This window comes from Exiguobacterium qingdaonense, from assembly GCF_018617855.1.
GTDB lineage: Bacteria > Bacillota > Bacilli > Exiguobacteriales > Exiguobacteriaceae > Exiguobacterium > Exiguobacterium qingdaonense.
Genome location: NZ_JACSKY010000002.1, coordinates 230,686 through 286,744 on the forward strand (window position 1 = coordinate 230,686; position 56,059 = coordinate 286,744).

67 protein-coding genes (2 of these 67 running past the window's edge) are annotated in these 56,059 nt (G+C 48.4%); 55 read left to right on the plus strand and 12 right to left on the minus strand.

Going from position 1 to position 56,059, the window contains the following annotated elements; translation table 11 throughout:
• On the plus strand, positions 1 to 78 hold the final stretch of the coding sequence (locus KNP00_RS04505) for an ROK family glucokinase (protein WP_215142636.1). It extends 885 nt beyond the left edge of the window; the window shows 78 of its 963 coding nt (coding positions 886-963); its start codon lies off the left edge, out of view; its stop codon occupies positions 76 to 78.
• A gap of 222 nt (positions 79 to 300) precedes the next feature.
• A complete protein-coding gene (locus tag KNP00_RS04510) occupies positions 301 to 2,217 on the plus strand; it encodes an LTA synthase family protein (protein ID WP_215142637.1) in 1,917 nt (638 codons plus the stop codon).
• A gap of 115 nt (positions 2,218 to 2,332) precedes the next feature.
• Here the strand turns inward: KNP00_RS04510 and KNP00_RS04515 are convergent, their stop codons facing one another.
• Positions 2,333 to 2,512: a DUF2759 domain-containing protein gene (locus tag KNP00_RS04515; RefSeq protein ID WP_215142639.1), complete on the minus strand. Its 180-nt coding sequence runs from the start codon at positions 2,510 to 2,512 to the stop codon at positions 2,333 to 2,335.
• A gap of 156 nt (positions 2,513 to 2,668) precedes the next feature.
• Here KNP00_RS04515 and KNP00_RS04520 point away from each other — a divergent pair, with 156 nt between their 5' ends.
• Complete coding sequence (locus tag KNP00_RS04520) at positions 2,669 to 3,286, plus strand: MBL fold metallo-hydrolase (RefSeq protein WP_215142641.1); 618 nt, start codon at positions 2,669 to 2,671, stop codon at positions 3,284 to 3,286.
• Positions 3,287 to 3,319: 33 nt separating this feature from the next.
• Here the strand turns inward: KNP00_RS04520 and KNP00_RS04525 are convergent, their stop codons facing one another.
• Positions 3,320 to 3,583 carry a DUF2626 domain-containing protein gene (locus KNP00_RS04525; protein ID WP_215142643.1) on the minus strand — a complete coding sequence of 88 codons (264 nt, stop codon included), beginning with the start codon at positions 3,581 to 3,583 and terminating at the stop codon, positions 3,320 to 3,322.
• A gap of 250 nt (positions 3,584 to 3,833) precedes the next feature.
• On the opposite strand from KNP00_RS04525, the gene KNP00_RS04530 reads away from it, so the two are divergent.
• The 13 genes from KNP00_RS04530 (at position 3,834) to gcvPB (ending at position 12,580) form a co-directional block, all read left to right on the plus strand.
• On the plus strand, positions 3,834 to 4,220 hold the full coding sequence (locus KNP00_RS04530) for a Spx/MgsR family RNA polymerase-binding regulatory protein (RefSeq protein WP_215142645.1): 387 nt from the start codon (positions 3,834 to 3,836) through the stop codon (positions 4,218 to 4,220).
• 58 nt (positions 4,221 to 4,278) lie between these two features.
• Positions 4,279 to 5,085 carry an ATPase, T2SS/T4P/T4SS family gene (locus KNP00_RS04535; protein ID WP_215142648.1) on the plus strand — a complete coding sequence of 269 codons (807 nt, stop codon included), beginning with the start codon at positions 4,279 to 4,281 and terminating at the stop codon, positions 5,083 to 5,085.
• Positions 5,067 to 6,044, plus strand: a complete 978-nt coding sequence (locus tag KNP00_RS04540; RefSeq protein ID WP_215142650.1) for a type II secretion system F family protein — start codon at positions 5,067 to 5,069, stop codon at positions 6,042 to 6,044. Before KNP00_RS04535 ends, KNP00_RS04540 begins: the two co-directional genes overlap by 19 nt.
• A gap of 14 nt (positions 6,045 to 6,058) precedes the next feature.
• Positions 6,059 to 6,358, plus strand: a complete 300-nt coding sequence (locus KNP00_RS04545) for a prepilin-type N-terminal cleavage/methylation domain-containing protein (protein WP_215142652.1) — start codon at positions 6,059 to 6,061, stop codon at positions 6,356 to 6,358.
• Between the two features lie 20 nt (positions 6,359 to 6,378).
• Positions 6,379 to 6,786, plus strand: a complete 408-nt coding sequence (locus KNP00_RS04550; protein WP_240542708.1) for a prepilin-type cleavage/methylation domain-containing protein — start codon at positions 6,379 to 6,381, stop codon at positions 6,784 to 6,786.
• Positions 6,773 to 7,009, plus strand: a complete 237-nt coding sequence (locus KNP00_RS04555) for a hypothetical protein (RefSeq protein ID WP_215142656.1) — start codon at positions 6,773 to 6,775, stop codon at positions 7,007 to 7,009. Before KNP00_RS04550 ends, KNP00_RS04555 begins: the two co-directional genes overlap by 14 nt.
• Positions 6,915 to 7,439 (plus strand): prepilin-type N-terminal cleavage/methylation domain-containing protein, encoded by a 525-nt coding sequence (locus KNP00_RS04560; protein WP_338082255.1) that lies wholly within the window; start codon positions 6,915 to 6,917, stop codon positions 7,437 to 7,439. Before KNP00_RS04555 ends, KNP00_RS04560 begins: the two co-directional genes overlap by 95 nt.
• On the plus strand, positions 7,364 to 7,702 hold the full coding sequence (locus KNP00_RS04565) for a hypothetical protein (protein ID WP_215142660.1): 339 nt from the start codon (positions 7,364 to 7,366) through the stop codon (positions 7,700 to 7,702). The genes KNP00_RS04560 and KNP00_RS04565 overlap by 76 nt, the downstream gene beginning before the upstream one ends.
• The gene (locus tag KNP00_RS04570; protein ID WP_215142662.1) at positions 7,695 to 8,183 is read left to right on the plus strand and encodes a shikimate kinase; all 489 of its coding nucleotides are present in this window, start codon (positions 7,695 to 7,697) and stop codon (positions 8,181 to 8,183) included. The genes KNP00_RS04565 and KNP00_RS04570 overlap by 8 nt, the downstream gene beginning before the upstream one ends.
• Positions 8,180 to 8,509 carry a hypothetical protein gene (locus KNP00_RS04575; RefSeq protein ID WP_215142664.1) on the plus strand — a complete coding sequence of 110 codons (330 nt, stop codon included), beginning with the start codon at positions 8,180 to 8,182 and terminating at the stop codon, positions 8,507 to 8,509. Before KNP00_RS04570 ends, KNP00_RS04575 begins: the two co-directional genes overlap by 4 nt.
• Positions 8,510 to 8,665: 156 nt before the next feature.
• Entirely contained in the window at positions 8,666 to 9,742 is a 1,077-nt protein-coding gene (gcvT, locus tag KNP00_RS04580) for a glycine cleavage system aminomethyltransferase GcvT (RefSeq protein WP_215142666.1), read from the plus strand.
• Positions 9,743 to 9,767: 25 nt separating this feature from the next.
• Positions 9,768 to 11,105, plus strand: a complete 1,338-nt coding sequence (gcvPA, locus tag KNP00_RS04585) for an aminomethyl-transferring glycine dehydrogenase subunit GcvPA (RefSeq protein WP_215142790.1) — start codon at positions 9,768 to 9,770, stop codon at positions 11,103 to 11,105.
• Positions 11,105 to 12,580 (plus strand): aminomethyl-transferring glycine dehydrogenase subunit GcvPB, encoded by a 1,476-nt coding sequence (gene gcvPB / locus KNP00_RS04590; protein ID WP_420828308.1) that lies wholly within the window; start codon positions 11,105 to 11,107, stop codon positions 12,578 to 12,580. Before gcvPA ends, gcvPB begins: the two co-directional genes overlap by 1 nt.
• Before the next feature lie 36 nt (positions 12,581 to 12,616).
• Here the strand turns inward: gcvPB and KNP00_RS04595 are convergent, their stop codons facing one another.
• The gene (locus KNP00_RS04595; protein WP_215142670.1) at positions 12,617 to 12,997 is read right to left on the minus strand and encodes a rhodanese-like domain-containing protein; all 381 of its coding nucleotides are present in this window, start codon (positions 12,995 to 12,997) and stop codon (positions 12,617 to 12,619) included.
• Between the two features lie 163 nt (positions 12,998 to 13,160).
• On the opposite strand from KNP00_RS04595, the gene mntR reads away from it, so the two are divergent.
• Both mntR and hpt read left to right on the plus strand, forming a co-directional pair.
• Positions 13,161 to 13,589, plus strand: coding sequence for a transcriptional regulator MntR (mntR, locus tag KNP00_RS04600; RefSeq protein WP_215142792.1), 429 nt, complete (start codon positions 13,161 to 13,163; stop codon positions 13,587 to 13,589).
• A gap of 171 nt (positions 13,590 to 13,760) precedes the next feature.
• On the plus strand, positions 13,761 to 14,288 hold the full coding sequence (gene hpt / locus KNP00_RS04605) for a hypoxanthine phosphoribosyltransferase (RefSeq protein WP_215142672.1): 528 nt from the start codon (positions 13,761 to 13,763) through the stop codon (positions 14,286 to 14,288).
• Positions 14,289 to 14,311: 23 nt separating this feature from the next.
• Here hpt and KNP00_RS04610 read toward each other — a convergent pair whose 3' ends face one another.
• Positions 14,312 to 14,722: an SA1362 family protein gene (locus KNP00_RS04610; RefSeq protein WP_215142674.1), complete on the minus strand. Its 411-nt coding sequence runs from the start codon at positions 14,720 to 14,722 to the stop codon at positions 14,312 to 14,314.
• Between the two features lie 14 nt (positions 14,723 to 14,736).
• A complete protein-coding gene (locus tag KNP00_RS04615) occupies positions 14,737 to 15,678 on the minus strand; it encodes a DUF1385 domain-containing protein (protein ID WP_215142676.1) in 942 nt (313 codons plus the stop codon).
• A 141-nt stretch (positions 15,679 to 15,819) separates the two neighbouring features.
• Between KNP00_RS04615 and aroQ the strand changes: the two genes are divergently transcribed.
• From aroQ to spo0A, 15 genes are all read left to right on the plus strand, one after another.
• On the plus strand, positions 15,820 to 16,257 hold the full coding sequence (aroQ, locus tag KNP00_RS04620) for a type II 3-dehydroquinate dehydratase (RefSeq protein ID WP_215142678.1): 438 nt from the start codon (positions 15,820 to 15,822) through the stop codon (positions 16,255 to 16,257).
• Complete coding sequence (locus tag KNP00_RS04625; RefSeq protein WP_338082261.1) at positions 16,253 to 17,320, plus strand: M24 family metallopeptidase; 1,068 nt, start codon at positions 16,253 to 16,255, stop codon at positions 17,318 to 17,320. The genes aroQ and KNP00_RS04625 overlap by 5 nt, the downstream gene beginning before the upstream one ends.
• Positions 17,321 to 17,349: 29 nt before the next feature.
• Positions 17,350 to 17,916, plus strand: coding sequence for an elongation factor P (gene efp / locus KNP00_RS04630; RefSeq protein ID WP_215142682.1), 567 nt, complete (start codon positions 17,350 to 17,352; stop codon positions 17,914 to 17,916).
• 113 nt (positions 17,917 to 18,029) lie between these two features.
• Complete coding sequence (gene accB, locus KNP00_RS04635; protein WP_215142684.1) at positions 18,030 to 18,476, plus strand: acetyl-CoA carboxylase biotin carboxyl carrier protein; 447 nt, start codon at positions 18,030 to 18,032, stop codon at positions 18,474 to 18,476.
• 7 nt (positions 18,477 to 18,483) lie between these two features.
• A complete protein-coding gene (gene accC, locus KNP00_RS04640) occupies positions 18,484 to 19,827 on the plus strand; it encodes an acetyl-CoA carboxylase biotin carboxylase subunit (RefSeq protein ID WP_215142794.1) in 1,344 nt (447 codons plus the stop codon).
• A 112-nt stretch (positions 19,828 to 19,939) separates the two neighbouring features.
• Positions 19,940 to 20,326 carry a transcription antitermination factor NusB gene (gene nusB / locus KNP00_RS04645; protein WP_215142686.1) on the plus strand — a complete coding sequence of 129 codons (387 nt, stop codon included), beginning with the start codon at positions 19,940 to 19,942 and terminating at the stop codon, positions 20,324 to 20,326.
• Between the two features lie 63 nt (positions 20,327 to 20,389).
• Positions 20,390 to 21,226, plus strand: coding sequence for a bifunctional methylenetetrahydrofolate dehydrogenase/methenyltetrahydrofolate cyclohydrolase FolD (folD, locus tag KNP00_RS04650; RefSeq protein ID WP_215142688.1), 837 nt, complete (start codon positions 20,390 to 20,392; stop codon positions 21,224 to 21,226).
• Complete coding sequence (xseA, locus tag KNP00_RS04655; protein WP_215142690.1) at positions 21,219 to 22,565, plus strand: exodeoxyribonuclease VII large subunit; 1,347 nt, start codon at positions 21,219 to 21,221, stop codon at positions 22,563 to 22,565. Before folD ends, xseA begins: the two co-directional genes overlap by 8 nt.
• A complete protein-coding gene (xseB, locus tag KNP00_RS04660; RefSeq protein ID WP_215142693.1) occupies positions 22,540 to 22,764 on the plus strand; it encodes an exodeoxyribonuclease VII small subunit in 225 nt (74 codons plus the stop codon). Before xseA ends, xseB begins: the two co-directional genes overlap by 26 nt.
• A complete protein-coding gene (locus KNP00_RS04665; protein WP_215142694.1) occupies positions 22,761 to 23,639 on the plus strand; it encodes a polyprenyl synthetase family protein in 879 nt (292 codons plus the stop codon). The genes xseB and KNP00_RS04665 overlap by 4 nt, the downstream gene beginning before the upstream one ends.
• Before the next feature lie 122 nt (positions 23,640 to 23,761).
• A complete protein-coding gene (gene dxs, locus KNP00_RS04670) occupies positions 23,762 to 25,654 on the plus strand; it encodes a 1-deoxy-D-xylulose-5-phosphate synthase (protein ID WP_215142695.1) in 1,893 nt (630 codons plus the stop codon).
• Between the two features lie 6 nt (positions 25,655 to 25,660).
• Positions 25,661 to 26,476 carry a TlyA family RNA methyltransferase gene (locus KNP00_RS04675; protein WP_215142696.1) on the plus strand — a complete coding sequence of 272 codons (816 nt, stop codon included), beginning with the start codon at positions 25,661 to 25,663 and terminating at the stop codon, positions 26,474 to 26,476.
• Positions 26,477 to 26,629: 153 nt separating this feature from the next.
• Positions 26,630 to 27,079, plus strand: coding sequence for a transcriptional regulator AhrC/ArgR (gene ahrC / locus KNP00_RS04680; RefSeq protein WP_215142697.1), 450 nt, complete (start codon positions 26,630 to 26,632; stop codon positions 27,077 to 27,079).
• A 13-nt stretch (positions 27,080 to 27,092) separates the two neighbouring features.
• Positions 27,093 to 28,790, plus strand: coding sequence for a DNA repair protein RecN (gene recN, locus KNP00_RS04685; RefSeq protein ID WP_215142698.1), 1,698 nt, complete (start codon positions 27,093 to 27,095; stop codon positions 28,788 to 28,790).
• Positions 28,791 to 29,522 carry a sporulation transcription factor Spo0A gene (gene spo0A / locus KNP00_RS04690; RefSeq protein ID WP_215142700.1) on the plus strand — a complete coding sequence of 244 codons (732 nt, stop codon included), beginning with the start codon at positions 28,791 to 28,793 and terminating at the stop codon, positions 29,520 to 29,522.
• Positions 29,523 to 30,170: 648 nt separating this feature from the next.
• On the opposite strand, the gene KNP00_RS04695 is transcribed toward spo0A, so the two are convergent.
• A complete protein-coding gene (locus KNP00_RS04695) occupies positions 30,171 to 30,419 on the minus strand; it encodes a DUF2627 family protein (protein WP_215142702.1) in 249 nt (82 codons plus the stop codon).
• Between the two features lie 134 nt (positions 30,420 to 30,553).
• Between KNP00_RS04695 and KNP00_RS04700 the strand changes: the two genes are divergently transcribed.
• The 8 genes from KNP00_RS04700 to KNP00_RS04735 all read left to right on the plus strand — a co-directional run bounded on the left by KNP00_RS04700 (position 30,554) and on the right by KNP00_RS04735 (position 40,170).
• Entirely contained in the window at positions 30,554 to 32,191 is a 1,638-nt protein-coding gene (locus tag KNP00_RS04700; protein ID WP_215142704.1) for a sigma 54-interacting transcriptional regulator, read from the plus strand.
• Positions 32,192 to 32,312: 121 nt separating this feature from the next.
• On the plus strand, positions 32,313 to 33,209 hold the full coding sequence (gene yqiS / locus KNP00_RS04705; protein ID WP_215142706.1) for a phosphate butyryltransferase: 897 nt from the start codon (positions 32,313 to 32,315) through the stop codon (positions 33,207 to 33,209).
• A 24-nt stretch (positions 33,210 to 33,233) separates the two neighbouring features.
• Positions 33,234 to 34,355, plus strand: coding sequence for a Glu/Leu/Phe/Val family dehydrogenase (locus KNP00_RS04710; RefSeq protein ID WP_215142708.1), 1,122 nt, complete (start codon positions 33,234 to 33,236; stop codon positions 34,353 to 34,355).
• A gap of 1 nt (position 34,356) precedes the next feature.
• On the plus strand, positions 34,357 to 35,448 hold the full coding sequence (gene buk, locus KNP00_RS04715; protein WP_215142710.1) for a butyrate kinase: 1,092 nt from the start codon (positions 34,357 to 34,359) through the stop codon (positions 35,446 to 35,448).
• A complete protein-coding gene (lpdA, locus tag KNP00_RS04720) occupies positions 35,432 to 36,841 on the plus strand; it encodes a dihydrolipoyl dehydrogenase (RefSeq protein ID WP_215142712.1) in 1,410 nt (469 codons plus the stop codon). Before buk ends, lpdA begins: the two co-directional genes overlap by 17 nt.
• Positions 36,842 to 36,853: 12 nt before the next feature.
• A complete protein-coding gene (locus tag KNP00_RS04725; protein ID WP_420828309.1) occupies positions 36,854 to 37,861 on the plus strand; it encodes a thiamine pyrophosphate-dependent dehydrogenase E1 component subunit alpha in 1,008 nt (335 codons plus the stop codon).
• Positions 37,861 to 38,838, plus strand: a complete 978-nt coding sequence (locus KNP00_RS04730; protein WP_215142714.1) for an alpha-ketoacid dehydrogenase subunit beta — start codon at positions 37,861 to 37,863, stop codon at positions 38,836 to 38,838. Before KNP00_RS04725 ends, KNP00_RS04730 begins: the two co-directional genes overlap by 1 nt.
• Before the next feature lie 12 nt (positions 38,839 to 38,850).
• Positions 38,851 to 40,170 (plus strand): dihydrolipoamide acetyltransferase family protein, encoded by a 1,320-nt coding sequence (locus KNP00_RS04735; protein WP_215142716.1) that lies wholly within the window; start codon positions 38,851 to 38,853, stop codon positions 40,168 to 40,170.
• Between the two features lie 39 nt (positions 40,171 to 40,209).
• Here the strand turns inward: KNP00_RS04735 and KNP00_RS04740 are convergent, their stop codons facing one another.
• The 3 genes from KNP00_RS04740 to KNP00_RS04750 form a co-directional block, all read right to left on the minus strand.
• A complete protein-coding gene (locus tag KNP00_RS04740; RefSeq protein ID WP_215142718.1) occupies positions 40,210 to 40,425 on the minus strand; it encodes a hypothetical protein in 216 nt (71 codons plus the stop codon).
• A 16-nt stretch (positions 40,426 to 40,441) separates the two neighbouring features.
• On the minus strand, positions 40,442 to 40,822 hold the full coding sequence (locus tag KNP00_RS04745) for a hypothetical protein (RefSeq protein WP_215142720.1): 381 nt from the start codon (positions 40,820 to 40,822) through the stop codon (positions 40,442 to 40,444).
• Between the two features lie 118 nt (positions 40,823 to 40,940).
• Positions 40,941 to 41,714 (minus strand): sporulation protein, encoded by a 774-nt coding sequence (locus tag KNP00_RS04750; protein WP_215142722.1) that lies wholly within the window; start codon positions 41,712 to 41,714, stop codon positions 40,941 to 40,943.
• A gap of 99 nt (positions 41,715 to 41,813) precedes the next feature.
• Between KNP00_RS04750 and KNP00_RS04755 the strand changes: the two genes are divergently transcribed.
• From KNP00_RS04755 to KNP00_RS04795, 9 genes are all read left to right on the plus strand, one after another.
• A complete protein-coding gene (locus KNP00_RS04755) occupies positions 41,814 to 42,998 on the plus strand; it encodes a class I SAM-dependent methyltransferase (RefSeq protein ID WP_215142724.1) in 1,185 nt (394 codons plus the stop codon).
• 34 nt (positions 42,999 to 43,032) lie between these two features.
• On the plus strand, positions 43,033 to 43,461 hold the full coding sequence (locus KNP00_RS04760; protein WP_215142726.1) for a BrxA/BrxB family bacilliredoxin: 429 nt from the start codon (positions 43,033 to 43,035) through the stop codon (positions 43,459 to 43,461).
• A 56-nt stretch (positions 43,462 to 43,517) separates the two neighbouring features.
• Positions 43,518 to 43,859, plus strand: a complete 342-nt coding sequence (locus tag KNP00_RS04765; protein WP_215142727.1) for a DUF952 domain-containing protein — start codon at positions 43,518 to 43,520, stop codon at positions 43,857 to 43,859.
• A gap of 181 nt (positions 43,860 to 44,040) precedes the next feature.
• The gene (locus KNP00_RS04770) at positions 44,041 to 44,832 is read left to right on the plus strand and encodes a transporter substrate-binding domain-containing protein (protein WP_215142729.1); all 792 of its coding nucleotides are present in this window, start codon (positions 44,041 to 44,043) and stop codon (positions 44,830 to 44,832) included.
• A gap of 57 nt (positions 44,833 to 44,889) precedes the next feature.
• Positions 44,890 to 45,549 carry an amino acid ABC transporter permease gene (locus KNP00_RS04775; RefSeq protein ID WP_215142731.1) on the plus strand — a complete coding sequence of 220 codons (660 nt, stop codon included), beginning with the start codon at positions 44,890 to 44,892 and terminating at the stop codon, positions 45,547 to 45,549.
• Positions 45,546 to 46,268 (plus strand): amino acid ABC transporter ATP-binding protein, encoded by a 723-nt coding sequence (locus tag KNP00_RS04780; protein ID WP_215142733.1) that lies wholly within the window; start codon positions 45,546 to 45,548, stop codon positions 46,266 to 46,268. Before KNP00_RS04775 ends, KNP00_RS04780 begins: the two co-directional genes overlap by 4 nt.
• Before the next feature lie 30 nt (positions 46,269 to 46,298).
• Complete coding sequence (locus tag KNP00_RS04785) at positions 46,299 to 46,973, plus strand: metal-dependent hydrolase (RefSeq protein WP_215142735.1); 675 nt, start codon at positions 46,299 to 46,301, stop codon at positions 46,971 to 46,973.
• A gap of 2 nt (positions 46,974 to 46,975) precedes the next feature.
• Positions 46,976 to 47,551 carry an HD domain-containing protein gene (locus KNP00_RS04790; RefSeq protein ID WP_215142737.1) on the plus strand — a complete coding sequence of 192 codons (576 nt, stop codon included), beginning with the start codon at positions 46,976 to 46,978 and terminating at the stop codon, positions 47,549 to 47,551.
• Positions 47,552 to 47,768: 217 nt separating this feature from the next.
• Complete coding sequence (locus KNP00_RS04795; protein WP_215142738.1) at positions 47,769 to 48,848, plus strand: DUF418 domain-containing protein; 1,080 nt, start codon at positions 47,769 to 47,771, stop codon at positions 48,846 to 48,848.
• Between the two features lie 166 nt (positions 48,849 to 49,014).
• On the opposite strand, the gene fadH is transcribed toward KNP00_RS04795, so the two are convergent.
• Positions 49,015 to 49,779 (minus strand): 2,4-dienoyl-CoA reductase, encoded by a 765-nt coding sequence (gene fadH / locus KNP00_RS04800; protein WP_215142739.1) that lies wholly within the window; start codon positions 49,777 to 49,779, stop codon positions 49,015 to 49,017.
• Between the two features lie 178 nt (positions 49,780 to 49,957).
• Here fadH and KNP00_RS04805 point away from each other — a divergent pair, with 178 nt between their 5' ends.
• On the plus strand, positions 49,958 to 50,587 hold the full coding sequence (locus tag KNP00_RS04805) for a hypothetical protein (protein WP_215142740.1): 630 nt from the start codon (positions 49,958 to 49,960) through the stop codon (positions 50,585 to 50,587).
• A gap of 42 nt (positions 50,588 to 50,629) precedes the next feature.
• On the opposite strand, the gene KNP00_RS04810 is transcribed toward KNP00_RS04805, so the two are convergent.
• The gene (locus tag KNP00_RS04810) at positions 50,630 to 51,709 is read right to left on the minus strand and encodes an N-acetylglucosaminidase (RefSeq protein WP_338082262.1); all 1,080 of its coding nucleotides are present in this window, start codon (positions 51,707 to 51,709) and stop codon (positions 50,630 to 50,632) included.
• Between the two features lie 68 nt (positions 51,710 to 51,777).
• Here KNP00_RS04810 and KNP00_RS04815 point away from each other — a divergent pair, with 68 nt between their 5' ends.
• Positions 51,778 to 52,776: an aromatic acid exporter family protein gene (locus tag KNP00_RS04815; protein ID WP_215142741.1), complete on the plus strand. Its 999-nt coding sequence runs from the start codon at positions 51,778 to 51,780 to the stop codon at positions 52,774 to 52,776.
• A gap of 173 nt (positions 52,777 to 52,949) precedes the next feature.
• Positions 52,950 to 54,077, plus strand: coding sequence for a M20/M25/M40 family metallo-hydrolase (locus KNP00_RS04820; protein WP_215142800.1), 1,128 nt, complete (start codon positions 52,950 to 52,952; stop codon positions 54,075 to 54,077).
• Positions 54,078 to 54,122: 45 nt separating this feature from the next.
• Here the strand turns inward: KNP00_RS04820 and KNP00_RS04825 are convergent, their stop codons facing one another.
• Positions 54,123 to 54,296, minus strand: coding sequence for a hypothetical protein (locus tag KNP00_RS04825; RefSeq protein ID WP_215142742.1), 174 nt, complete (start codon positions 54,294 to 54,296; stop codon positions 54,123 to 54,125).
• Positions 54,297 to 54,368: 72 nt separating this feature from the next.
• Between KNP00_RS04825 and rnz the strand changes: the two genes are divergently transcribed.
• Positions 54,369 to 55,274 carry a ribonuclease Z gene (gene rnz / locus KNP00_RS04830; RefSeq protein ID WP_215142744.1) on the plus strand — a complete coding sequence of 302 codons (906 nt, stop codon included), beginning with the start codon at positions 54,369 to 54,371 and terminating at the stop codon, positions 55,272 to 55,274.
• Between the two features lies 1 nt (position 55,275).
• Positions 55,276 to 56,059 carry the 5' portion of a hypothetical protein gene (locus KNP00_RS04835; protein ID WP_215142746.1) on the plus strand. Its footprint extends 104 nt past the window's final position, so the window shows 784 of its 888 coding nt (coding positions 1-784); its start codon is at positions 55,276 to 55,278; its stop codon lies off the right edge, out of view.

The window sequence follows — 56,059 nt, forward strand, 5'->3', positions numbered from 1 at the left end:
GCCGAACTTGAAAATGACGCGGGTGTCATTGGATGCGCTTGGTTAGCACGCAAACATTTCCTCCCGACACGCGTATAACTGATCACGTCTGCACATTGCAGGCGTGTTTTCTTTTGGGAAAGGGTATGGGATATTGTAAAATTTGTAACGACACAGTTGATTTTTTATTAAAAAAGGGGTAAGATTTGGACTTGATACTAGACATGTACTGTTTAATCCGAATTGTACAATGTGTGAACAAATAAAAATATATTGGCTAAAAAAACACGCCGAAAACTGAAAAGAGGAGGAGACCGTCAGATGAATTCATCTCAACGCTTCTCGAAGTTATCAACGAGACTGAATGATACGGTCCGCGCTTCGTTTCAAGAATATCGTCTATTTTGGATTTTTACGTTATTGCTTTGGACGAAGACGTATATCGTCTATCAATTTTTCTTTGACATTCCGATTGAAAATACCGCACAGGCCTTTATCCTACTGATTAGCCCGATCAGTTCGACATTGTTCCTATTCGCTTTCCATTTCTTCTTTAAAGGGAACAAGCAAAAGTGGGTGCTTTACACGCTCTACGCGATCGCATCTTTCATCCTATTCGCAGATGCCGTGTATTATCGGGAATTCACGGACTATTTGACGATGCCGGTCATTATGCAACCTTCGAATATGGAGACGTTATCGACGTCATTCACTTCACTTCTTGAGTGGAAAGATTTAATTATTTTGGGTGATGTGTTCGTCTTGCCGTTTATCTTATGGCGGATGAACATGAGAGAGAACGCCGCGTCGCACCGACGTGCCCTCGTGACATTCGTTGCAGCTGTTTCGGTGTTCTTGTTCAACCTTTCATTGGCCGAAACAGAACGTCCTGAACTGTTGACGCGCTCGTTCGACCGTGAATTGTTAGTGAAAAACATTGGAACATTTAACTTCCACGTGTACGATGCAATGCTTCAAACAAAAACGTCTGCTCAAAAGGCGATGGCTGATGAATCTGAGCTTGCTACGATTGAGCAGTTTTCTCGACAGAACTATGCCGCACCGAATCCTGATTTGTTCGGTAAGTACAAAGGGAAAAACGTGATTGCGATTTCATTCGAATCCGCCCAAAACTTTACGCACAACATGAAGGCACCGAATGGAGAGTATATTACCCCAAACTTGAACAAACTGATTGAAGAGTCTCACTACTGGCCGAACTATTACCATACAGTCGGTCAAGGGAAGACATCGGATGCGGAGTTTGCGCTCGATAACGCACTATACGGACTGCCTCGTGGTGCCGTATACTTCACAAATGCGGACAATGAGTATCAAGCGCTCCCTGAAATCATCAAGGAAGACAACTATTACTCTGCCGTGTTCCATGCAAACAACAAGTCATTCTGGAATCGCGATCAAATGTATAAAAATGTTGGGGTCGACAAATTCTTTGACGAGAAGAGTTATGACCTCGGAAATCCAGAGGATATGACGGAGTGGGGACTACTCGATGACAGCTTCTTCGAGCAATCGATTCCGATGCTTCAAGAGTTACCAGAACCTTATTTTGCAAAATTCATCACGTTGACGAACCACTTCCCGTACACGATGCCGAGTGAAGACTATGAGCTCGTACCAAAATTCGAGACAAGTTCGACGACGTTGAATAATTTCCCTCAGGCGCTAGCCTATCAAGATTATGCCCTCGGACTGTTCATTGAACAGTTGAAAGAGAACGACATGTGGGACGATACCATTTTCATTGTTTACGGCGATCACTATGGTATTTCAACGAACCACAACAACGCGATGGCAGAGTTGCTCGGGAAAGAAGAATTGACACCTTTCGATGTGGCGAAATTGCAACAAGTTCCATTTGCGATTCATTTGCCAGGTCAAGAAAAAGGGGAAGTTCATGAAACGATTGGTAGCCATATCGACATGAAACCGACAATCTTGCATTTGCTCGGGATCGATACATCGGATACAATCGGCTTCGGAAATGATTTATTCTCTGAAAACCGAAATAGTCGTGCGATCTTCCGTGATGGCACGGTCGTGACGGATGAATATGTTTGGACACAATCGACATGTTATAATGCGACTTCCGGTGAGGTTGTAGAAGATACATCGTTATGTGGTCCGATCACAGAGGAAGCGGAAAATATCTTGCAAATGAACGATGACTTGATTTACTCCGATTTGCTCCGTTTCAAAGAACAAACTGAAGAATAAAGAGTACGGACCAAATCATCAATTGATTCGGTCCGTTTTTGTGTGGCACAAGACATGGATATGAAGACATAGAAAAAGCGACCGAAGTCGCTTGATGATTGCGTGATGCAAATCCTTAACCTGGAATTCCGCCATAAATCAATGTGGCAATCCCGAAAAATCCGAAAACGAGTACAGTTAGACCTGCAAAGACGAGCGGAAAGAATTGGCGTTTTTGGAATGAACGAATCATTCCCCACACTGCCACAATCGCGACGATGACGGAAATCCATCCGAACGGTTCATACAAATGCATGACGAGTTCCCCCTTTAATTATACGTCATGAAATTCATAAAAATTTCACTGAAATATCATTATTATTTTATCCGATTATTGAGGCGCTGTCGAGCATAGGTTGACATCGATACAATTTTGCCACAATATTGTTTTGAACGAGGAGGGATGGAGTATATGCAATTAAAGAAGATTACGTCAGGCTTGGCTCAAGAAAATGGATATGTGCTTGAAAAGGACGGGACTGTCGTCGTGATTGACCCGGGTACGGATGATGCGAGGTTTTTCGAAGTCATCGACCGTTTCGGTGCACCCTCTGCCATCCTGTTGACCCATGCGCATTTTGATCACATCGGAGGAATCGATGCACTCCGCGAGCGCTACCAAATACCGGTATACGTACATCGTCTTGAAGCCGATTGGTTGACGGATGGTGAAAAAAACGGGGCTGCTGCATTCCAATTACCGTTGTCCGCCATGAAACCGGCAGAAAAAACATATGAGGGCGATACGTTGGAAATTGGGCAGATCACGTTCAAACTGCATCACACGCCCGGACATTCTCCAGGTAGTGTCGTCTTGTACATGCCGGATGATGAGATTGCGTTTTGTGGTGATTTGATTTTTAAACGATCTGTCGGAAGAACTGATTTATACGGTGGAGACCAACCGACGCTGATGGGGTCAATCGACCGAATGAAACAGATCCTCCCGGATTCAACGGTTCTTTACTCAGGTCATGGTCCGGAGACGACGTTAAAAGATGAGAAGCTAGAAAATCCGTTCTTTCGGTAATAAAAAAGATTGTCTCGCGTGAGACAATCTTTTTTACATTTGAAAATTGCTCCAATACGTAAAGACGACGAAGAATACTGTCAAATACGCACCGAAAACATATACATACGTTTTTTCTGTAAGCTTTAAGTAACCAAGAGCAACGAAGAAAATCGTTTGTGCCAAGAAGACAAGCCCCATAACGATGAAGTCGCCGGTATGCTCACTACTACTTTGGTCGCCACCCAGTGCGCCTACGAAAGCAAGTGCCGCCACTAGCCCGGTCCAAAAGCCTAGGACACGAAACATTCTTGCCATGTTAATCCCCCCATACGTGCATTATTCCATTCTCATTCACTATTTTACCAACACAATCGAAAAAATGCTATGAAAACGTGAGAATTGAGCAAAATAATCGTGAAAAATATGTGAAATTACCGTAAATCATAAAGTTGTACAATTTTTATAAAAAAGTTGCACAAAAGTTGTACATTATGGGTATAGAGATGTATAATCAACTTATACAAATGGAACGAGATAAGAGTTGACCATAAGGGAGGAACATAACATGTCATCAGAATTAATGTTTTACACGTATCCAAGCTGTACTTCTTGCCGTAAGACGAAAGCTTTTTTGCAGGAACAAGAACTACAGGTGAGTGAGCGTCACATTTTTCGGGATGCGCCTACTGTCGACGAACTATTGAAATTGCTCGCAATTAGTGAGGAAGGCGTAGATTCCTTGCTTGCGACGAGAAGCCAGGCTTTTAAACAGCTCGATGTCGATGTCGAAGATTTGAAATTAAGCGAACTGCTCAAATTGATGAGTGAAAATCCAAAACTTTTGAAACGTCCGATCATAACAGATGGAAAAGAAGTGATTGTCGGATATGACAAGGTCTCAATCGAGACGTATGCACGCCGCCACAAAACAGTTTCGGTTCAAGTTTCATAAAACAAGTCCACTTTTAACGTAGTGGGCTTTTTTTTATGCTTGTGTCGAGGTGATCAAGGTGAAGGAACTCATTGAAGAACTGATCGGCATGGCACGTCAACTCGTTGCGAGTGATCTTCATTTCATACCCGACGCGCATCGGGTGAAAGTTCAAGTTCGATCTGCAACGAGATTGATTGAGCTTCAGTCGTTGGAGTTAAATCAATATGAACGGCTCACGTTTCATATGCGATACTGGTGTTCTTTACCTGAAACGAATCAACGCGTCCCCCAGTCCGGTGTTTATGAGTTAAACCAAGACGTCATTCGAGTCACCTTTCTCCCTTCCTTTTCACAGACGTTGATGTCTTGGCGCATCCCTCATGAGACGTTTGAACTGCATCATCTGTTACGGCCACACGATGTAGAGCGCATTCGTGATGTGACTTCGAGCCGTCAAGGTCTTTTCTTTATCGGTGGTTCGACCGGGGCGGGTAAGACGACAGTGCTGTACGCTTTGTTGAACCAGTTGAAGCATGAACGTATCGTGACGATTGAAAATCCTCCTGAACAAATGATTGATGGGGTGATTCAATTGGAAGTGAATGCAAAGGCCGGACTAAGTCATCGGCATTTATTGAAAGAAACATTGCGTGCGGACCCCGATATCATCGTGATTGGGGAAGTTCGGACGGATGAAGAGCTGACAGTCGCATACGATGCCGCACTGAGCGGTCATTTGACAATCACCACATTTCATACGGGGTCCGTACAAGATGGAGAAAAACGATTAGAAAAATTGCTTGGAAGGTCATCCGTGGCAAGGCATTGGTGTGTGCTGACTCGAGGCGAGGAGGTGACTTGCGAGTGGTCAACAGTCCTGTGAATACGTCGATTCGACTGATCCATCGCTTTCTTCGCCTACAGTCTAGAGGCGTCTCGTTAAAAGCGACGATGGGAACGCTTGAGTTTCACGAGAAAGGGAAGCTGAAAGACAGTGTCCGACGCATGACGGCATTACTCGAGGCAGGCACAAGTCTCCCTAGCGTATTTTCTGTCATCGTCACGAATCGTCACATGCAAGAGGTTTTACATACAGCTGATCGAAGCGGGCGATTTATGGACGGGTTGACTCAAGTCGTTTTAGTGCTAGAGATGCGTCAGCGCTTAAAAGAGGAACTGACGCGTCTCGTTCGTTATCCATTAATCATATTTTTCTTTCTCCTTTTGTTAGGGATGATTTATGCTCTATACATTTTTCCGAAACTGATGGGGATGGTCGATGTTTACTCGGGTGAAGGAGTGACATCAATCCTGTTATCCCCTTGGTTCTTTCCGTCACTGTTTTGCTTAGTCGTCATGTTTGTCATGCTTCTATATTGGTTTCATCGTCGAGGAGGCGAGCTTCCCTTTTATATATGGAAGAGAGGGAAGAGGCTATACATGACTTACTTCTTTGTAAGTGAGCTCTCGTTACTTCAAAAGACAGAAACGAACATTAGGCAAATCATCAGCCGTTTAGCAGAGGAAGAGGGGGAGATGGCCGAGATGGCAAAACGGATACACCAACGTATGTCCGATGGGGAAGGAATCGAGACAGCGACGAGATGCGAGCCGTTCATCGATCATGAGGTCGTCAGTCTATTAGGTGTCGGGGCGATGAGTGGTGAACTAGGGGAGTTGATGTCTCTTCACCGAGAACTTGTGTTTGAAGAGATGGAACAGTACAGTCGAGATTTGATTGAAAAGGTAGAACCGATGTTATACGGATTCCTTAGTGTGATGATTGCGCTTTTATTTTACACGTTGTATTTACCGGTCCAACTCATTATGAATCAATTGTGAAAGGGGATAATGAAATGAAAGAAGAAGGATTCACTCTCGTTGAGATGGCTGCGGTTCTATTGATTATATCGGTCCTTCTATTGTTGCTTGTCCCGTCTTTGACGGACGGAAAATCTCGGGCGGACCAGGTGAGTTGTGAAGGCAGTGTACGCATCGTCGAATCAGAAATCAATTTACACTATGCGGAACATAAAGCCTATCCGACTACGTTAGAGGCAATCAATCGTGCCTCTCTTTCAGACCCTCTCGTATATAGCTGCCAATCTTCATCCTATACATACTCACCGATTGATGGATCATTAAAAAAACGATGAGGGGGTACACAATCATTGAAATGACATGGGTCCTTGTCATTTTATCGTTTTTGATTTTGATTTGTGCGCCACTCGTAAAGCCGTTCGAACGATTAGAACTATACGATTTCACGGATTCACTAGTCTCGAACATTCAGGAAGCGGGACAATATCCTTACATTTCAGAAGATGGGGGCTGTGTCCCTAAATTGATTTGGGTCTCCAAACAGCAGACGTATTTGATCGTATGTGGGAGAGACGTGATTCGAGAGGTTGACGTCCCGAAAGGTATCAAGGTATATCTTCCGACATATAACACGTTGACGTTCTCACAAACGACCGCATCCTACGCAGGGCAATGGAAGTTTGAAAGCGGGAAAGTTTCAGTTACGCTCAAGTTTCGAATCGGCACGTACGAACCGGAGGTGATCGTTCGTGAAAACGGATGAAACGGGCTATTCTTTATGGGAACTGAGTGTCAGTATGGCAGTCGTGATGGGGTGGATTTTCATTTTGACATCGTTTGTCGTTCAAGGGAACGAACGGATGGACCGTATGAGGGAAACGCTGTTCATCTATGAACGATTACAAGGAGAGGTGCTGCTTGAAGCGGATCAACCGACTGGTCAGGAACAAGTGTGTGACCGGGGATTCTGTTTGCCGACGTTGTGACCCGGGATTCACGATGGTCGAAATGACGGTAGTATTACTCATCCTGCCACTGTTTCTGTTGTTATTAGCTGAACTGCTTACGCTCGGTCAACTTCTTTATGAACAACCGAAGCAAAATCATCATACGACACCCCAATTGATTGTGCGACGTTTGATGAACAGTGAGAATTGTCGGGTAGAAGATGGACGTTTACGAGGAGACTTTATCAAATCTGAAGGAGAGAGATGGTCGTGGACGATTAAACAGTTGAATGGAAATTTGGTCATGGTTGGGGACGAGGGAGGGAACTTATTATTTTTAAGAGGAATCGACCAGTATCGTGTCGAAACGGTCGGAAAGGGGTTCAAGATCTCATGGGCCGACCCAACGTTCAAAAGAGAGCGACACGTCACTTGTATGAGCGTGGCTTCTTCCTCGTCGTCACCTTGATGATTGTCGTTTGGTTACTTGGTGCCGCGTTATTTTGGTATACTGATATGGAACGAACGATAAGGCGGATCTCGGAAGAAGTTTTAGCCATTCGTTTTGAAGCCCATTTGTTACTTGCGAAAGAGCGCTGTAGCGATCGGCCGTTGACGCTAAATAAGCCAACTGGTACGGTGACGTGTCGACCGATTGCACCGAATCGCACTGAAGTAGAGACGGTGTTAACGACTGGTGAACGACATAAAGAGGTGATTGCTTATGAATGACAACTCGTTTTACATCGTGGGATTTATGGGTACAGGTAAGTCTACCTTGTTTTCTTTCCTAAAAGAATCTGGTGAAGTAGTCGATCTTGATGCCGTGATCGAATCTATGACGAGGATGGATATCGCTACATATTTCGACCGTTATGGAGAAACGGCATTTCGAGACGCTGAAACAGAGGCGTTACAACAAGTTTCCGCTGACTACATCCTGACAGGGGGCGGGATCGTCGAACGTTGTGAGAATATACGTTGGATGCGTGAACATGGAACGGTAATTCATTTGAATCTACCGTTTGACGAGTGTTGGGAACGCATCAGGGACTCTGCCCGACCGCTCGTGAAAAAAGGGCGGGCGGAAGTTCGGACGTTGTTTGAACGACGCGACAGGTTGTACCGGGAAGCGGACGTGTCCATCGACGCTTCTAGAACGCCTCAAGACATTGCTTCGCACATCATCCGTTTAAAGGAGGGGAGAGCATGATTTGGATTAATCTCGCAATCATCGTATTGGCATTGATCGGTCTCGGGGTATACGGCTTTCTTTTGTTTAAGAATCAGCTGAAGCCGGAATTTGGTCGATTGAATCGTTTGGTAGAACGGTTTAACATTCGGGCAGACGTGATCGGTCAACAGGTAAATGAGATCAAAGGACACGTGGACGCGGTCAATCGCTCGGTTACTCAAATTAAAGAGTTTGGGGTCAACGTGAAGAATGAATCAGTCGAGTTGAAACAGGCCGCCGTAGACTTGACGCACGAAATCAAACGGACGGCTGGAATCGAACGTTCTGACGTTTCCACTAAGTAAAAAATATGAAATAATGAGGATGAAAACGTTTTCGTTTTTCATCCTCTTTCTTTTTCATTTTTTTACTAGGCAGAAGGTTCAAAAATTGTTAAAGTTGAATGGAAAACGAAAGATTTCAAAAATAGAAGTGAACTACGTTCGGGATTGGGGGATATTATGGAAAAGGTTAGTTTGAAACGTACGCCTTTATTTGAATTGATTGATCCGAAGGCGAAGATGGTTGATTTTGCGGGGTTCGAAATGCCGATCATGTTCTCGTCAATTAAAGAAGAACATCTGGCTGTACGTCATAACGTGGGGATGTTTGATGTATCTCACATGGGAGAAATACGAGTCGAAGGACCAGATGCGCTTGGACAAGTTCAGCGTCTCGTGACGAATGACGTCTCTAAAGTTAAAGTCGGTCAAGCACAGTACAACCTTCTCTGTTTAGAAAACGGTGGCGTGGTCGATGACTTACTCGTCTACCGCTTAGATGAGGACGCCTATTGGCTCGTCGTCAATGCCTCGAACATTGAAAAGGATGAAGCGCATATTCGCCGTAACGTCGAAGGTGATGTCACCGTGACGAATGAATCTGATGAGTATGGACAAATTGCGATTCAAGGACCGAAGGCGGAAGCTGTTCTTCAGACGGTCACGAACGTGGCGCTTGAGGACATCGGGTTCTTCAAGTTCATGAACGGCGACGTGGCGGGTGTGCCATCTATCATCTCACGGAGTGGATATACAGGTGAGGATGGGTTCGAGATTTATGCCCGGGCAGAAGGGATATCTGCGATTTGGAAGGCGCTTGAAGGAGCGGGTGTCACTCCGTGTGGCCTAGGGGCTCGCGATACGCTTCGTTTTGAGGCATGCTTGCCGCTTTATGGTCATGAGTTAGATGAATCGGTCACACCGTTTGAGGCGAACCTCAATTTCGCAGTCAAGCTAGATACGGACTTCATTGGAAAGGATGCACTCGTCTCTCAAAAAGAGGACATCCCGAATCGATTGATTGGATTGAGATTGCTCGGTCGTGGGATCGCCCGTCAAGGAGCCGAAGTGGAGATCGATGGAAATGTGGTCGGTGTCGTCACGACCGGTACGATGCCTCCGACGGTGAATGAATCGATTGCTTGGGCGCGTGTCGATGCGCGCTACAAAGATGAAGAACGATTCGTCGTCGACATCCGTGGGAAAAAAATTGAAGCAGAACGCGTACCGACACCTTTCTATAAACGAGCGAAATGAAACAGGGGGATTCAGAATGAACAGAATGGAATTTCGTTATTTACCGATGACTGAACAAGACGAACGAGACATGCTGCATACAATCGGCGTCGATTCGATTGAGGCGCTACTCGCCGATATTCCAGAGACACTTCGCGAAAAGGCATCACTTGCGGCAATCGGGGCACCGCTGCCTGAAGTAGATCTCATTCGTCACATGACGAAATTGGCTGACCAAAATAAGCATACAAAATCATACCCTAGCTTCCTAGGAGCCGGAATGTACGACCACCTCTCACCTAGCGTGATGAACCACATGTTGTTGCGTTCTGAGTTTTATACAGCGTATACACCGTATCAACCTGAGATTTCGCAAGGTGAGCTTCAAGCGATGTTTGAGTTTCAGACGATGATTTGTGAACTGACAGGGATGGACGTCGCGAACTCATCGATGTATGACGGGATCACGGCCCTTGCTGAAGCGACATATCTGGCAAGTGCCCAAACGAAAAAGAAGCGTGTCGTCGTCTCTGGTGCGGTGCATCCTGAAGCGAAAGACGTCATCCGTACGTACGCAGATGGTCCTGGTCTATCGGTTGAGTATACTGAAGTGGTGAACGGAGTCACGGATATGTCTAAGGTCGATTTAACGGACGCATCTTGTCTCGTCGTCCAATATCCGAACTTCTACGGACGAATCGAGGATTTAGAGAAATTGGCGGTACAGGCCCATGAAGCAGGTGCGCTCTTCGTCGTATCAAGCAATCCGCTCGCGCTCGGTATTTTAGAGTCACCAGGTAATCTCGGTGCGGATATCACCGTCGGAGACGCACAGCCATTCGGCATTCCACAAAGTTTTGGTGGACCATCATGTGGTTATTTCGCTGTCAAAAAGTCATTGATGCGTAAGCTGCCTGGGCGTCTCGTCGGTCAAACGGTCGATGAGGACGGAAAACGCGGGTTCGTCTTGACTCTCCAAGCACGTGAACAACACATTCGTCGTGACAAGGCGACGTCGAATATTTGCTCGAATCAAGCGCTCAATGCATTGGCCGCATCAATTACAATGTCCGCCCTCGGAAAAAACGGGATGCGTGACATGGCCGTGCGAAACATTCAAACTGCCCATTACATGAAAGAGGCATTGAAGACGGCAGGTTTTTCAATCGTGGATGAAGGCCCGATGTTCAATGAGTTTGTTGTGGATTTTTCACGAGATGCAGAAGAGGTATCACGTCACTTACTCAAGCATGGGATGATCGGTGGACTACCGCTTGGCACATATGAGACAGAGCGTCAGAACCAGATGCTCGTGTGTGCGACAGAGTTACGTACGAAAGAAGAGATTGATCGGTTTGTCGAAGTGGTTGGGGGGATGAAATGATGCAACACGAGCAAACGCTTATTTTTGAAGTATCACGTGAAGGACGGACAGGGTATAACTTGCCGACACCGACTGTCCCTGAAGTTGACTTGGAAAAATTGTTACCGGCTACGATGATTCGAAAAGAGGCAGCGGAGCTTCCTGAAGTATCTGAACTCGATGTCGTCCGTCACTATACAGCGCTTTCGACTCGAAACCATGGTGTGGACTCAGGTTTCTATCCACTCGGTTCGTGTACGATGAAATATAATCCGAAAGTGAACGAAGACATGGCCCGCCTTCCTGGATTTGCACACATTCACCCGTTGCAACCACTGGAGACGGTTCAAGGTGCTCTCGAACTCATGGTGGACTTACAAGAACAACTTGCAGAAATCACAGGTATGGACGAAGTCACGTTGCAACCTGCTGCCGGGGCACATGGCGAATGGACGGGTCTCATGTTGATTAAAGCGTTCCATGAACGAAACGGGGATGCGGCTCGCACAAAAGTTCTCGTCCCGGATTCAGCGCACGGAACTAACCCTGCCTCTGCGGTCGTCGCTGGATTTGAGACGGTTACCGTCAAGTCAGACGAGCGAGGTCTTGTTGATTTAGACGATTTGAAAGCGAAAGTCGGAGCAGACACGGCTGCCCTCATGCTCACGAACCCGAACACGCTTGGACTGTTCGAGGCAGATATCCTTGAGATCTCGAAAGTGGTCCATGAAGCGGGCGGGAAACTATATTATGACGGTGCAAACTCGAATGCCATCCTCGGAATAGCACGTCCGGGAGACATGGGCTTTGACGTAGTTCACTTGAATCTTCACAAAACATTCACCGGACCTCACGGTGGTGGTGGACCAGGTTCAGGTCCGGTAGGGGTAAAACGTGATTTGATGCCATTCTTGCCGACACCGATCGTGGCGAGGACCGATAACGGTTATGGGCTCGATTATGATCGGCCACACTCAATCGGTCGAATCAAGCCGTTCTATGGAAACTTTGGCATCAATGTTCGTGCATACAGCTACATTAAGACGATGGGTGCGGAAGGATTGACGCGAGTGTCGCGCGAGGCTGTACTCAACGCCAACTATATGTTCGCTAGATTGAAAGATGCGTTCGACGTACCGTACGATACGTATTGCAAACATGAGTTCGTATTGTCAGGGAAACGACAAAAAGCACTCGGTGTCCGCACGCTCGATATCGCGAAACGTCTCCTTGATTTCGGATATCATCCCCCGACAATCTATTTCCCATTAAATGTCGAGGAATGCATCATGGTCGAACCGACTGAAACCGAATCAAAAGAGACGCTCGATGCGTTCTGCGACGCGATGCTCCAAATTGCGAGAGAGGCGGAGGAGAATCCGGAAATCGTTCAGACGGCCCCGCATACGACGGTCGTCAAACGGATGGACGAGACACTCGCTGCCCGGAAACCGATCTTAAAATATGAAAATCGTGAAGCATCATCAGTGAACTAAAAAACGGGCGGGTCGATTGATCGACCCGCCTACATGTTATCCTTTTTTAATCTTGCCTTTCCAGTTCTTGAAGCCGCCCTCGAGCATATAGATATTGTCATATCCGTTCTTCATCAAAAGCTTCGCCGCTTGGTTCGAACGTGATCTCCCTTGACAATAAATTAGGATTGGCTGATCCTTGCGCAACTCTTTCATGCGCATTTTCATCTGTCCGACCGGAATGTTTCGTGCGCCGACGATATGTCCGGCTTTGTACTCATTCTGTTCACGTACGTCAATCAACTGACCTTTGCGAAGTGAGGCACGGAATTCTTCCTGCTTCATTTTTTTTAACCCACGAGCTGGCAGGAAACGCCATACGATGTAGGCAATCAAGGCACCCCAGATGAGGATGACGAGAATTGTTTCGAGTCCCATAGATGTTCTTCCTTTCTCTTTCGAAGTTACCATATCTCATTATAATGAATTTAAGGTCATGAGACAATGATTGACTCAATCAATCGGGACTTTCCCTTTCGATTTCGTTCCAGTTAGGATAAAATAAAGAATGGAAACCGGAACATTAGGGGAGGTCGTGCCCATGCCGACACCGAGTATGGAAGATTATTTAGAGCGTATTTATTTATTGATGTCAGAGAAAGGATATGCGCGTGTATCTGATATTGCAGAACATTTAGGGGTGCATCCGTCCTCAGTAACCAAAATGGTCCAAAAACTAGACCGTGAGGAATATCTCATTTATGAAAAGTACCGTGGTCTCATGCTTACGAAAAAAGGACAAAAAGTAGGAAAACGGTTGGTCGAGCGTCATGCGATGCTCGAATCTTTTTTACGTCTCATCGGAGTAGACGAGGCAGATGTGTATGAAGACGTCGAAGGGATTGAACACCATCTCAGCTCAAACACGCTAGACTGCATGACGCAGTTTGTAGAATTTTTTGAGGATAAGCCAGAGCTTATGGACCAGTTTAAAGACTTCCGAGAGCAGGAACGAGCTTCTGAAGAATAATGCAAAAAAAGTCAATCTTCATCGGTTGACTTTTTTATTTGTTATTTTAGGCTCTAAACACGAACGAAATAGTCGTAAATCAACTTGAACGTATATATTTGAACCGAGTTTATGCTATGATAAGTATCGGATTCATACTATAGGGGGTGACGGCGTACATTCGCCGAGGTCATGGAGATTCAAATCAAAGGAAAATTGTTCGATGAGCAGCAGATTCGAAATCGCGTAAAAGAATTGGCGGAAGAGATTGAGCGGGATGCGAACGGGACGCCGATTGTCATCGTTGCCGTTTTAAAAGGCTCGATGGTCTTTGCAGCAGATTTGATGCGCTATATGAAAGGAAGTGTACAACTGGACACCGTTGCGACGTCTTCGTACGGCAAGAAAACGGTCTCGAGCGGCAGTGTACAACTTCGTAAAGATCTTGATTTAGATGTAGAGGGGAAATATGTGGTCATCATCGAGGACATTATCGACACGGGGCAAACGTTGAAGTTTTTATGTAAACATATGGAACTGCATCAACCGAAACAGTTGAAAATCTGTACGCTCTTAGACAAGCCGGCACGCCGTCTCGTTCAATTGGATGCAGACTATGTAGGTTTTGAGATTCCGGATGAGTTTGTGATTGGCTATGGCATTGACTATGCAGAGCAATATCGGAACTTGCCGTACATCGGTTATGTAGAGACCACATGAAAAGGAGCGCCGCGGCGCTCCTTTCACATGTTCGCTTTCTTTTTCTTCTTGCCTTTCTTTCCTTCAATCACCGTTAAATGTGGAGGATTGCTTCGATGTACGTTCGGACGCTTCGACAACTTTGTAACGTTTGAACCTGGTTTTTTATTTTTTTTGATTTTCGCAGATGCGGAAGGTTTGACTTGGGGGTTGCCGTTACGTTGCATGCGCTTTTTAGAGGCTTGTGCAGTTTTCCGATAGCGCATATCCTCTGGGGACATGCGTCGTCTGATAAAGAAACGATAGATCGCATAAAAGATTAACCCGAAAATCCCGATGAACAACAATTGTCTAAACAGGCGACCAGGGTCGGTGGCGAGCATATGTCCGACCCCGATGAATCCAAGGATAAACACGATGGTTGCTGCGGTCGAACCAATTCTTTGTCTGATCATGGTGCTTCCTCCTCTTATCCCTCTCTTTGAACGACTGATTCTCCTAATTCTCTACGTTCCCACGTCTCGAATGCTTCAATTGCGACTTGAATCTGTTCATCACTCGGTTCTCGCGTCGTCAACAATTGAAGCGAAAGACCTGGTTTTCCGATAAACGACAATACCCGGTGGTCGCGGAACCGGTTAGTGAACTGAAGGACCTCAAACGAAATGCCGATCACGACCGGCAAAAGCGCGATCCGGCTGACGAGACGCAACCAAAGCGGGTCAATTGGCACAACCATATAGACGCCGATTCCTACAAAGACGGTGAAAAGAATAAAACTTGATCCACAACGATAATGGAGACGTGAACTTTGACGGACGTGTTCAACCGTGAGCGGATGACCTGCCTCGTAGCAATTGATTACCTTGTGTTCAGCCCCATGATATTGAAAGACACGCTTAATAAGTGGGGTCAATGAAATCAAATAGAGATAACTAAGTAGCAATACTAATTTTATTCCCCCTTCGAGGAGGTTTTGAATCACGTGACCGGAAAATACAGGCACGTCCTGAAACATAGAGGCGAGAAGAGCCGGCGTCACGTTGAAAATCAACTTACCGAAAATATAAGACAGAACACCGACGACGGCGATGAAGGCAATCATCCATATGCTCTGTTTTTGTTGATGGTTGTCGTCCACTTCCTCACCCGGGTCGACGTCATATCGGTCGCTCGCGAAGTTCATATGGGCAGACCCATTCTTCAGTGATTCGTATAGGGCGACGATTCCTCTAAGGAACGGGATTTTTTTTAGGGACTGGACCCATGGGACGAGGATGCGTGCCTGCTCGAACGTTTCGATGGTGCCGTTCTTTCGACGAATGGCAGATGCGCTCTCAGAACGTCCTTGAAACATGACCCCCTCTACGAGAGCCTGTCCTCCGACGGGGATGCTTGGTTTAGAATTCATTCACTTTCCTCGATTCTTCAAATGTTGTACTTGAATTATAACGTGATTCATAAAAAAAACGAAAGGGCAGAAGGCTCGATTCACGTTCTTTCGATAAATTTGTTACAATAAACAAGACTTGACGAACGAGGGGGAAGAAGATTGCGGATTTTAGTATTGAATGGGCCAAATTTAAACTTGTTAGGGCGTCGTGAGCCGGACGTGTACGGGCACGTCTCGTTGAAAGGTTTGGCGACCGACATGATGCTCGCCAAGCCAGAAGGCGTCGAAATCTCGTTCAAACAATCGAATCACGAGGGGGAAATCATTGACGCCCTTCACGATGCCTATGATTATGAAGGGGTCATCTTGAATGCGGGTGCGTATACCCATACATCGATTGCGATTCGAGATGCCATATCCGCGATCGCTGCCCCGGTCGTTGAAGTACATATCTCGAACGTGCATGCCCGCGAAGTGTTTCGTCACGAGTCAAAACTTGCTGGCGTCTGCCTAGGTGTCATCACCGGTTTCGGACTTAATAGCTATACGTTAGCGATGCATGCATTAATCGAACATTGGAGGAATCGACATGATTGAACGCGTAAACAAACTGCAAGCACATTTAGAGGCAAGTGAACTGGATGCATTGCTCGTCACAAAACGTGAAAACATCCGCTACTTATCTGGCTTCACCGGGTCGAGCGGTGTCATCGTCATCACGTCGAAATCTGCAAGTTTTATCACGGACTTCCGTTATACAGAACAAGCGAATGATCAAGTGAACGGGTTTGACATCATTGAACTGGATACGTCACTCATTAAGTCCGTCGCTGACGTCGTGTCACGGGAATCCGTCTCACGTCTTGGAATCGAACAGGACGCCATGACGGTCGGTCAATACCGTCTTTATGAAAAAGAAGTCGATGCAAATCTCGTTGAAACGACTGGAGTCGTAGAAAAACTGCGCTTGATTAAGGATGAATCAGAGATTAAGATTATGAAGGAAGCTGCGGCAATCGCTGATGCGGCGTATGCACATATCCAAACGTTCATTCGCCCTGGTCGTACCGAAAAAGAGGTTGCGAACGAACTCGAAATGTTCATGCGTTCAAAAGGGGCAGACTCGTCATCATTCGATATGATTGTCGCTTCTGGTCTTCGTTCGGCACTGCCTCACGGGGTGGCGAGTGATAAAGTCATCGAATCAGGTGAACTCGTCACGCTCGACTTCGGGGCATACTATAAAGGGTACTGCTCGGATATCACGCGTACGCTCGCGGTCGGACCGATCTCGGATGAGTTGCGTCAAATCTACGACACGGTTCTTCGCGCGCAGCTCGCTGGTGTGGAAGGTACTCGAGCCGGCATCACAGGTATTGAAGCGGATGCGTTGACACGAGACATCATCAAAGAAGCTGGATATGGCGAATACTTCGGACACTCGACTGGACATGGTCTCGGCATGGAAGTGCACGAGGCGCCTGGTCTTTCATTCCGTTCAGAAACGGTACTCGAGCCAGGGATGGTCGTGACGATTGAACCGGGTATTTACATCAATGGCGTCGGTGGTTGCCGAATTGAGGACGATGTCGTCATCACAGAAGACGGTTGTTACCGTCTGACGCAGTCGCCAAAAGAGTTAATCACGATTGAGGCATGAGTCTCGTCTGAAATTAGGAGGAAATCAACATGGTATCAGTTAACGATTTAAAAACAGGATTGACAGTCAAAACGTCTGACGGTTCAATTTGGCAAGTCATCGAGTTTCAGCACGTAAAACCGGGTAAAGGTGCAGCGTTCGTGCGTACAAAAATGCGCAACTTACGAAACGGTGCGATTCAAGAGACGACGTTCCGTGGCGGCGAGAAAATCGAACGTGCACATATCGAACGGAAGCGTATGCAATACCTCTACCCAATGGGGGACACGTACGTCTTCATGGACAACGAGTCATACGAACAGCTTGAATTGACGAGCGATCAAGTGAAAGCGGCGCTCCCTTACTTGCTTGAAAATATGGAAGTCAGCATCGCGGATTATGAAGGGGAGATTCTCGGAATCGAGCTTCCAACGAGCGTTGTGTTGACAATCATCGAAGCAGATCCTGGCGTCAAAGGTGACACGGCTTCGAACGTGAAGAAAAATGCGACAGTGGAAACAGGACATGTGATTCAAGTGCCACTATTCATCGAACCAGGTGAAAAAGTGACGGTCGATACACGTACTGGAGAGTTCATGGGTCGTTATAACGGTTAATCTTGCAGAGTGTCCATTCAAATGGGCACTCTTTTTTTCTCGTTGCATTCATTGGTCTGACCAGTTATAGTGAGAGTGAGATTAGTACCAGGTATAAACAGGGGGTAAGAAAGATGCAAATCGATCAAATCAAAGAGCTCATTCAGTTATTGGACCAATCTTCTGTCCATGAAATGGAGCTTGAAACATCTGATTTCAAACTGTCACTAAAGAAAGAATCGCAACAAGTAACGAGCACGCCGGTCGTGCAGACACAAGCATTCGCACCACCCTCGCCTGCTTCGCAAGTAGTCGAGAAGGAAGAAGCCGCAGAAGGAAATGTAGCATATCGGACAATCACCTCTCCGATGGTCGGAACGTTCTACTCGCGACCGGCGCCAGATAAAGAGGCATTCGTCAATATCGGAGACCGGGTGGAATCCGGGCAGGTCGTCTGTATTTTAGAGGCGATGAAGTTGTTTAACGATGTCGAGGCGGAATTGAGTGGCGAGATCGTAGAAGTGTTAGTCACAGATGGCGATCTCGTTGAATATGGTCAACCGCTCTTTAGCGTGAAGTGAGGTCATGATGAAACTACTAATCGCCAACCGCGGAGAAATCGCGGTTCGAATCATACGTGCAGCAAAAGAATTGAACATACCGACGGTTGCCGTCTTTTCGGAGGCAGATCGCGAGGCGTTACATGTCCGTTTGGCCGATGAGGCGTACTGTATCGGGCCGAACCCGTCGAAAGACTCCTATTTGAATATCCCAAATATCTTATCTGTCGCATGTGCCGTCGATGCGACGATGGTGCATCCAGGGTATGGTTTTTTGGCTGAAAATGCCGAGTTCGCCGAGATGTGTGAGGCGTGTGGGATTCAGTTCGTCGGCCCGAGCAGCTATGCGATTCGCAAAATGGGGATCAAAGACGAGGCGAAGCGAACGATGATCGAGTCAGGTGTTCCTGTCGTTCCGGGGTCGAGCGGCGTCGTTACCGACGAGGAGGCCATGGAGCTCGCGCACGAGATGGGGTACCCGGTCATCATCAAAGCGACGGCCGGGGGCGGTGGTCGTGGTATTCGTGTCGCGCGTGACAAGGACGAGCTCGTGAAAGGATTGGTTGCGACGCGTAAAGAAGCGAAGCAGGCGTTCGGAAATGGTGACGTCTATCTCGAGAAGTTCATCGAGTCGTTCCGCCACGTCGAAGTGCAAGTGCTCGCTGATCAGTTCGGGAATGTCATCCACTTAGGTGAGCGCGACTGTACGATTCAGCGACGCATGCAAAAACTAGTCGAAGAGGCGCCATCACCTGCGATCGACGAAGCGACGCGTCAACTGATGGGCGACGCCGCCGTCAAAGCAGCGAAGGCCATCCAGTATTCGGGAGCGGGAACGATTGAGTTCATCTATGTTCCGGAATCAAACGAGTTTTATTTCATGGAGATGAACACTCGGATTCAAGTCGAGCATCCCGTCACAGAGATGATCACAGGATTTGACCTCGTTCAGGCGCAACTTGAAGTGGCGCTCGGGCATCCGCTCGCCATCTCACAAGAAGATATCACATTCTCAGGACATTCGATCGAATGCCGAATCAACGCGGAGGACCCATTCATGGACTTCCGTCCGATGGCGGGAAAAATCGACCAATACATTGTTCCCGGTGGCATGGGGGTCCGTGTCGACAGCGGTTTATACGCGGGGGCGATGATTCCGCCGTTTTACGACTCGATGGTCGCCAAGTTGATTGTGCATGCGCCGACACGTGACGAGGCCATCATGAAGATGTTGCGTGCCTTAGATGAGTTCAAGGTTTCCGGTATTCAAACGACGATTCCGTTCCACGAACAAGTCATGGCACATGAACAGTTCCGCATCGGCACGTTCGACACAAAATTTGTTGAAAAAGAAATGTCACTAGCAAAATAACAACAACCAGGAAGCCCGAACATTATTTCGGATTCCTGGTTTTTTGTACTGAATTTATGAGTGCTTTATGCTAAACTATCACAATGAAAGCATGTAAAAGGAGAGTAACTGAATGAAACGTCATGAAGCACGAGAGAAAGCGATTCAAACGCTTTTTCAAATCGAAGTATCTAAATTAGAGGTGGACGAAGCAATCGAGTTCGCATTGGACGGAGAAGAGTCGGACCCGTTTTACGAACAACTCGTCACAGGGACGCTCGAGCATATCGAGGACATCGACGGACTGCTCGTTGAGAACTTAAAAAACTGGCGTTTGGACCGCCTAGGCAACGTCGAGCGTACGATTCTCCGGATGGCGACATTCGAACTGTTGTATGTCGAAACGATTCCAGAGAACGTCACCATCAACGAGGCGGTCGAACTCGCGAAATCGTTCGCGGACGAAGAGGCCGGAAAACTTGTGAATGGCGTACTCGGTAACATTATTAAGGAAGACTAAAAAATAGAGATAAGACACCACACCAACTACAGAAAAACCTAAAGACAACGGGGGATGAGAGAGATGGCAGTAGTGATCGACGGAAAGCAAGTGGCAGCATCATATCGAGAGTCGTTGAAAGAGCGTGTGACTCAACTGCGGGCTCGCGGGATCGTACCGAAACTGAAAGTAGTATTGATTGGGGACGACCCGGCAAGTCATAGCTATGTCCGCGGGAAAGAACGGGCGGCAGAGGAAATCGGAATCGATTCACAAGTCCTCCGCTTTGATGAGGCGATTCGTGAAAAGGAACTACTCGACTTGATTGACTTGATGAATGAGGATGAGGAAGTTCACGGCATTCTCGTACAACTTCCATTGCCGAAACACATCGATGAGTCACGAGTCATCATGCGCATCTCCCCTGAGAAGGACGTAGATGGTTTTCATCCAGAAAACGTCGGGAAGATGATGCTCGGTCTTGAGACGCTCCTTCCATGCACACCGCACGGCATCCTGCATCTTGCGAAGACCCAGACCGAGATCGTCGGAAAGCACGTCGTCGTCGTCGGTCGCAGTCAAATCGTCGGGAAGCCGGTCGGGATGTTGTTCTTGAACGAATCCGCGACGGTCACGTATTGCCATTCAAAAACGCCTGACCTCGGTGCAATGACCCGACAGGCCGATATATTGATTGTCGCGGTCGGACGCGCCGGCCTCGTCACAGCAGACATGGTCAAGCCCGGCGCCGTCGTCATCGATGTCGGTGTCAACCGTGTAGAAGGGCGCCTCGTTGGTGATGTGGATTATGAGGGCGTGAAAGAGAAGGCGAGTGCGATCACACCTGTACCAGGTGGCGTCGGCCCGATGACCATCACGATGCTCATGCATAATACGGTCGAGGTTGCATCACGTGGCTAATCCACTTCCGGTTTCTGAAGTTGTTCGATATGTGAAGCGACAACTCGATGATGATGTATTGCTTCGGCAAGTCGCGGTCATCGGCGAAATCTCAAACTTCAAACGGTATTCGTCGGGACACTGTTATTTTACGTTGAAGGATGATTCGTCTCGAATGAAGGCCGTCATGTTTTCTCGCGATGCGAAACAACTTCAATTCGAGCCAACTGATGGAATGAAGGTCATCGCCGTCTCGCGTGTGACGATGTATGAGGCGACGGGAGATGTTCAACTGTATGTCGAGTTGATGCGTCAAGACGGAATCGGGCTGTTGTTTGAACGTTATGAGGCGAGAAGACGCGAACTTGAGGAGATGGGCTGGTTCGATTCGGAAAGGAAGCAATCACTTCCCACATTTCCGGAACGAATCGGAATCGTGACATCTCCAAAAGGTGCAGCGCTACATGATATCGCGACAACCTTGCGACGTCGTGCGCCACACGTTGCCATCACGTTCGCCCCTGTCGCCGTACAGGGTGAGCTGTCGGCCCCACAGGTTGCAACTGCCATTCGCTGGATGAATGAACGAACCGATTGTGATGTGCTCATTATCGGGCGAGGTGGCGGTTCAATCGAAGAGCTTTGGGCATTCAATGAAGATGTCGTGGTGGAGGCGATTTATGCATCTACGATTCCGGTCATCTCAGCTGTCGGTCATGAGACGGACTATACGCTCTCTGATTTCGTCGCGGATGTTCGAGCGGCGACACCGACGGCTGCGGCCGAACTTGCGACAGCGATGATCGATGCGCAACGGAAAGATGTTGAACGTCTAGATGTACATCTTCACAGAGTCCTAAGAAATCAACTCGAAGATTCTCGGACCCGGCTAGAGCGGATGATCAACAGCTATGGACTAAAATCACCACGGTATACGATTTCCCAAAAACGGGAACGATTTGCCCAGTCTGAAATCCGCCTCGAACAAGGGATGAAACGACATCTCACGCAAGCCACTCATCAGCTTCGACAGCTGACACAACAGCTAGATGTAAAACGATTCTCAAAAACGTTGTCTAAGCAAAGTGACCAGGTCGACCAAATGGTCAGTCGACTCCATCGGACAACCCCTTTAGAGCAGTCCAAGCAACAGTTCGCCCAACAGGTCGGACGCTTACATGCAGTCAGCCCGCTCGCGGTCCTCTCGCGTGGCTATACGTTCATCGAGCAGGATGGGGCTTATGTGCAAAATGTGCAACAATTACGCGACGGGGACATCTCGATCCGTTTTCGGGACGGTCATGCGGTCGCTGAAGTGAAGGAGAGGATTGTTGGTGACGAAAAAAGAACAGACATTTGAATCTGCGCTTGAGCGACTCGAACAAATCGTCGCTCAACTTGAGAGCGGGGATGTGCCTTTGGAGGAAGCGATGACCCTATATGAAGAAGGTGTCCGCTTGTCGGCCTTGTGCCAGACAAAGCTTTCAGCTGCCGAGAAGAAGATGGATGAAATTTTAGAACTCGATGGCACCCTTCGTGAAAAAGGAGGGTCCGCATGAACCGCACCGATGAGTTGAACAAATGGAAACAGACCGTCGAAGAGGCGATGCAGGCACTCATCGAGTCAATCGAGATGCCGGAACGTCTACGGGATGCGATGTCGTATTCGTTGAAGGCGGGGGGGAAACGCATTCGACCCGCCCTCATCTATGCCGTCCTTGAAACGTATGACGTCCCACTCGAGCGAGGACGGGAAGCGGCGGCGAGCCTTGAGATGGTTCATACATACTCACTCATACACGACGATTTGCCGGCGATGGATGATGACGACCTTCGGCGCGGCCGCCCGACGAACCATCGTCAGTTTGATGAAGCGACCGCCATTTTGGCGGGGGACGCATTGTTGACAGACGCGTTTCGTATCCTTTCAGAAGCGTCGCTCCCACCCGAAACGATCATGAAAGTAATCCGTGCCTTCGGAGTGGCGGCTGGTAGCTCAGGCATGGTCGGCGGACAGTTGGACGATATGCTCGCTGAAAAACGAAACGACGTGACGCTCCAAGAACTCCAATCGATTCATGAACGGAAGACGGGTGCGCTACTCGTCTATGCACTTGAAGCAGGTGGTATTATAGCGGGAGTGTCCGAGGATGATAGGAATCAATTGAAACAGTTCGGTCGTCATCTCGGCATCGCCTTTCAGATTCAAGACGACATATTAGATGTCGTCGGTGACGAACGTGCCATCGGAAAGCGTGTCGGCTCGGATGAAATGAATGAAAAGACGACATATCCGAAACTGCTCGGTTTAGATGGCGCGAAACGTGCGCTCGAGATGGAAGTGGATGCAGCAACTGACGCAATTGAATCCCTTTCGATCCATGCACCGTTACTTCTTGACTTGTTGACGTTTGTAGTGAAACGAAATCATTGACCCGGTGACACGATGAGCACATCGTGTCACCTTTGTTTTGGGGAATGTGTGGCATCTACCGTCACATTCTTGTAAAATGTAAGGTACGAATCAGTAAAATGTGAGGAGAAAGGATGGTCATTATGGACTTGACATCCATTCAAGACCCGTCGTTCCTAAAACGGATGTCTGTATCAGAACTCGAAGCACTCGGATCAGACATTAGACGATTCTTGATTGAAAAACTGGCAGTGACGGGAGGGCATTTGGCGCCAAACTTAGGAGTTGTGGAGTTGACGCTTGCCTTGCACCGTGTATTTAACAGTCCGAAAGACCAACTTGTATGGGACGTCGGTCATCAGGCATACGTTCATAAAATTTTGACAGGACGTACGCATCAGTTTGATACGCTAAGGCAGTACAATGGATTGTGCGGTTTCCCGAAGCGTTGTGAAAGTGAGCATGATGTGTGGGAAACGGGTCATAGCTCGACGTCACTCTCGGCAGCGATGGGAATCGCGATTGCGAACGAGCTGAAAGGGCGCTCGAATGACCGTGCCATTGCCATCATTGGGGACGGGGCATTGACAGGAGGGATGGCTCTCGAAGCGCTCAACCACATTGGGGCCGAGAAGCAAAATGTGATTGCGATTCTAAACGATAACGAAATGTCGATTGCACCGAATGTCGGGGCGATGCACAATATGCTTGGTCGTATTCGTGCTTCGCGTAAACTGAAGCATGCCCGGGAAGAGATGGAATCGATCATCAAGCATATTCCGCTCGTCGGTAGCTCACTCGAACGAAGCGGGGAGCGCGTGAAAGACTTATTGAAGTCTGCCCTCATACCGGGAACTTTCTTTGAAGAGCTTGGATTCACTTACTTTGGACCTACAGACGGTCACGATTTGAAGGACTTGCTCGAAACGCTTGAGTATGCGAAGAAAATCGACGGTCCTGTACTCGTCCATGTCATCACGAAAAAAGGGAAAGGGTATCGTCCGGCAGAACTAGACGGTGTCGGTACTTGGCACGGTCTTGGACCGTACAAAATCGAGTCGGGCGAAGTCATCAAAGGAAAGCCGAAAGGTCCGAGTTACTCGAAAGTCGTTGCGGAGACGATTACGAAAGTGGCGGAATCTGATGATCGGGTGACGTTGATCACACCGGCAATGAGTGTCGGTTCGAAGCTAGACTGCTTTACGAAAAAATTCCCAGAACGCATGTTTGATGTCGGGATTGCGGAACAACACGCGGTCACGCTCGCTGGTGGACAAGCGACACAAGGATTGAAACCGGTCGTCTCAATTTACTCGACGTTCTTCCAACGTGCTTACGACCAACTCGTCCACGATATTTGCCGTCAAAACTTGAACGTCGTGTTCACGATTGACCGATCTGGACTCGTCGGGGCGGATGGAGAGACCCACCAAGGTGTGTTTGATATCGCCTTCATGCGACACGTGCCAAACATTCGAATCTTAATGGCGAAAGACGAAGAAGAGTTACAACAACTCGTCTACTCTGCGCTCCGTTACGATGGGGGCCCGATTGCGATTCGCTTCCCACGTGGTGAAGGAATCGGTGTTCCGATGAGCGATACGCTTCAAGAAATTTCACTTGATGACTGGGAAGTCGAGGCAGAAGGGACGGACGTCGCCGTCTTGACGTTCGGTCCACAAGTGCAAGACGCCCTCGAAGTCCGAGCGCTACTAGAAGGCAAGCTAAGCGTACGCGTCATCAATTGTCGTACGATCAAGCCACTCGATGACACCATGCTTGCCTCGTTATATGCAGAAGGCATTCCGCTCGTGACACTTGAAGAAGCAGCTCTTGCCGGGGGCTTCGGAAGTAGCGTGTTAGAGCATGCGAACGATGCCGGGGCATTCCCGCGGATCCAACGTCTCGGTATTCCAGACCGGTATATCGAGCATGGTGGTGTCAACCAGCTCCTAGAGGAGATTGGACTTCGACCTGCTCAAATGGCGGAATCGATTGAGCGGTTCGTCATGGAGACAAATCGACAGAATGTGTGAGGGATTATGGAAAAAAGAACGAAAACTAGATTAGATGTATTGCTCGTCGAACGCGGCCTCGCCGAAACACGAGAAAAAGCGAAACGGTCTGTCATGGCCGGGCTCGTTTACAGTGGGACGGAACGTCTGGATAAGGCGGGCGATAAAGTGTTTGACGATATCCCTCTTGAAGTGAAGGGGCAAGTTCTCCCTTATGTCGGACGTGGAGGCTTGAAACTTGAAAAAGCGCTCGAGGTGTTCCCGCTTGATGTCTTTGGACGTGTCGGAATCGACATCGGCTCTTCGACAGGAGGATTTACAGACTGTGCGCTTCAAAACGGTGCGACCCAAATGTATGCGGTCGATGTCGGGTACAACCAGCTCGCCTGGAAACTCCGGAGTGATGACCGTGTCGTCGTCATGGAGCGGATGAACTTCCGTCATGCAACGGCCGATCAGTTCCCGGTCAAGCCGGACTTCGCAACGATTGATGTCTCGTTTATCTCACTTCGTCTTATGGTGCCGCCGCTCAAGCATATATTGAAGCGAGACGGTGTCGTCATGGCACTGGTCAAACCTCAGTTTGAAGCGGGAAAATCCGATGTCGGGAAAAAAGGGATTGTTCGTGACCGAGGCATCCACGAACGCGTGGCGAGCGATTTGGTTCGGTACTTCGCATCGGAAGGATTCTTTGTCGAAGGACTGGATTACTCTCCAATCACCGGAGGGGATGGAAATATTGAGTTTCTTCTATTCGCCCGATTTACAGGAGTAGGCGGTGTCGCCCCTTCGATTCAGGTCGAAGGCGTTGTGGACGCGGCCCATGCCGAACTGAAGGGATAAGATTTTGCTACAGACCTCATCGTCTGTAGCTTTTTTTCATACAATCAATAGTTGGGGAATGGTGGAAATCCCACCTGGAATGCTAGACCTTTTTTCGACAATACTTTAGAATGATAATGTATATGTGAAACGAAGAATGAGGTGTCAGCGCTTATGAACAAAGGACAGCGGTTGATCAAAATTCGAGACATCGTGACGAATCGTGAGATTGAGACGCAAGACGAACTGGTGGATGAGTTACGTCGTTCGGGATATCCGGTCACACAGGCGACCGTGTCTCGAGATATTAAAGAATTGCACTTGGTGAAAGTGCCATTGAACGATGGGCGGTATAAGTATAGTTTGCCTGCCGACCAGCGCTTTAATCCATATGGGAAGATGAAACGAATCCTCAGCGATAGCTTCGTCTCGGTCGATTCAGCACAAAACCTGGTCGTCATGAAAGTACTACCGGGAAACGCTGATGCGATTGGCGTTTTAATAGACCACCTATCATGGGACGAATTGATTGGAACGGTTTGTGGAGACGATACAATTTTAATGATTGCACGCGATGAAAACAAGGCGAAGCAAATCATCGATCGACTACTCGGAATGTTATGAGGTGAAAGTACGTATGTTAGCAGAACTATCAATCAAACAGTTTGCGATTATCGACGAATTGACCATTCCGTTCAATCGGGGTATGACCGTCCTCACAGGTGAGACGGGTGCCGGTAAATCAATTTTGTTAGATGCGATTGGGTTGCTTGTTGGAGGGCGTGGGTCGAGTGATTTCGTCCGATACGGTCAAGATAAAGCCGAGATCGAAGGGTTATTCATGGTTGAATCAGATCATCCGGTCATTCAGGCAGCCGAGCAGTATGGGATTGATGTCGATGACGGGACGGTCATCTTACGCCGTGACTTACATAGTAGCGGAAAAAGTGTTTGTCGGGTGAACGGGAAGATGATGCCGCTCTCTACGTTACGGGAATTTGGACGGCTTCTCGTCGATATTCACGGCCAGCATGAGCATCAACATTTAATGGACCCAGAATTTCACTTAGGGATTCTCGATCATTTCGCTGAGAAGGAGATCGGTCCGTTGATTGATGAATATCAAACAGCGTACGCCGCATGGAAGCGAGTTGCCGATGAACTGAAGCGTCTTAGTCAAAGTGAGCAAGAACTTGCACAGCGGATGGACCTATTGTCTTTCCAAACGAAAGAGATTGATTCTGCTGAGTTAAAGGTGGGGGAAGAAGAGGCGTTGACCGAGGAACGTGACGAGTTGGCTAATTTCGAGCGCATTCACCAACACATCCGACTCTCCTATGAGGCGGTTGCCGAAGAGTCGAACGGGCTCGACAAAATCGGGGTCGCGATGCGTGAGATGGATGAGGCATCACAGCTTTCTTCATCGTTATCTTCTGTATCGGAGACGATATCGAATGCTTATTATTTGTTGGAAGATGCAAAGTTTCAATTGCGTGACCAGTTGGATTCACTCGAATTCGATCCAATCCGTTTGGATGAAATCGAGTCCAGGTTGGCGCTTTTCCAGCAATTAAAGCGAAAGTACGGGACGACGATTGAAGAGGTCATCGCATATGGAGAGCAAGTGTCCAATGAACTGAAGTCGATGACGAATCGAGAAGAACATTTACAGACGCTATCGGACGAACTTGTTCGATTAGAAAAAGATGCGAAAGAGGTCGGGACGAGACTTTCAATGGCACGAAAGGCTGCCGCAGAGTCGTTACAACATGCAATTCATCGAGAGTTGAAAGAGCTCTACATGGAGAAAACGTCGTTTGAAGTTCGTTTCAAAACAACATCGCTTAAACAAGATGGACTCGATGATGTCGAGTTTTACATGATGACGAACGTCGGAGAGCCGTTCAAACCGCTCGCGAAAGTCGCATCAGGTGGTGAACTCTCCCGTGTCATGCTCGCGCTCAAATCCATTTTCTCAAGAACGGTCGGTGTCGCATCGATTATTTTTGACGAAGTCGATACGGGTGTTTCCGGACGTGTCGCTCAAGCGATGGGCGAAAAAATATTCCGTCTTTCTGTCGGTTCACAAGTGCTATGTATCACCCATTTGGCACAGGTCGCCGCGATGGCAGACCAGCATCTCTACATTACGAAAACCGAAACGAACGAGCGAACTAAAACGAACGTCGCGTCTCTTGACCGTGAGAGTCGGATTGACGAGTTGGGTCGCATGATTGCTGGTGCTCAAATGACGGATTTGACGAAGCAACACGTTGAAGAGTTACTCGAGATGTCACAGCATGTAAAACAGAAGTTCATCAAAGGAGTGTCATAAGTGATTACATTATGTATTGCGGACGACAATCGAGAAATCGTCGATTTGTTGAGCCGCCAACTAGAATCTGAGCCTGACCTTCATGTCGTAGGTACTGCGCATGATGGTGAAGCGTGCTTAGATGTCGTCAAGGCACACCAACCGGATGTACTCTTACTCGATATTATCATGCCGCATTTGGACGGGATTGGAGTATTGCAACGCCTGAATGAAGAGCTCGGCAACGAAAGACCGGAAGTGATCATGCTCAGTGCGTTTGGAAAAGATGAAGTGACGAAACAAGCGGTCCAACTCGGTGCCTCTTATTTTCTCGTCAAACCGTTCAATATTCAGCAATTGTTAACGAAAATCCGAGAACTGTCAGAAGGGACGAATCGAGAGTTCGACGGGATGACCCCTGAAGAGCTTGAAATTTCTCTGTTACTTCAACAACTCGGAATCTCACCGCGAATTAAAGGGTTCAAATACATTCGTCAAGCAGTCATCTATGTGAGAGAGCGTCAAGACTTGCTCGGACTGATTACGAAAGAGTTGTATCCGATGGTAGCGAAAGAACATGAGACGACATCATCCCGTGTGGAACGGGCGATGCGTCACGCGATCAAGACGGCATGGGATAACGGAATGCGAGAACACGAAATGTTTGAGGGGCGCCCAGAACGTGACCGGAGCCCTAAAAACTCAGAGTTCATCTCGTATTTCGTCACATACTTGTCATTTAAGAGCAATTGAATCGATTAAAAGACTAAGTCTTGATGAGACTTAGTCTTTTAATATAGAATGAGTAGTAAAAAATTATTCACTTTAAGAAAGAAAGCGCTTGCAAAACGGTGTTCCTTTGTTATAATGAAGATGTACCAAGTTACTTGGACAAGCGTTAGATGAGCGCTTTTCAAACTTGTTCCGGAGCTTGTTTGAAGAACCAATATCATCTCGGTTCGCTATCCGATTATAGCTCAGAGGTGCGAACGACACCTCATATCGTTCATGTCCCGACGCGAAGTCGCGACAGTCGCTCATTTGCGAAACGATCCGAACATCAACTCGAAGCTAGGGGTTGATTTAGGTAAATCAAATCGTTCAGTTAACCAAAAGGAGTGTTGTCAATCGTTGAACAGTTTATGGCAAGCGTTCGACTTCACGATGGATGGTTGGACATGACCCGATCATAAAAAGTTAGTAACTCGAATGGAAAGTTCCGTTCACGCAAGACGGCAGTTACTAAAGTTCTTTCATACTTCTTCATTAAGAAGACGTTGGAGCTCATGTCAGAGTAAGCGAAGTAGTTAGAAAGGAGATCATCCGTAGTGATCACAATTCAATATGAATAAAAGGTTCCGCACTTGAAATGAAGTCAAGTTAGGGAACCTTTTTTTGTGCTTATGAGTCGAGTCGTTGAACTTTTCCTGTTTTCTTGTCGCGGTTGAAAATATAGCCGGCTACAAATCCAATCCCGCCCATGGCGAGCAGAAGTCCAAAGGTTCCCTGCAGCATAGAGGCGGCAGCGAGTGAATCAATCCATGTGAACGGTGCGCTCGTCTTCAAAAAGAAGCTGTCGCGTAGCAATTTGATACCATAAACACCTAATAAACCAGGGATGATCAAGATTAGAAGCGCGATAAAACGCATGCAATCTCCTCCTTTACCATACATTATTTTAACAGAAATCGATTCGTTCCACACTGACTATTTTTGGGCGGCTTGCGAATCAAGTCAGGATTCAGTAGCATGAGATAGAGAAGAGAGATGATGGGGGGAAACGCATGAATAAACGATTGATGATTGTCGGGGCCGGAAAAGGGGGAACCGAGGTCTTAAATATGTTGATGGACTCACCGCTCGCGACCATTGTTGCCGTCGTGGATTCGGATCCATCGACCGAAGGCATCGCGCTTGCCAAAAGTTATGGCATTGCAGTGACCGAGGACTGGATACGCTACGCTGATGCGAAACTGGACTTTGTCATCGAAACGACCGGGAGTCACGAGACGTTTGATCAATTGAAAGATCATTTTGTCGATGCCGTCGTATTACCTGGGGAATTTATTCGAATCGTCGTCGAACGCTTGAAGCAGAATGAGCAAATGCTCGAGGCGATTATCGAATGTACGAGTGAGGCAATCTCGGTCGCCGATCATCATGGAAACACAATTATGATCAACCCGTCCTATACGAGGTTGACTGGATTCAAAAAAGAGGATGTGGTCGATAAGCCGGCAACGGCGGACATCGGGATGCAGGAGAGTGTACATTTAAAAGTATTATCGACAGGTCAGGGCGTCCGAGATATCCGAATGCAAATCGGGGCGACCCGACGTGACATTCTTGTGAATGCCGAACCGATTATCGTCGACGGCAAGTTGCGTGGTTCTGTCGGAGTCATCCGTGACGTCTCGCAAATCCGAGCCCTTCGTGATGAATTGCAGGAGGCGAAAACCCGTATCCGCAACCTCGAGGCGAAATACCAATTCGCCGATATCATCGCAACGAGTGACGCGATGCGATTCGTCATCGAACAAGCAAAACTCGCTGCCGTGACCCCGGTGACGGTATTGATTCGTGGAGAATCGGGAACAGGAAAAGAACTGTTCGCGCATGCCATTCATGGGGAGTCCCAACGGAAATATAAAAAATTTATCCGCGTGAACTGTGCGGCCATTTCGCCAACACTTCTCGAGAGTGAGCTCTTCGGCTACGAGGATGGCGCGTTCAGTGGAGCCAAACGAGGCGGCAAGACCGGATATTTCGAGGAGGCGGACGGTGGTTCGCTCTTTTTGGACGAAATCGGCGAACTGCCGCTTGATGTTCAAGTAAAGCTATTACGTGTCCTCCAAGAAAATGAAATTGTGCGGGTAGGTGGGACGACAGCGATTCCAATCGACGTCCGGATCATTGCCGCGACGAATGCCGACCTCGAACAAAAAGTGACGGAAGGATCGTTCCGTGAGGACTTATATTATCGAATTAATCGAATGCCCATCCACATCCCACCACTTCGAGAACGCTTAAATGAACTCGAAGCGCTCTGTGAACGTATCATTCGGAAATTGAATCAAGAATACGGGCGTAGTGTTCAGGGGGTGGACGAAGATGCGTTGAATCTATTGAAGAGTCAGCACTGGAAAGGGAACGTCCGAGAACTTGAGAACGTGATTGGGCGGGCGATGATCTATATGGCGAATACGGAACAACGGATTGGCCCGCACCATCTACAGTTGTCCAACCGTTCCACGAGCCAAAAAGTAGTCGAGTCCGGAACGCTTCATGAGGCCGTGGCGAAATACGAGCGCGACTTGATTGAACGGACGATTGAAGACGCTGGGGGAAACAAATCAGAGGCCGCGCGACAGTTAAAGATCTCAATTCGAACGTTATATAATAAATTAAACTATACGCAATAATTTGCAGGCAATTTATTGCGCACCAAGTAAAAAAATGCACGGTTATTTGCATTATAAAGCGCTTACAATTTAGGAAACAAACTTGCTTATGGTATAGTGAAGAGAGCAAGGGGGGACAAAAATGAATTTTGAACGGATGCTGACGAACGCGAAACAGCTTAAAGGCTGTACGGTATCCATTGCGGGGGCCGCTGATGAAGAAGTGATCCGAGCCGTGAAACTTGCTACTGATCATGGATTGTCGCGCTTCATTTTGTTTGGTGAGGCCCGAGAGATTCGGAAGTTATGTGAGCAGTATGAAATCGATGAATCAGCTGTCGACATTTTGCATGCAAAAGGAGACGCGGAGATTGCAAGACGTGCCACACTCGCCGTGAAAAATAAAGAAGCGGATGTGCTCATGAAGGGGATGGTGTCGACATCGACATTCATGAAAGCCGTCCTCAACCGTGAAGCCGGTCTCCGTACGAAACGAACACTTAGCCATGTCGCTTTATTCCAGATTCCAAATCGGGAGAAACTGATCGGTGTGACGGATGCTGCGATCCACATCGCACCAACGCTCGATGAAAAAGTTGAGATCATTCATAATGCGGTGGAGGCGATGCATGACATTGGTTACGCCTCCCCGAAAGTCGCGGCAATCGGAGCGGTCGAGGTTGTCAATCCACAGATGAATGCGACGCTCGATGCTGCACTACTTAGTCAAATGAACCGTCGAGGACAGATCAAAGGCTGTGTCGTGGACGGACCGCTCGCACTCGATAACGCCGTCGATATGGTCGCTGCGAAACAAAAAGGAATCAATAGTGAAGTGGCCGGACAAGCCGACTTATTAGTCGTGCCATACATAGAGGTCGGGAACGTCCTTTATAAGTCAATCATGTATTTCGCAGAGGCGAGCGTAGCGGCGATTGTCGTCGGCGCATCTGCCCCTGTCGTATTGACGAGTCGTGCCGATACTGCCGAAGCGAAGCTATACTCGCTCGCATTTGCTTTGTTACATGCCAAAAATTAACCGTATTTACAGGAGGAATTGATCATGATGGAAACAAACACAGAACCACGCTTCCGTATTTTTGATGTCTTACATTCTGAGGACTACGAGCAGATCGTGTTTTGTCAAGACCAGGCGTCAGGGCTAAAAGCGATCATTGCCATTCACGACACGACACTCGGACCAGCACTCGGTGGACTACGGATGTGGAACTATGAATCAGAACAGGAAGCGCTTACAGATGTATTGCGCCTCGCGAAAGGGATGACATATAAGAATGCCGCTGCCGGTCTCAATCTCGGTGGAGGTAAGGCAGTCATCATCGGAAATGCGAAAACGGACAAGTCAGAAGCGCTCTTCCGTGCGTTCGGACGATACGTTCAGTCACTCAGTGGGCGTTACATCACAGCTGAAGATGTCAACACGACGGTCTCAGATATGGACTTCATTCATATGGAGACAGATTACGTAACAGGAGTCAGCCCAGCGTTCGGTTCGAGCGGTAACCCTTCACCAGTGACTGCTTACGGCGTCTATCGTGGAATGAAGGCAGCGGCGAAATGGAAGTTCGGGACAGATTCGCTCGCTGGAAAGACGGTTGCTGTACAAGGTGTCGGGAACGTCGCTTACAACTTGTGCCGCCACCTCCACGAAGAAGGTGCACATTTGATTGTGACGGATATTAACGAGGAAGCACTCAAGCGTGCAGAAGCGGACTTTGGTGCGACTGTCGTCAAACCGGATGAGATTTACGCGGTCGAATGTGACATTTTCGCCCCGTGTGCACTCGGTGCGGTCATCAACGACCAAACGATTCCACAATTGAAAGCTCAAATCGTCGCAGGTGCTGCGAACAATCAGTTGGCGGAAGACCGTCACGGCGATGTGCTTGACGAGAACGGTATTCTCTATGCACCTGACTTTGTCATCAACGCAGGTGGTGTCATCAACGTCGCGGACGAACTCGAAGGGTACAACCGTGAACGGGCGATGAAGAAAGTCGAACTCATCTATGACAACATGATGCGCGTCTTTGAAATCGCAGAACGTGACGGTGTACCGACACACGTGGCGGCCGATAAGATGGCGGAGGAGCGCATTCATATGATGTCCCGTTCGCGCAGTCAGTTCCTTAAAGTCGAAAAAAGTCTTCTAGGGAGACGCTGACATGACGAAACGGCTAATTCTTGCGATCAATCCAGGGTCGACTTCCACAAAGGTTGGATTGTTTGACGGGAAGAAAGAAGTGATGACCCGAACGGTGCGTCATGCAATTGACGTGACCGGACTCACGCTTCCGGAACAGTTGCCTCATCGTGAGCAGGAAGTACGTGCCTTATTAGAAGAGACGGACATTGCGGTCAACGACTTGACCGCGATTGTCGGTCGCGGTGGATTGCTCGCGCCGATGACGTCAGGGACATACACCGTCAATGAACTCATGCGTGAGGATTTGACGAGCGGACGTTTCGGGATGCATGCATCGAACCTCGGTGGATTGATTGCTTCGAAAATCGGAGGGGCAGAAGGTGTCCCAAGTTTCATCGTCGATCCGGTCGTCGTCGATGAGATGGACGATTTGGCCCGCAAGACCGGCATGCCTGAAATCGAACGTCGCAGCATCTTCCATGCCCTCAACCAAAAGGCAGTTGCGAAGCGATTCGCATCTGAAAATGGAAGCGATTACAATGAGCTGAATCTCATTGTCGCGCATCTCGGTGGCGGAATCACGGTCGGCGCCCACGCATGCGGTCGGGTCATCGATGTGAACAACGGGCTCGACGGGGACGGTCCGCTTGCTCCAGAGCGCGCCGGCTCAATTCCTGTTGGACAGGTAGTGGAACTATGTTATAGTACCAGGTATAAAGAATCGGAAATGAAGAAGAAAATTGTCGGTCAGGGCGGTCTATTCGCACACCTTGGCACATTCGACGCAATTGAGATTGAGCAACGGATGACGTCTGGAGACGATGAAGCAAAGCTCCTATATGAGACGATGGCGTTTCGTGTCGCCCAAGAAATCTCTAAACATGGTGCGACGCTCAAGGGACAAGTGGATGCCATCTTGTTGACAGGTGGAATCGCCTATTCTGAATGGCTGACAGACAAAATAAAAGAGCGTGTCACTTATCTCGCGCCGGTACACGTCTATCCGGGTGAAGATGAACTGAAAGCGTTGGCTGAAGGTGCGCTTCGCGTCATCGAGAAAGAAGAGACCGCACGAGTTTATGAGGGGGATACACATGGCACGAGAATTTGATGTTGTCGTCATCGGTGGAGGACCAGGAGGTTATGTGGCCGCAATTAAAGCGGCGCAGGCCGGCAAGTCTGTCGCAATCGTCGAGGCAAAAAAATTAGGCGGCACCTGCTTACATAGAGGGTGCATTCCGACAAAGGCACTGTTAAAGGCGGCACATGTCTATCAAACGGCGAAACACGGTGCGACGTATGGTGTGGAAACAGGGGATGTGACGTTCAACATGGAACGCGCGCAAACGTATAAGCGCGACCTCGTCGCCGGCCTTGAAAAGGGAATCGAGCACTTGATGAAGCAAGGAAAGATAGAAGTGTTTCGTGGGAAGGCCTCAATCCTCGGACCAAGTATCTTCTCGCCACAACCGGGGACCGTATCGGTTGAAGATGAAAGCGGTGAGTCGGAGCTCATTTTACCGAACCAATTGATTATCGCGACGGGATCGATCCCACGCGAACTTCCTGGGTTACCGTTCGATCACGAGCGAATCTTGAACTCGGACGACCTCCTCAACTTCGAGACACTTCCGGAATCGATTGCGATTGTCGGCGGTGGTGTCATCGGAGTCGAATGGGCATCAATGCTCGTCGATTTGGATGTGGACGTGACCTTGATTGAAGTAGGAGATCGTCTACTCCCGCTCGAGGACAAGGCGGTCTCTCGTGAAGTGGAGCGGCTACTGAAGAAGCGTGGCGTCCGGGTGAAGAAAAGCGTGACGGTCGATTCGGAGCGGACATCGATTCATGAAGATGCGGTGGAACTCGCCGTTGGGGAAGAGATGTTGAAAGTAGACTGCGTCCTCGTCTCGGTTGGTCGGGTCGCGAATACAGAAGACCTGGGGCTTCAAAATACGTCAATCGTCGTAGAGAACGGCGTGATTCAGGTCGATAGCCAATATCGGACGAAGGAACGTCACATCTTTGCAATCGGTGACTGTATCGGGAAGTTACAACTCGCCCATGTCGCGTCTGCGGAAGGGGTAAAAGCAGTCGAGACGATTCTTGGACTTGAACCGACGCCTCTTGATTACATGCTCATCCCACGTTGCGTATACAGTGTCCCTGAAGTCGCCTCGGTCGGTTTGACAGAAGAAGCGGCAAAAGAAGCAGGTCATGACGTCAAGACAGGGACGTATCGCTTCAACGGTCTCGGGAAAGCTCGGATTGAGGGGCAAGCAGATGGATTCGTCAAACTCGTATCCGATCAAGAGACAGATGACCTGCTCGGTGTCCACATCGTCGGACCGAAAGCGACTGAACTCATCACAGAAGGCGGGCTCGCGCTCGTCTTGAACGCGACGGCTTGGGAGATGGGGCAACTCGTTCACCCCCACCCTGCACTAAGTGAGGCTTTCCAAGAGGCGGCGCTCGCCGTAGACGGATTACCGATTCACGCCTAAGGAGGAACAAGGATGGAACAGATGACTGTAAACTCATATGAAGAGCTCGGCTTAACAAAACAAGATTTATTGGCGATGTACGAAACGATGGTCCGTGCCCGAAAAATCGATGAACGGATGTGGAAACTAAACCGCGCCGGGAAAATCCCGTTCGTCGTCTCATGTCAAGGACAAGAAGCGGCCCAGGTCGGTGCGGCATTCGCGCTCGAGAAAGGGATCGACTACGTCCTCCCTTACTATCGTGACGTGGCGGTCGTCCTTCACTTCGGTCAAACTTCAAGAGACTTGATGCTGTCGGCGTTCGCGAAAGCGGAAGACCCGAACTCGGGTGGTCGTCAAATGCCTGGACACTTCGGCTCGAAAGAGCATCGCATCGTAACGGGTTCATCACCGGTTACGACACAAGTCCCTCATGCAGTCGGGATCGCACTCGCGGCGAAGATGAAAAAAGAAGAGCTCGTCACGTTCGTTTCGTTCGGCGAAGGGTCTTCTAACCAAGGAGACTTCCACGAAGGTGCGAACTTTGCAGGTGTCCACAAGCTTCCGGTCATCCTGTTCTGTGAGAACAACAAATATGCGATCTCGGTACCGCTCACGAAGCAGTTGGCATGTGAGCACGTATCAGACCGGGCGAAAGGTTATGGCATGCCAGGTGTGACGGTCGACGGGACCGATCCGATTGCTGTCTATGCAGTCGTGAAAGAGGCGCGTGAACGTGCGCTACGCGGAGAGGGACCGACACTCATCGAAGCAGAAGTGGAACGTCTCGTTCCTCACTCATCAGACGATGACGATAAGGCGTACCGTTCGGCAGAAGAGTTGGCCGGATTAAAAGAGCGCGATGGGATTCAACTGTTCCGTCAACGCCTCATTAACGACGAGGTCGCTACGAGCGATGTGCTCTCAGAAATCGACGAGAAGATTGATGTAGAAGTGAACGAAGCGACGACGTATGCGGACAAGGCACCGTATGCCGCGCCTGAATCTGCTATGGATTACGTCTACGAGGAGGAAAAATGATGAAAACGTTTATCGAAGCGATCAATGAAGCGATTCATGAGGAAATGGAGCGCGACGAAAACGTCTTTGTCGTCGGAGAAGACGTCGGCGTTCGCGGTGGGGTGTTTCGTGCCACACAAGGGTTGATTGAGAAGTACGGGGAAGATCGTGTCATCGATGCGCCGCTCGCTGAAAGCGCGATCGCGGGTGTCGGCGTCGGGGCAGCGATGTATGGGATGCGACCGATTGCAGAAATGCAGTTTGCCGACTTCATCATGCCAGCGGTCAATCAGATCGTATCAGAAGCGGCGAAAATTCGTTACCGTTCGAACAACGATTGGACATGCCCGATGGTCATCCGGGCGCCTTTCGGTGGCGGGATCCACGGCGCTCTCTATCATTCACAATCGGTCGAGGCGATGTTCAGCTCGACACCAGGTCTAAAAGTCGTCATTCCATCAGACCCGGTCGATGCGAAAGGATTATTGAAAGAGGCGATTCGTTCAAACGACCCGGTCCTCTTCTTTGAACATAAGCGTGCCTATCGTCTTTTGAAGGCAGACTTGCCGACGGACGAATATACGGTCGAAATCGGTAAAGCGGCAGTCAAACGTGAAGGCGATGACATCACAATCATCACATACGGTCTCTGTGTACACATGGCACAAGAGGCTGCGAAGACCCTTGAAGAAGAAGGGATCAGCACGCATATACTCGATCTTCGTACCGTTTACCCACTTGACCAAGAGTCAATCATCGAAAGCGTGAAGAAAACGGGGAAAGTGCTACTTGTGACAGAGGACAATAAAGAAGGAAGCATCATCGGAGAAGTGGCGGCGATCATCGCAGAGAAAGCGCTCTTTGAACTCGATGCGCCGATTGAACGCCTAGCAGGTCCGGATGTTCCGGCCATGCCTTACGCACCACCGATGGAAAAATTCTTTATCGTATCCCCAGAAAAAATTGCCGAGCGGGCACGTCAGCTCGCCGCGTTTTAAGGAGGCGGCTCCATGGAACAAACGATTAAAATGCCCCAACTCGGGGAGAGTGTGACAGAAGGAACGATCACGACCTATCTCGTCAAACCGGGCGACCGGGTGGAAGAGTATGAGCCACTCGCCGAGGTCATGACAGATAAGGTCACGGCCGAGATTCCAGCAACAAGTGCAGGAATCGTCAAAGAGTTCCTCATTCCAGAAGGGGAGACGGTCAGCGTCGGGACACCGGTATTGACGATGGAAGTCGAGAATGCAGAGGAAGCTGTGAATGAGACGAAAACAGAACCGGTCGCAGAAACGACCCCTGCAGAGCCCGTGGCGAAGCAAGCGGTCGCCACTGCACCGAAAAAACAGAGTGGAAACGGTCGATACTCTCCTGCCGTCATCCGACTCGCCAATGAGAACGACATTGACTTGAATGACTTAAGTGGGAGCGGTCTAGGCGGTCGCATCACACGGAAAGATATTCTTCGTTACTTATCAGAAGGACGTCCGGCATCGACTTCTGAAAAGGCAACACAAGCACCTGTCCAAGAGACGATGGTACAAACGAAGATGGACGTCCCGACTGAAGCACCACATCCTGTCGTCGAGCCATCGCAACCGGTCGCATCGACATCTGTTCCTTCAGGTCGTTATGAATCGATTCCGACAGCCGGTGTACGTCAAGCGATTGCGAACAATATGGTCCGCTCAAAACAGGAGGCCCCGCACGCATGGCTCATGATTGAAGTGGACGTGACGAATCTCGTCGAGGCACGAGCAAAACTGAAAGACGAGTTTATGAAACGAGAAGGCGTCAAATTGACGTTCATGCCGTTCTTCATGAAAGCGGCGATCGAGGCATTGAAGAAGTATCCGATGATGAACTCGGAATGGGCAGGAGACCACATCAAAGTTCATCAAGACATCCATCTGTCAGTGGCTGTCGCGGCAAACGATGCCCTTTATGTACCGGTCATTCGCCAAGCGGACGAAAAGAACATCAAAGGACTCGCCGTGGCGCTTCAAGATGTGGCGTCACGTGCACGTGAGAACCGTTTGAAGGCAGAAGAGATGCGTGGCGGTACGTTCACCATCAACAACACGGGTGCGTTCGGTTCGATTCAATCGGCACCGATCTTGAATTACCCACAAGCGGCCATTCTCTCGGTCGAGTCGATTGTGAAGCGTCCGGTCTGGATGAACGGGATGTTCGCGGCACGCGACATGGTCAACCTTTGCATGTCGGTCGACCATCGCGTCCTCGACGGTCTCGTCGCAGGACAGTTCTTGCAGGCGATCAAGCAGTCGCTCGAGTCGATTGACCCAAACACGTATACCGTATATTGATTACAAAATGGAGGCGCTCCCAGTGGGGTGCCTCCATTTTTATGCGTTATAGCCGAAGAATAGCGTGAAGATAAAACTCGCGGTCGAGACAAGTAAAAGGAAAAGTGAGAATGACATGCCGATCGAGACGAGCCATTTAGACAGTCGTTGTTTGGATTTGTAGAGCGCATACGCAAACGAGAGACTGAATACGCCAAGCGTCATGAATAATGCGAGCGGGATTGCTCGGTCGTAAAGAAGGTAAAGTACATCCAATGTTGAATCATCCTTTCTAGTCATGCACTTTCTCAAATCGACGTTGATGGACACGATACATCGATGTGTTGATTACAACATACACGAGAAGGAACATCCAATATACAAAGAAATAGTCTAAAGCAAACGCGGGAATCCCATCATGTCTGACTGAAGAAATCCAAAGCAAAAGGAGTGAGGCCGGGATATGAATCAACAGCACATGATAGGGCAGGAACTTCATGAAGGATAGGGCGTTTGTCGACGGACTGCGCATGAGACCCATGGCAATCAAACCAATCAGCACTTCGAGCCCACCAAGCGTGAAGAAAGCGAGTGAATCAGAGAAACTGTTCTCTAGAATCGGTAAGGCAAGCGTTGCAAGACCGAAACTCCCAATCATTATGAAAGCTAACAAGATGTAGTCACCTCCAGAAAACGGTTGATTCCATACGTCCATTGTAAAATAATGGATTCTCAAATTCAATACCTCAGAAAAACACGCCATTCATAGAAATGGCGTGTCGGTGAGTTCCTCAAATCGATTGTTCGATCATCGTTTCGATGTCGCGACGGACTTCAGCTACAGACAAACGAGCGATGTCATAGCGTACACGATGAGTCGATTCGTCTGAACCCGTCAAGTCGGCAAAGAGACTGCCGAGGTCATGGACACTGCGGTCGACTTGAATGAGGAGTTCAATCGTGTCCTCGTCTTGTAACATTACGACTTCTACCTCGTCTAACTGGCGACCAAAACGTGAACCGTTCGCTGAATACTCGAGTTCTTGTGCAATCGGAAGACGTCCTGAACGGTGACGTGCCGGAAGCATCTCCGTGTCGGCTTTCTTCAAGCGGAATCCGAGCTCGTCCATCGCATTTAAGATGACTTGCTGGGCGGCGTTCGGTTGCACGGTGATCGCGTCTTCGTCTTTCGGGTCGACGGCTTGTGCGATATCGAGCCCCGTCTCGATCCACGATTTCGATTGACTGACAGAGATTGGTGTGTTGAATGGGACGTTGACGGTGAACGGGATCTCTTTTACTTCTCCGGACCCAATCATGAACGGGGCCTCGTTCAACAAAATCTTTTCGATTGTAAAGGTCGAGTAGGTCGTTTTATCGTTTACTTCATGCTTGTATAACGTATTAAAAAAGAGATAGATGCGGTCAACCGATTGTTCGACAGAACCGCCTTCGATATGAACGACCCCATGGAGTTCGCCACCTGGTGTGCAGTGGCTCTCGGTTAGGCGTGTATCGACTTTTGCGGCACCGATTCCGATTGATGATAAAATCTTTTTAAACATATGTGTTTCCTCCTTTGACGTAACGTCGTCTTCGTGTAATAGTATGTACGGACAGGTGAAACGAAATGTTTCAAAATTTCTAAAAAAGGATTGAATCCATTGGAATATACAGCGTTACAAGAACGTCTCACAGACGTGATCCAATCAAATCATCTCGTGTCAGCGACCATCAGTCAACCCCGTCAAAAATCAAGTGATCTTAGACGGGTGAAACTGAAACCGGTCATGCTTCGGGATACGTATCATATCCAGTTCGAGTATCAGTATGAACGGGTGATGAACCATAAAAATTTGACACCGGATGAGGCCGTCACAGAAGTGAATGAGCTTCTCGAGACGTTCCGACAAGGACAGTTTCAGTTAAAAGATTCCGACCTCCAGTTCCAATTATCGAAAAAGTTCAAAGTGACATTCAAAGAAAAGCAGACGGCTCAAAAAGAAGTTCAACTGAGCCATAATCGTGAGAAGCAGTACGTGCTCCCGCTCGACGAGCCAGTTCCGTTTCTCATACGACTCGGTATTCAGTCAGCGGACGGGAAAGTAAAACGACAAAAGTACGACAAGTTCAAACAAATCAACCGTTTTCTCGAGTTCATCGAAGACTCGCTCAAACATTTACCGACAGAGCGTACCGTCCGCATCCTCGACTTCGGGTCTGGAAAATCGTATTTGACGTTCGCCCTGTATCATTTCCTACATGAGATGAAAGGATATGACGTGCATATCACAGGACTCGATTTGAAGAAAGAGGTCATCGAAGAGTGTGCATCGATTGCAAAAGATCTTGGGTATGAACGACTCGAGTTTTTAGTCGGAGATATCAATGAATATGAAGGGGAGACGGCCGTTGATATGGTCGTGACGCTCCATGCATGTGACGTGGCGACCGATATGGCATTGGCACGTGCTGTCCGTTGGGGCGCGAAAGTCATCTTAAGCGTCCCGTGTTGTCAAAAGGAATTGAATCGTCAAATTCAAGCACCGAATCTGGACGTGATGCTTCAGCACGGATTGATCAAAGAACGGTTCGCGTCACTCGCGACGGATTCGATTCGGGCTGAACTTCTTGGTCTTGTCGGGTATGATGCCCAGTTGCTCGAGTTCATCGACCTCGAGCATACCCCGAAAAATATTATGATCCGTGCCTACTTGACGAATCGTGTGGCGTCCGCCGAAACGAAATCACGTTACCTCGCCTTCAAGCAGATGTTAGGGGCCGATCCGTTCTTAGAACGAGAATTGAGCGATAGACTTGTCCTCGAGGTGGAACAAGACGTAAAATAAGAGAGTACAGACGAATGTCGAAAGGGGAAACAATATGGATTTTCAATTATATTTTCAAGATGTAGTCGAACAAGCGCGTAATGAGGTACGCGCTGCGGGATACACAGAGCTGACGACACCAGAAGAGGTAGACGGGGCGCTCAAGCAAGAAGGAAAGACGCTCGTCCTCGTCAACTCGGTATGTGGATGCGCAGGCGGGATCGCCCGTCCGGCCGCAGCATATGTGAATAAGATGGAAGGCGTGAAGCCTGACCATTTCGTGACCGTGTTTGCCGGTCAAGACCGGGAAGCGACAGATCGCGCACGTGAGTATTTTGAGGGATATGCACCATCTTCTCCTTCAATCGCACTCCTTGAAGATGGGAATATCGTGACGATGGTAGAGCGGAGCGAGATTGAGTCATCGACCGCTGAAGAACTCGTCGACCAGTTGCAAACATTGTTCGACATCTACTACTCATAATCATGCATTGGCGCAAAGGCACTGCCTTTGCGTTTTTGTAAAAAGGGGCAATGCATATGGAACCAGTCATCAAAATCATGACGGAGGCAGAATATATGATTGCCTTGTCACGCGGTGAAATCAATGAACCGTCACTTCAATCTGAAGGGGCGATCAAGTGTTGTACACCCCAGCAAATCGGTCAAGTCGTCAAAACGTCTTATCCGGGACAGTCGGTCGTGCTCGTCTCACTACACGTCAACCGACTAGGAGAGCTATTACATTACGAATTGGATGAAGATGGGGAACGCTATCCGCACGTCTATAGCGCCATCCCGCTGTCTTCTGTCAAACAAGTACAACCGTATGGGTCTCGCGACAATGGAACGGTCACATATTTCGCTTTCGAGCGGATGTGACCGTTCTTTTTTGAATAAAATGCATGAATATACTTTACAACTAATAATTATGTGTATATAGTGGTTAAAGGAACAAGTCGGACAACTGATGTGTCCTAGAACAGTTGAGCTGTGGCTCTTAATGTGTCATAATTTTTCTAAAGTTCTGATAATTTTACTTAACCAGGAAAGGGAGATGAAGATGAAAAAAGGTTTTCTAGCATTATGTTTAGCAGGACTGGCCGCATTCTCGGTCGCATGTGGAGCAGACGAGAACGAAGGAGGATCGACATCGACCGATGGTGGGGATGACAAAGTGATCGTCATGGGGACGAGCGCTGATTATTTCCCGTATGAGTTCGTCGATACGGCGAACGGAGACGAAATCGTCGGATTTGATATCGACATCGCCAAAAAAGTGGCAGAAAATATGGGTTATGAATTGAAAATTGAAGATATGGACTTCGGCAGTTTGCTCGGAGCGCTCAATGCAGGTCGTGTCGACTTCGTCATGGCCGGGATGACACCGACAGAAGAACGCAAAGAGAATGCTGATTTCTCAGATATTTATTTCACGGCGGTGAACTTGATCTTATCAAAAGATGACTCGCTTCAATCGCTTGAAGATTTGAAAGGGAAAAAAGTCGGGGTTCAGCTCGGATCGATCCAAGAAGGAATCGCTCAAGACCAGATTCAAGATGCTGAAATCGTATCATTGAACAAGATCCCTGAAATTATTCAAGAAATCAAGACGGGTCGTATTGACGCGATGGTCATCGAAGATACAGTCGCAAAGAAATACCTTGAACAAGACAGTGAATTGACGACATTCGAAATCGCGGATGAAGAGGAAGCTGGATCAGCCGCTGCTTTCCGTAAAGACGATGAACTCCGTGATCAATTCAACGAAGAGTTGAACAAGATGATCGACAATGGAGAAATCGATGAACTAGCTCAAAAATGGTTTGAAGAAGAGGCTGCACCAGCCGAATAATGAATTGTGGGCTGACTGAAGATGAATCGGTCAGCCTTTTTCTAGGAGGAACTTACAATGGATTTTAGTCGGATTTATGATTCAATCCCATACATACTTGAGGGGATCCCGGTCATGTTCCAAGTGGTCATCGTCTCGGCATTGATCGGGATTTCACTTGGGATTGTCGTTGCTACGCTGAAGATTGTACCGAATCGTCTAGTCAACTTCATCGGTCATGCCTACACGGCCGTGTTCCGTGGGACGCCACTCATCTTGCAACTCGCCATCATTCACTTCGGATTGCCGCAACTGACCGGATATATTACGACACCGTATCAGTCGGCGGTCATTGCCTTCTCACTTAACTCGGGGGCGTATATTTCGGAAATCATCCGTGCTGGTATCCAAGCGGTCGATAAAGGTCAGTGGGAAGCGTCTGATGCTCTCGGTGTGCCTTATGTGAAACAGTTACGTTCCATCATCTTGCCACAGGCGTTCAAGAACATCTTGCCTGCCCTCGTGAACGAGATGATCACGTTGACAAAGGAATCTGCCCTCGTCTCGACGGTCGGGGTGCTTGACATCATGCGCCGTGCGCAAATCGTCGGTGGGCAGAAGGCGATCTACTTCGAACCGCTTCTCTTTGCCGGTGTGATATACTTTACGATAGTGATGATCTTGACGTATCTTGGACAACGTCTAGAAAAACGGTTAAGAAAGAGTGATGGAAGATGATCGAAGTAAAAGACCTACACAAACAATTTGGTGACTTAGAAGTGTTAAAAGGAATCACGACGACGATCGAGCGTGGTGAAGTGGTCGCCGTCATCGGACCGTCCGGGTCTGGTAAATCGACATTTTTACGCTGCTTGAACATGCTTGAGATTCCGACGAGCGGGACGGTCAATGTCGACGGATTCGAGCTCACGAAAAAAGGAGCGAACGTCGCAAAAGCGCGTCAAAACATCGGTATGGTATTCCAGCAGTTCAACTTGTTCCCGCACATGAGCGTCTTGGACAATTTGACGTATGCCCCGGTCAACGTCTTGAAGGTGAGTAAGACGGAAGCACTCGAACGTGCGCAAAAATTACTCGAACGTGTCGGGTTATCTGAAAAAATCGACGCCTATCCGAGTCAACTTTCGGGTGGACAAAAACAGCGTGTCGCCATCGCGCGTGCCTTGGCGATGGAACCGAACATCATGTTGTTCGATGAACCGACATCTGCACTCGACCCGGAGATGGTCAATGAAGTACTCGACGTCATGAAAGGATTGGCTGAGACGGGAATGACGATGGTCGTCGTCACGCACGAAATGGGCTTTGCCCGTGAAGTGGCAGACCGGGTCCTTTTCCTTGACGAAGGGATTCTCATGGAGGAAGGCAAACCGGCCGACTTGTTGTTGAACCCGCAAACAGACCGGGCGAAACGATTCTTAGAGAAAGTGTTGTAATCTGAATTCACGAAGGAAGGAAGAATGCACATGAATATCACATATTTCGGACATGCGACGGTTGGACTTGAAATTGACGGGATGCGGGTCTTGATTGACCCGTTTTTGACAAGTAATCCTCATACCGACGTAGACCCATCTACACTGCGTCCCGATTATCTGTTGCTCACCCATGCTCATTTCGATCATATCGAGGATGTCGAGTTGATCGCCAAAGAGACGGGCGCGACGATTGTGGCGACACATGAGCTCGCGACTTACTATGAGAAGAAAGGTTTCTCTGTACATGGCATGAATATCGGGGGAGGATATGCCTTCCCGTTCGGTCGCGTCACGATGACGCAGGCGTTTCACAGTTCGAGTTTGGACATGGGAGACACACCGGTCTATATGGGAATGCCAGCCGGATTCATCATCGAGACGAATGAGTTGACGCTCTATCATGCAGGGGATACGGCTCTATTCTCAGATATGAAAATGTACGGTGAGCGTTTCGACATCGATGTCGCCTTCCTTCCGATCGGAGACAATTTCACGATGGGACCTACAGATGCTCTAGATGCAGCCCAGTGGCTACAAGCGAAACGTGTCGTCCCAATCCACTTTGATACGTTCCCGCCAATCAGACAGGATGCACAGGCCTTTTGTGACCAGTTACATCGTCGTGGTCTATTGATTGAACCGAACACGACGATCGAGATTTGACCATGGACGTCATACGTGCGACGAGAGAGTTCGTCGAAACGATTCATGCAGACGATTCTTCCGGCCACGATATGGCCCATGTCGAGCGTGTCGTTCGACTCGTAGAGCGACTGATGGATGGTGAGTCGGTCGATCGAGCAGTGCTCCTCCTCTCGGCATATTTACATGACGTGGAAGACCACAAGCTCGGTCGTCCGAAAGGTCTCGTCACCCAACATTTGGCTTCACTCGACCTCACTGAAGCACAAGCGAGCTTGGTGAGGGCCGTAATCGATGAGGTTTCTTTCTCGAAAGGAACGTCGCCGACGACTCGTGAAAGTGAAATTTTGCAAGATGCCGACCGTCTCGATGCTATTGGAGCAATCGGAATTGCGAGGACATTCCAATATGCAGGTTCTCGCGGTACGCCGCTTGATCGATCAGAAACGAGTGCCATTCAACATTTTCAAGATAAACTGTTGAAACTGGCATCTAAAATGCATACGGCAAAAGCGAGACAACTGGCGATGTCACGGCATGTATTCATGCAACACTTTTTAAACCGGTTTCATGAAGAGTGGGACGGGAAGGATACATGAAAGGACGACCGAGCAATAATGGTCGTTAGATTGATAATAGACGTGATTAGACGTGATTCCGCATTCAGGAAAAGCGTCTTTTCTTAATGAACGGGTATGATCACTGCTAGTCTAAGCTTTCTTCAATTGAAGTGTATTTTGATAGCTGTTCAAATAACACCTCAAAGACGGACCATGAGAAATTGAAGTGAACAGCATCCACGTGGGGGTGAGTAAGGTGGGGGATTTTGCAAATAGAATAGCTGGGTTGGATATCGCAAGATCGTTAGCGCTTTTTGGAATGGTAATCGTGAACTATAAACTATCAATGAGCGCTGAAGAGAATGGTCCGGAGTGGTTGATCATTTACACAGGACTGTTTGAAGGTAGAGCTTCAGCGATATTTGTCATTTTAGCCGGTATTGGAATATCCTTGATGACGAGAAAAGCGAGATATACTATGGATTCGGGTACCATCACGCGGTTGAGGCGGACGATTTGGAAACGGTCATTTTTTCTATTCGTGTTGGGACTTGGACTGTTTTTGTTAGGATGGGATGCTGATATTCTTCATTATTACGCATTTTATATGTTTATCGCATCATTTTTTATCGTTGTTTCGAGTAAAAAGTTGTTAGGCTCTGCGGTGTTTATTTTACTTACTTCCCAAGTGTTTCAAATCATATTTGACTATACGAGAGGATGGGATTCAACTTTTTACTTTTATGAGGATTTTTGGACAGTTGAAGGATTTTTACGAAACTTGCTCTTCAACGGATATCACCCTATCTTTCCGTGGGTTTGCTTTTTCTTATTTGGAATGTGGTTAGGCAGGTTGAATTTTAAGGATAAGAAACTACGAGATACTATGTTGATTATTTCATTCCTTTTATCAATCGCAATAGAAGTGTCTTCATTTGTCCTCATCCATTTGACAAGTGAGTTAGTTGGAATTGAAATTGCGCAATACTTCTTTTCGACTAAACCAATGCCACCTAATGTGTTGTACATGTTAGCTAGTTCTAGCACAGCCTTAGTCGTGATTTTATTATGTATTTACCTTTCAGATATATTTCGAAATCACATCATGACGATTGCATTAATCTCTACCGGACAATTGGCCTTAACTCATTATGTCGGTCATTTCATCGTATTAGTTTTCTTAGACATGTTCGGCTTGCTAAACAATCAAACTCTATTGTTCGCGACTACAAGCTCCTTACTCTTCTTTGTTACAGCGATGATTTTTTCTTATTTTTGGAGAAAGGTATATGAGAGAGGACCAATTGAACTGATGATGCGGAAAATCAGTGGATAATGAAATGATATCAAATAAGATTACAAGCAATAGACGAATGATCGCCAACTTTGGCGACCATTCGTGTGACTCACTAGCGTCTCTTTGACCTCGGGATTGCCTTAACTAAGGAGAGAAATGGCTAGGGTGAGCCTGATCATTTTGTATGTCAGCAATATCCCTGCGTTTAGAACGGATGTTTATTGAGCCAATGACCGCCGTCAAGAGAGATACAATCCCCGTTCAGATAACGCATCTCGTCTGATGCCATCCAATAGGCCAGGTCCGCGATCTCTTCTGGTGTTCCAAATCGTCCAAGAGGAACGTTGCGGCGAATTCGTTCCACTTCTTTCACGTGAGAGACGAGCTTTTCAGCGCCACCTGTCCGTTCAATCGGTCCCGGACTGATCGCGTTGACGCGGGCCCCGAACTGATAGCCCCATTCGACCGCGAGCGTTCGTGTCAAGTTCAAGACCCCGGCTTTCGCCGCCGCACTCGGTGCGACACCAGGTCCGGCTTGCCATGCATACGACGCGACCATATTGATAATGGAGCCGCCGCGTATTTCTTCTGCCTCCCAATGTTTCCCGAGAACATGGGTGCAGTTGAACGTTCCATTTAAGACGATATCGATCACGCTCGCCCAACCGTTTGGAGACAAATCGAGTGTCGGGCAGACGAAGTTGCCGGCAGCGTTGTTAACGAGCGCGTGGACTGGACCGTATGCGGACACGATGTCAGCGAGTGCTTGTGCGCACCCTTCATAATCACGAACATCGTGTTGAACACTCATCGCCTGACCCGCGTCGATGGCGCTCAGCTCGTTCATCGCCTCTTGGAGTCGCTCCTCGTTTCGACCGCTAATGGCCACGCTCCACCCTTCTTGTTTAAATTTCAATGCCATGGCTTTCCCCATACCGGACGATCCCCCGGTAATCCAAATCGTTTTCATCCTGTTTCCCCCTCAAAAATGAATGGTCGTTCATTACTATATATTCGTCTCGTATTTCAAAAGTCCTTTGGAAAGTTATCGTTTGTCATGAATCATTTACTCAAAAAAATACGTATATGTAATATGCTACACTTGAACTAGAAAACGATTTCGAAAATTTATTTGGGAGTTGACGTGCATGAAGCGAATGTATGGAATGTTGGTGTTCGGCATTCTGATTGTCGGATCACTTGTATATGTGATGCTGTTCGATTCAGATCGTTCACCTTCTTCGTATGAAAAAACGACGATTTCTCAATTGGAAATGAAGGTTCATCCAGAGTCGACGGTCGAAGAACTGAAAGATATGCTTGCAAAGTACGATCGCGATGTGGCTCCGCAAATCAATAACGAGTTCGAACGGAAGTTGGCAGAACGGATGTACGTGGAGAAAAAGATGTATGAGGAAGCTGTCGATGTGGAGCAACTTCTAATCCGTGCTAAAAAGCAAGCAAGTTTTGATCGTGCTTGGTTAGCTCATGCGAAAGGTGAGTATGGCATTGTCGTAACGGATGAGGCAATCGATGAATGGATTGAAAAAGGGCCGGATTCAGAGGTGATTGAGTCACAAAGTCGATATGCCGAGGCGAAAGAGATGAGCGTTTATGAGCTCAATCACGATTATTACCGCGATCAATATGTGAAATGGGTCGTATGGGAAGCGTTGATTCCACTCGTCACGAAACGATACGAAGCGTCAAGTGAGCAAGTGCTCGACAACAATCGACTCATCGAACTGTACGAGCAAGAGGTGGAAAACTCGTTATAGTCCAATGAACAGTAGCCCGACTCATATGAGCCGGGCTACTGTTCATTGGATACGCTTCAACTGTTTCAAACCGAGCTCGCGGTCAATCGAATACATCGTGCCGGCGACCTTCTCGCCCCAATACGGATCGGACGCGTAGAAGATGTTGATTCCTTCCTGTTTGTTTCCAGGGTAATCTCCGCGCGCGTATGGACCTTTTACATATTTCGTGGCGAACAAGGTTGCCGCTGCTTGAATGCTCTCCTTGTACGTCTCAAACGTTGTCGCATTCCCACTAGGGTCATCATCTGTCGCCCGGAATCCGAACAGGTTTCGCTTTTCCTTTGCAATGTCCGACGTTCCGTACCTCGACTCATGCCCGGCCACCGCAAGTAAGAACAGCGCATTGATCCCAAACGTGTCTTCTGCCTGTTTGAAGGATTTCCCTTCCCCGGCGAGCGGCGAGTCGATAGACCGCAAATAGCGATCTAACTCTTTCGCAGAATAAGGAGACGGATTACGAATCGATGCGAACTGATATGGGGAATCGAAAACATCTTGGACACGTTCTGTATAGTAACGCTTGTCAGAATCTCTCTTCGACGGTCCGACGAGGAACGTGCCGGCGAGATTGGCGTTCGCTTCGACCGTATGATAGACATCACCGTCTCGAATCTCATAATATCCACGTCTTTCCACGACCGCTTCCGGGAATAATGCCATCTGATCCGGTTTGACATAGACGTCCGCCCCCGAGATGCGAACGAACAGATGTCCGTCTCCTCGTTCAATCAACTGAAGTCTCGTGCCGCCGGCGACATAAGATTGACGCTTTTTAAATGCCTCATCTTCATATAAGTTTGTGATCGCATCACTTGGTGTGACGACGACCCCGGTACCCGTGAAGTCGAGAACTTCACCGGAAGGAGAGAACAGTGTGCGGTTTTTGCCGGCCGTCATATATCGTTTTGCTTCGGCGAGAGATTCGAACGAGCGCGTGACGCGGTCACCGTTCGTCACGGTTTCGACGGTATACATGTCTTCATGTCCGGATTGGACCCATAAGAATGTGGCGATTGCGAGAGCGAGTGTCGCGACCATCGACCAGATTGTACGTTTTTTCTTTCGTTTCAAATCGATCACTTCCAAACTTTTGAATTGCCAAACGGGTAGATTTAGTCAACAATTTGATGGAGAAGGGGGAAAACGGTATGAAAATTGGAACGCGGACGCTGAAGACCGCGGTCGCAGCAGGTATCGCGATGCTCATTTCAGAAACGGTTCATCTTGATTATTTTGTATTCGCAGCCATTATTGCCATCTTGAGTATTCAAGAGACGCGAAAGAAATCGATTCGAGCCTCCTACGAGCGTGTCATGGCGAGTTTACTTGCCATCGGGTTAGGCGCGGCGATGTTCACGCTACTTGGCTATTCACCGGTGACGCTCACACTTTATTTTGTCATCTTCATCCCACTCGTACAACAATTGAAACTGCAAGACGGCTTCATTACGAGCGTCGTCATCTTGACACATCTCTATACCGAGGCACAGTTTTCATTAGAATTGTTCATCAATGAACTCTTGCTCATTGCCATCGGAGTCGGTGTCGGACTCGTCGTCAACATGTACATGCCGACGCTCGATCGTGAGATCGAACGCATCAAGGATAGTATCGACCGTTCGCTCGCAGTGCTGTTCTACGACGTGGCGGCTTGTGTCGAGACCGGTGTCTACAACAATCATTCGATGATGCTCATCAAGACGCGGGACTATCTGAAGGAAGGGAAAGACCTCGCCTTGCGTCGTATGGGCAACTCGATTGGGAAGCGGAATGAAGACATGGACTACTTATACTTCCGGATGCGCGAACGGCAGTACGATATTTTGAAGCGGGTCGCCGATAATGCCAGAGAAATCACGATGGTCGTCAATGAAGCGAAACCGGTCGCGACGTTTTTACGTCGGGTCGGGGACCACGTGAACGAGCAGGCCGACGCTTCCGTCTTTTTGCAGGAGCTCGAAGAGATGATTGAGCACTATCGAAAAAACGTACCTCTCCCCACGACACGTGAGGAATTCGAGGTACGCTCGTCCTTGTTAAATATTTTATCTGATGTGAACAGTTACTTGATCTTGAAAGAGCGATACATCGTGCTCTTAAAAGAACATGGTCATGCTCGAGAGAAACGTGCTGATCAAAAAGATTGAGACGATGACGACGACGCCGATTTGAATGATGCGTTGTCGTCTTTTCTGTTTTTTCTTCATAGCTTGCCTCCGTATACGTGTTTGTCATCATTGTACAGAATGGAAAAGATTCGTGCAATCCAGGGGAGTTTGTTATAATGGTCGAGAAATGTTTGGATGGAGGGATGTTGTTTATGGTAAACGAGACACGCGTGCTCGACACTTTCTTAGGATTGGTCGGTATCGATTCAGAAACGAAGGAAGAGGCAGTCATCTGTGAGCACTTGAAAGCTGTATTCACAGAGCTAGGTTGTGACGTCTATGAGGACGACGCCTCAACGAAGACGGCACACTCTGGTAACAATTTGATCATCACGTTGCCTGCAACGAAAAAAGATGTCGATCCGATTTACTTCACGGCTCACATGGATACGGTCACTCCAGGTAAAGGAATCAAGACGAGCATCAAAGACGGCTATGTTGTCACGGATGGCACGACGATTCTTGGAGCGGATGATAAGACAGGGCTCACTGCCATGATCGAACTCGTTCGTGTGTTGAAAGAAAAACAGATTCCACACGGTCAAATCCAGTTTGTGATCACGGTCGGAGAAGAGTCAGGTCTCGTCGGGGCGAAAGTATTGGATTTGTCGAAAATCGATGCGAAATTCGGCTTTGCGCTTGATTCGGATGGGCCTGTTGGAGACATCATCGTCGCCGCTCCGACACAAGCAAAAGTGAACGCGAAGATTTACGGCAAGACGGCCCACGCGGGTGTCGCACCGGAAAAAGGGGTCTCGGCGATTCAAATCGCAGCGAAAGCGATTGCGAAAATGCCGCTCGGTCGCATCGACGAAGAAACGACTGCGAATATCGGACGCTTCGAAGGGGGCCGCGCGACGAACATCGTATGTGACTACGTCGAAGTACTCGCAGAGGCCCGCTCGCTCATCCATGAGAAGATGGAGAAGCAGGCGGAAACGATGAAGCAAGCATATATTGAGGTCGCGGAATCATTCGGTGGTCGTGCTGAAGTCGACATCGATATCATGTACCCGGGATTCAAATTTGAAGAAGGTGACGAAGTCGTTGAAGTCGCGAAACGTGCGGCTCAGACAATCGGACGTCCGACACGAATCCTTCATTCAGGGGGCGGGTCAGACGCCAACGTCATCGCGGGTGGCGGAATCCCGACAGTCAACTTGGCGGTCGGCTATGAAGAGATTCATACGACGAACGAACGTATGCCACTTGAAGAGTTGTATAAGCTCGTTGAGTATGTCGTGACAATCGTCGAGGAAGTCGCATCAACCGAGCAATAAAAAAGAGCCGACGATTCGTCGGCTCTTCGTATGTGTTCGTACTCGTTATGCTGCGAACTCCAGTGATTCTAAAATCAACTCGTCTGTGCAATGAAGTTCGATCGCTATGTCGTGAATGCGGATCGAGGTGCCTTGTTCCTGTTGGTGCAAGCGATTCATCAAAGCTGCACGATCTCGAATCGACTCGTAGATCGACTCGGGTTGTTCTGCCTTGGTCATCACAAATCACATCCTTTTCAGCGATTATGTCAAGTATAGCATGGAACGACTTGAAGAAAGGACAAATTATTTATGAAGTTACAGTTTTTAGGTACTGGGTCGGGGATGCCTTCCAAGCAACGTAATGTGTCAGGGCTCGCTCTCGACCTTCCGAAAGCTACCTGGTTGATTGATTGTGGTGAAGGCACACAACATCAAATGCTCTACACGAAGATCAAACCGAGAAAAGTGACGGCGGTATGGGTGACCCACCTCCACGGGGACCATGTTTTCGGATTGCCTGGATTTTTATCGACCCGTTCTGCCTTAGACGGGACGGACGCCTTGACCGTCTATGGTCCGAAAGGGATGAAAAAATGGCTTGAAGGCACGTTTCGTGTGACCGGGTCACATCTTGGCTATGAACTGTCCGTCATCGAATATTCGGACGGTGACACATTTGAGCAAGACGGTCACCACGTCACTGTGCGAAAATTAGAGCATCGTTTTCCATCATACGGCTTTCGCATCAACGGTCCAGAAAAACGTGGAACGTTACGCGTTGACAAGGTGAGGGAGCTTGGGATCCCGAGCGGACCCATCTATAAAACAATCAAGGAAGAAGAACGATTTGAATTTGAAGGAAAATGGTATGACTCTAAAGAATACGTTACAGAACCGACTCCCGGGAAAGTCGTGGCAATTCTTGGAGACACGACCCCTTGTGATCAGGCGCAGTTGCTTGCGCAAGGCGCAGACCTTCTCGTCCACGAGGCGACGTTCATGGAGAATGAACGATCACTCGCTAGGAAGTATGGTCACTCGACGACACGAGAAGCGACATCGCTCGCGAAAGCGTGTTCCGTCGGCAAGCTGATCGTCACGCATATCTCGGCTCGCTATGTCGGACGAGAAGAAGAGTTTGAACGAGAAGTCGTATCGGATTTTCCATCGAGTCTCGTCGCGACTGACTTTTTAGAATATACAGTGGGGGATTGATGTGACCATTCAACTCTATGTATGGGCCGCGTTTTTAACAATCAGCATCCTGTTAGGGATTCGATTGAATCAATTAAAAGAGCCAGAAGCCAACTTCTTTCCGAAGTTCTTGTTTTATTCGTTACTTGGAATCGTCTCTTTTCCAATCGGTGGTTTTCACATCCCGATCGGATTTTTATTGTCCTTTTTATTCTTTCCAAAACAGAACAGTCGCTATAAGTGGTATGGGGCACTGCTCGGATTTTTCTTCTTTATCGTCTTGCTCTTCGTCCCACTGTTTGACCAATCTGGATTTCGGGCCGAATCCCAACAAATCGGTGCGGTCTCCGTCACAGATGAAACGTTTGACGAGATGACAGAGAAGTTGTTGCAACGGATTAACAGCGAATCGATTAAACTGGACCGGGGCAAGCTTCAAATCGACCGAAGCGGAAATGTCCAGTCCGTTGAATATTTACTCATGGTGGAGCGAACCGAGTCGTTCCAACAAATTCGTGTGACGTATGGGTCAGGACAACTTTCCTACGAGCAAATCGACGAACTGCGAAAAGAGTCGGGCCAGGCATTCTTTGAAAAACTCGTCGAGTTCGACCATATGCTGTCGACCTTGCAGGGACCGTCCTGGAATGAGTATACCGATGCCGTCGCTGCACCCATTTTGCAACTCTCTTATGACGGACTGTACGATATGTACACGTTCGAAAACGAGTCGATGCTCATGATCAATCGGGACGACGAGCTCGTCAAGTTTTGGCTCCAACGTGAACCAGTCCTCGCCAACAGCA

Excerpts from the sequence above, each read along its gene's own strand:
- KNP00_RS04815 (WP_215142741.1), top strand. The coding sequence starts at position 51,778 with ATGAAAATTGGAACGCGGACGCTGAAGACCGCGGTCGCAGCAGGTATC.
- KNP00_RS04790 (WP_215142737.1), top strand. The coding sequence starts at position 46,976 with ATGGACGTCATACGTGCGACGAGAGAGTTCGTCGAAACGATTCATGCA.
- ahrC (WP_215142697.1), top strand. The coding sequence starts at position 26,630 with ATGAACAAAGGACAGCGGTTGATCAAAATTCGAGACATCGTGACGAAT.
- buk (WP_215142710.1), top strand. The coding sequence starts at position 34,357 with ATGACGAAACGGCTAATTCTTGCGATCAATCCAGGGTCGACTTCCACA.
- KNP00_RS04570 (WP_215142662.1), top strand. The coding sequence starts at position 7,695 with ATGAATGACAACTCGTTTTACATCGTGGGATTTATGGGTACAGGTAAG.
- KNP00_RS04545 (WP_215142652.1), top strand. The coding sequence starts at position 6,059 with ATGAAAGAAGAAGGATTCACTCTCGTTGAGATGGCTGCGGTTCTATTG.
- KNP00_RS04565 (WP_215142660.1), top strand. The coding sequence starts at position 7,364 with ATGGGCCGACCCAACGTTCAAAAGAGAGCGACACGTCACTTGTATGAG.
- KNP00_RS04765 (WP_215142727.1), top strand. The coding sequence starts at position 43,518 with ATGGAACCAGTCATCAAAATCATGACGGAGGCAGAATATATGATTGCC.
- KNP00_RS04575 (WP_215142664.1), top strand. The coding sequence starts at position 8,180 with ATGATTTGGATTAATCTCGCAATCATCGTATTGGCATTGATCGGTCTC.
- KNP00_RS04785 (WP_215142735.1), top strand. The coding sequence starts at position 46,299 with ATGAATATCACATATTTCGGACATGCGACGGTTGGACTTGAAATTGAC.
- KNP00_RS04760 (WP_215142726.1), top strand. The coding sequence starts at position 43,033 with ATGGATTTTCAATTATATTTTCAAGATGTAGTCGAACAAGCGCGTAAT.
- gcvPB (WP_420828308.1), top strand. The coding sequence starts at position 11,105 with ATGCAACACGAGCAAACGCTTATTTTTGAAGTATCACGTGAAGGACGG.
- accB (WP_215142684.1), top strand. The coding sequence starts at position 18,030 with ATGCAAATCGATCAAATCAAAGAGCTCATTCAGTTATTGGACCAATCT.
- KNP00_RS04520 (WP_215142641.1), top strand. The coding sequence starts at position 2,669 with ATGCAATTAAAGAAGATTACGTCAGGCTTGGCTCAAGAAAATGGATAT.
- KNP00_RS04710 (WP_215142708.1), top strand. The coding sequence starts at position 33,234 with ATGATGGAAACAAACACAGAACCACGCTTCCGTATTTTTGATGTCTTA.
- hpt (WP_215142672.1), top strand. The coding sequence starts at position 13,761 with ATGGAGATTCAAATCAAAGGAAAATTGTTCGATGAGCAGCAGATTCGA.
- KNP00_RS04550 (WP_240542708.1), top strand. The coding sequence starts at position 6,379 with ATGACATGGGTCCTTGTCATTTTATCGTTTTTGATTTTGATTTGTGCG.
- fadH (WP_215142739.1), bottom strand. The coding sequence starts at position 49,779 with ATGAAAACGATTTGGATTACCGGGGGATCGTCCGGTATGGGGAAAGCC.
- dxs (WP_215142695.1), top strand. The coding sequence starts at position 23,762 with ATGGACTTGACATCCATTCAAGACCCGTCGTTCCTAAAACGGATGTCT.
- KNP00_RS04525 (WP_215142643.1), bottom strand. The coding sequence starts at position 3,583 with ATGGCAAGAATGTTTCGTGTCCTAGGCTTTTGGACCGGGCTAGTGGCG.
- KNP00_RS04825 (WP_215142742.1), bottom strand. The coding sequence starts at position 54,296 with ATGACCAAGGCAGAACAACCCGAGTCGATCTACGAGTCGATTCGAGAT.
- KNP00_RS04615 (WP_215142676.1), bottom strand. The coding sequence starts at position 15,678 with ATGAATTCTAAACCAAGCATCCCCGTCGGAGGACAGGCTCTCGTAGAG.
- KNP00_RS04805 (WP_215142740.1), top strand. The coding sequence starts at position 49,958 with ATGAAGCGAATGTATGGAATGTTGGTGTTCGGCATTCTGATTGTCGGA.
- gcvT (WP_215142666.1), top strand. The coding sequence starts at position 8,666 with ATGGAAAAGGTTAGTTTGAAACGTACGCCTTTATTTGAATTGATTGAT.
- recN (WP_215142698.1), top strand. The coding sequence starts at position 27,093 with ATGTTAGCAGAACTATCAATCAAACAGTTTGCGATTATCGACGAATTG.
- KNP00_RS04530 (WP_215142645.1), top strand. The coding sequence starts at position 3,834 with ATGTCATCAGAATTAATGTTTTACACGTATCCAAGCTGTACTTCTTGC.
- gcvPA (WP_215142790.1), top strand. The coding sequence starts at position 9,768 with ATGGAATTTCGTTATTTACCGATGACTGAACAAGACGAACGAGACATG.
- KNP00_RS04820 (WP_215142800.1), top strand. The coding sequence starts at position 52,950 with ATGGTAAACGAGACACGCGTGCTCGACACTTTCTTAGGATTGGTCGGT.
- KNP00_RS04725 (WP_420828309.1), top strand. The coding sequence starts at position 36,854 with ATGGAACAGATGACTGTAAACTCATATGAAGAGCTCGGCTTAACAAAA.
- KNP00_RS04610 (WP_215142674.1), bottom strand. The coding sequence starts at position 14,722 with ATGATCAGACAAAGAATTGGTTCGACCGCAGCAACCATCGTGTTTATC.
- folD (WP_215142688.1), top strand. The coding sequence starts at position 20,390 with ATGGCAGTAGTGATCGACGGAAAGCAAGTGGCAGCATCATATCGAGAG.
- KNP00_RS04750 (WP_215142722.1), bottom strand. The coding sequence starts at position 41,714 with ATGTTTAAAAAGATTTTATCATCAATCGGAATCGGTGCCGCAAAAGTC.
- KNP00_RS04675 (WP_215142696.1), top strand. The coding sequence starts at position 25,661 with ATGGAAAAAAGAACGAAAACTAGATTAGATGTATTGCTCGTCGAACGC.
- KNP00_RS04510 (WP_215142637.1), top strand. The coding sequence starts at position 301 with ATGAATTCATCTCAACGCTTCTCGAAGTTATCAACGAGACTGAATGAT.
- efp (WP_215142682.1), top strand. The coding sequence starts at position 17,350 with ATGGTATCAGTTAACGATTTAAAAACAGGATTGACAGTCAAAACGTCT.
- rnz (WP_215142744.1), top strand. The coding sequence starts at position 54,369 with ATGAAGTTACAGTTTTTAGGTACTGGGTCGGGGATGCCTTCCAAGCAA.
- KNP00_RS04730 (WP_215142714.1), top strand. The coding sequence starts at position 37,861 with ATGAAAACGTTTATCGAAGCGATCAATGAAGCGATTCATGAGGAAATG.
- KNP00_RS04775 (WP_215142731.1), top strand. The coding sequence starts at position 44,890 with ATGGATTTTAGTCGGATTTATGATTCAATCCCATACATACTTGAGGGG.
- mntR (WP_215142792.1), top strand. The coding sequence starts at position 13,161 with ATGCCGACACCGAGTATGGAAGATTATTTAGAGCGTATTTATTTATTG.
- KNP00_RS04560 (WP_338082255.1), top strand. The coding sequence starts at position 6,915 with ATGAACGATTACAAGGAGAGGTGCTGCTTGAAGCGGATCAACCGACTG.
- KNP00_RS04595 (WP_215142670.1), bottom strand. The coding sequence starts at position 12,997 with ATGGGACTCGAAACAATTCTCGTCATCCTCATCTGGGGTGCCTTGATT.
- lpdA (WP_215142712.1), top strand. The coding sequence starts at position 35,432 with ATGGCACGAGAATTTGATGTTGTCGTCATCGGTGGAGGACCAGGAGGT.
- accC (WP_215142794.1), top strand. The coding sequence starts at position 18,484 with ATGAAACTACTAATCGCCAACCGCGGAGAAATCGCGGTTCGAATCATA.
- KNP00_RS04700 (WP_215142704.1), top strand. The coding sequence starts at position 30,554 with ATGAATAAACGATTGATGATTGTCGGGGCCGGAAAAGGGGGAACCGAG.
- KNP00_RS04770 (WP_215142729.1), top strand. The coding sequence starts at position 44,041 with ATGAAAAAAGGTTTTCTAGCATTATGTTTAGCAGGACTGGCCGCATTC.
- nusB (WP_215142686.1), top strand. The coding sequence starts at position 19,940 with ATGAAACGTCATGAAGCACGAGAGAAAGCGATTCAAACGCTTTTTCAA.
- KNP00_RS04780 (WP_215142733.1), top strand. The coding sequence starts at position 45,546 with ATGATCGAAGTAAAAGACCTACACAAACAATTTGGTGACTTAGAAGTG.
- KNP00_RS04665 (WP_215142694.1), top strand. The coding sequence starts at position 22,761 with ATGAACCGCACCGATGAGTTGAACAAATGGAAACAGACCGTCGAAGAG.
- yqiS (WP_215142706.1), top strand. The coding sequence starts at position 32,313 with ATGAATTTTGAACGGATGCTGACGAACGCGAAACAGCTTAAAGGCTGT.
- KNP00_RS04695 (WP_215142702.1), bottom strand. The coding sequence starts at position 30,419 with ATGCGTTTTATCGCGCTTCTAATCTTGATCATCCCTGGTTTATTAGGT.
- KNP00_RS04515 (WP_215142639.1), bottom strand. The coding sequence starts at position 2,512 with ATGCATTTGTATGAACCGTTCGGATGGATTTCCGTCATCGTCGCGATT.
- KNP00_RS04735 (WP_215142716.1), top strand. The coding sequence starts at position 38,851 with ATGGAACAAACGATTAAAATGCCCCAACTCGGGGAGAGTGTGACAGAA.